General features: G+C 57.9%; 52 protein-coding genes and 2 pseudogenes (2 of these 54 running past the window's edge). 33 read left to right on the forward strand and 21 right to left on the reverse strand.

Annotation, left to right across the window (positions count from 1 at the left end; translation table 11 throughout):
- From ADJ74_RS04075 to ADJ74_RS04085, 3 genes are all read right to left on the reverse strand, one after another.
- Nucleotides 1–782, reverse strand: partial view of an ABC transporter ATP-binding protein gene (locus ADJ74_RS04075; protein WP_050342109.1) — the 5' portion only. 310 nt of this gene lie to the left of the window's left edge; only the first 782 of its 1,092 coding nucleotides appear in the window; the start codon lies at nucleotides 780–782; its stop codon lies beyond the left edge, outside the window.
- 126 nt (nucleotides 783–908) lie between these two features.
- Nucleotides 909–1,931: an ABC transporter substrate-binding protein gene (locus tag ADJ74_RS04080; protein ID WP_006690732.1), complete on the reverse strand. Its 1,023-nt coding sequence runs from the start codon at nucleotides 1,929–1,931 to the stop codon at nucleotides 909–911.
- Nucleotides 1,932–2,196: 265 nt separating this feature from the next.
- Nucleotides 2,197–3,558, reverse strand: coding sequence for a sodium:alanine symporter family protein (locus ADJ74_RS04085; protein ID WP_050342112.1), 1,362 nt, complete (start codon nucleotides 3,556–3,558; stop codon nucleotides 2,197–2,199).
- A gap of 355 nt (nucleotides 3,559–3,913) precedes the next feature.
- On the opposite strand from ADJ74_RS04085, the gene ADJ74_RS04090 reads away from it, so the two are divergent.
- The 5 genes from ADJ74_RS04090 to ADJ74_RS11145 all read left to right on the forward strand — a co-directional run bounded on the left by ADJ74_RS04090 (nucleotide 3,914) and on the right by ADJ74_RS11145 (nucleotide 12,006).
- On the forward strand, nucleotides 3,914–4,633 hold the full coding sequence (locus ADJ74_RS04090; RefSeq protein ID WP_050342114.1) for a DUF554 domain-containing protein: 720 nt from the start codon (nucleotides 3,914–3,916) through the stop codon (nucleotides 4,631–4,633).
- 359 nt (nucleotides 4,634–4,992) lie between these two features.
- Nucleotides 4,993–6,375 carry an AmmeMemoRadiSam system protein A gene (amrA, locus tag ADJ74_RS04095; protein WP_050342116.1) on the forward strand — a complete coding sequence of 461 codons (1,383 nt, stop codon included), beginning with the start codon at nucleotides 4,993–4,995 and terminating at the stop codon, nucleotides 6,373–6,375.
- Entirely contained in the window at nucleotides 6,372–7,202 is an 831-nt protein-coding gene (gene amrS, locus ADJ74_RS04100) for an AmmeMemoRadiSam system radical SAM enzyme (RefSeq protein WP_050342118.1), read from the forward strand. The genes amrA and amrS overlap by 4 nt, the downstream gene beginning before the upstream one ends.
- 356 nt (nucleotides 7,203–7,558) lie before the next feature.
- A complete protein-coding gene (locus ADJ74_RS04105) occupies nucleotides 7,559–8,719 on the forward strand; it encodes a WG repeat-containing protein (RefSeq protein WP_253271735.1) in 1,161 nt (386 codons plus the stop codon).
- 356 nt (nucleotides 8,720–9,075) lie between these two features.
- Nucleotides 9,076–12,006 carry an autotransporter outer membrane beta-barrel domain-containing protein gene (locus ADJ74_RS11145; RefSeq protein ID WP_084708956.1) on the forward strand — a complete coding sequence of 977 codons (2,931 nt, stop codon included), beginning with the start codon at nucleotides 9,076–9,078 and terminating at the stop codon, nucleotides 12,004–12,006.
- Between the two features lie 77 nt (nucleotides 12,007–12,083).
- Here ADJ74_RS11145 and ADJ74_RS04115 read toward each other — a convergent pair whose 3' ends face one another.
- On the reverse strand, nucleotides 12,084–12,491 hold the full coding sequence (locus tag ADJ74_RS04115) for a hypothetical protein (protein WP_050342119.1): 408 nt from the start codon (nucleotides 12,489–12,491) through the stop codon (nucleotides 12,084–12,086).
- A gap of 136 nt (nucleotides 12,492–12,627) precedes the next feature.
- Between ADJ74_RS04115 and ADJ74_RS04120 the strand changes: the two are divergent.
- The 3 genes and pseudogenes from ADJ74_RS04120 to ADJ74_RS11515 all read left to right on the forward strand — a co-directional run.
- Nucleotides 12,628–13,151, forward strand: a pseudogene (locus ADJ74_RS04120) (low specificity L-threonine aldolase); the annotation flags it as partial.
- 196 nt (nucleotides 13,152–13,347) lie between these two features.
- A complete protein-coding gene (locus ADJ74_RS04125) occupies nucleotides 13,348–14,886 on the forward strand; it encodes a WG repeat-containing protein (protein ID WP_253271723.1) in 1,539 nt (512 codons plus the stop codon).
- Nucleotides 14,887–15,049: 163 nt separating this feature from the next.
- Nucleotides 15,050–15,199: a secretion protein HlyD gene (locus tag ADJ74_RS11515; protein ID WP_071586104.1), complete on the forward strand. Its 150-nt coding sequence runs from the start codon at nucleotides 15,050–15,052 to the stop codon at nucleotides 15,197–15,199.
- A 101-nt stretch (nucleotides 15,200–15,300) separates the two neighbouring features.
- Here the strand turns inward: ADJ74_RS11515 and ADJ74_RS04130 are convergent, their stop codons facing one another.
- Nucleotides 15,301–15,732 carry a hypothetical protein gene (locus tag ADJ74_RS04130; RefSeq protein ID WP_050342123.1) on the reverse strand — a complete coding sequence of 144 codons (432 nt, stop codon included), beginning with the start codon at nucleotides 15,730–15,732 and terminating at the stop codon, nucleotides 15,301–15,303.
- Between the two features lie 291 nt (nucleotides 15,733–16,023).
- On the opposite strand from ADJ74_RS04130, the gene ADJ74_RS04135 reads away from it, so the two are divergent.
- Nucleotides 16,024–17,565, forward strand: a complete 1,542-nt coding sequence (locus tag ADJ74_RS04135; protein WP_253271724.1) for a WG repeat-containing protein — start codon at nucleotides 16,024–16,026, stop codon at nucleotides 17,563–17,565.
- Nucleotides 17,566–17,683: 118 nt separating this feature from the next.
- On the opposite strand, the gene ADJ74_RS04140 is transcribed toward ADJ74_RS04135, so the two are convergent.
- Both ADJ74_RS04140 and ADJ74_RS04145 read right to left on the reverse strand, forming a co-directional pair.
- Nucleotides 17,684–18,085: a hypothetical protein gene (locus ADJ74_RS04140; RefSeq protein WP_050342126.1), complete on the reverse strand. Its 402-nt coding sequence runs from the start codon at nucleotides 18,083–18,085 to the stop codon at nucleotides 17,684–17,686.
- Between the two features lie 226 nt (nucleotides 18,086–18,311).
- Nucleotides 18,312–18,722: a hypothetical protein gene (locus ADJ74_RS04145; protein WP_050342129.1), complete on the reverse strand. Its 411-nt coding sequence runs from the start codon at nucleotides 18,720–18,722 to the stop codon at nucleotides 18,312–18,314.
- 226 nt (nucleotides 18,723–18,948) lie between these two features.
- On the opposite strand from ADJ74_RS04145, the gene ADJ74_RS04150 reads away from it, so the two are divergent.
- On the forward strand, nucleotides 18,949–19,179 hold the full coding sequence (locus ADJ74_RS04150; protein WP_050342131.1) for a hypothetical protein: 231 nt from the start codon (nucleotides 18,949–18,951) through the stop codon (nucleotides 19,177–19,179).
- A gap of 2 nt (nucleotides 19,180–19,181) precedes the next feature.
- Here ADJ74_RS04150 and ADJ74_RS04155 read toward each other — a convergent pair whose 3' ends face one another.
- The 4 genes from ADJ74_RS04155 to ADJ74_RS10880 form a co-directional block, all read right to left on the reverse strand.
- The gene (locus tag ADJ74_RS04155; protein WP_050342134.1) at nucleotides 19,182–22,301 is read right to left on the reverse strand and encodes a DEAD/DEAH box helicase; all 3,120 of its coding nucleotides are present in this window, start codon (nucleotides 22,299–22,301) and stop codon (nucleotides 19,182–19,184) included.
- Nucleotides 22,291–23,127, reverse strand: coding sequence for a Hachiman antiphage defense system protein HamA (locus ADJ74_RS04160; RefSeq protein ID WP_050342136.1), 837 nt, complete (start codon nucleotides 23,125–23,127; stop codon nucleotides 22,291–22,293). The genes ADJ74_RS04155 and ADJ74_RS04160 overlap by 11 nt, the downstream gene beginning before the upstream one ends.
- A 71-nt stretch (nucleotides 23,128–23,198) precedes the next feature.
- A complete protein-coding gene (locus ADJ74_RS04165; RefSeq protein ID WP_071844290.1) occupies nucleotides 23,199–24,224 on the reverse strand; it encodes a type II TA system antitoxin MqsA family protein in 1,026 nt (341 codons plus the stop codon).
- Between the two features lie 2 nt (nucleotides 24,225–24,226).
- Complete coding sequence (locus ADJ74_RS10880) at nucleotides 24,227–24,670, reverse strand: hypothetical protein (protein WP_071844291.1); 444 nt, start codon at nucleotides 24,668–24,670, stop codon at nucleotides 24,227–24,229.
- Between the two features lie 156 nt (nucleotides 24,671–24,826).
- Between ADJ74_RS10880 and ADJ74_RS11520 the strand changes: the two are divergent.
- Nucleotides 24,827–24,967, forward strand: a pseudogene (locus tag ADJ74_RS11520) (low specificity L-threonine aldolase); the annotation flags it as partial.
- Between the two features lie 342 nt (nucleotides 24,968–25,309).
- Here the strand turns inward: ADJ74_RS11520 and ADJ74_RS04175 are convergent.
- From ADJ74_RS04175 to rpmH, 10 genes are all read right to left on the reverse strand, one after another.
- Nucleotides 25,310–26,416, reverse strand: coding sequence for an ABC transporter permease (locus ADJ74_RS04175; RefSeq protein ID WP_050342140.1), 1,107 nt, complete (start codon nucleotides 26,414–26,416; stop codon nucleotides 25,310–25,312).
- Nucleotides 26,413–27,342, reverse strand: a complete 930-nt coding sequence (locus tag ADJ74_RS04180) for an ABC transporter ATP-binding protein (RefSeq protein WP_050342142.1) — start codon at nucleotides 27,340–27,342, stop codon at nucleotides 26,413–26,415. Before ADJ74_RS04180 ends, ADJ74_RS04175 begins: the two co-directional genes overlap by 4 nt.
- Nucleotides 27,332–28,324 (reverse strand): HlyD family secretion protein, encoded by a 993-nt coding sequence (locus ADJ74_RS04185; RefSeq protein ID WP_172664507.1) that lies wholly within the window; start codon nucleotides 28,322–28,324, stop codon nucleotides 27,332–27,334. The genes ADJ74_RS04180 and ADJ74_RS04185 overlap by 11 nt, the downstream gene beginning before the upstream one ends.
- 196 nt (nucleotides 28,325–28,520) lie before the next feature.
- A complete protein-coding gene (gene mnmG, locus ADJ74_RS04190; protein ID WP_050342146.1) occupies nucleotides 28,521–30,401 on the reverse strand; it encodes a tRNA uridine-5-carboxymethylaminomethyl(34) synthesis enzyme MnmG in 1,881 nt (626 codons plus the stop codon).
- Nucleotides 30,402–30,455: 54 nt separating this feature from the next.
- Nucleotides 30,456–31,835: a tRNA uridine-5-carboxymethylaminomethyl(34) synthesis GTPase MnmE gene (gene mnmE / locus ADJ74_RS04195; protein WP_050342148.1), complete on the reverse strand. Its 1,380-nt coding sequence runs from the start codon at nucleotides 31,833–31,835 to the stop codon at nucleotides 30,456–30,458.
- Between the two features lie 221 nt (nucleotides 31,836–32,056).
- Entirely contained in the window at nucleotides 32,057–33,085 is a 1,029-nt protein-coding gene (jag, locus tag ADJ74_RS04200; protein ID WP_050342150.1) for an RNA-binding cell elongation regulator Jag/EloR, read from the reverse strand.
- Complete coding sequence (locus tag ADJ74_RS04205; protein ID WP_050342153.1) at nucleotides 33,085–33,759, reverse strand: YidC/Oxa1 family membrane protein insertase; 675 nt, start codon at nucleotides 33,757–33,759, stop codon at nucleotides 33,085–33,087. The genes jag and ADJ74_RS04205 overlap by 1 nt, the downstream gene beginning before the upstream one ends.
- A 73-nt stretch (nucleotides 33,760–33,832) precedes the next feature.
- Nucleotides 33,833–34,042, reverse strand: coding sequence for a membrane protein insertion efficiency factor YidD (yidD, locus tag ADJ74_RS04210; protein ID WP_050342155.1), 210 nt, complete (start codon nucleotides 34,040–34,042; stop codon nucleotides 33,833–33,835).
- Complete coding sequence (gene rnpA, locus ADJ74_RS04215) at nucleotides 34,039–34,431, reverse strand: ribonuclease P protein component (protein ID WP_050342157.1); 393 nt, start codon at nucleotides 34,429–34,431, stop codon at nucleotides 34,039–34,041. The genes yidD and rnpA overlap by 4 nt, the downstream gene beginning before the upstream one ends.
- 53 nt (nucleotides 34,432–34,484) lie before the next feature.
- Nucleotides 34,485–34,619, reverse strand: coding sequence for a 50S ribosomal protein L34 (gene rpmH / locus ADJ74_RS04220; protein WP_006305399.1), 135 nt, complete (start codon nucleotides 34,617–34,619; stop codon nucleotides 34,485–34,487).
- 336 nt (nucleotides 34,620–34,955) lie between these two features.
- Here rpmH and dnaA point away from each other — a divergent pair, with 336 nt between their 5' ends.
- The 22 genes from dnaA to ADJ74_RS04325 form a co-directional block, all read left to right on the forward strand.
- Nucleotides 34,956–36,407 (forward strand): chromosomal replication initiator protein DnaA, encoded by a 1,452-nt coding sequence (gene dnaA / locus ADJ74_RS04225; RefSeq protein ID WP_050342161.1) that lies wholly within the window; start codon nucleotides 34,956–34,958, stop codon nucleotides 36,405–36,407.
- Nucleotides 36,408–36,734: 327 nt separating this feature from the next.
- Nucleotides 36,735–37,877 (forward strand): DNA polymerase III subunit beta, encoded by a 1,143-nt coding sequence (gene dnaN, locus ADJ74_RS04230; protein ID WP_050342164.1) that lies wholly within the window; start codon nucleotides 36,735–36,737, stop codon nucleotides 37,875–37,877.
- Between the two features lie 4 nt (nucleotides 37,878–37,881).
- Nucleotides 37,882–38,094, forward strand: a complete 213-nt coding sequence (locus tag ADJ74_RS04235) for an RNA-binding S4 domain-containing protein (RefSeq protein WP_371257534.1) — start codon at nucleotides 37,882–37,884, stop codon at nucleotides 38,092–38,094.
- A gap of 2 nt (nucleotides 38,095–38,096) precedes the next feature.
- Nucleotides 38,097–39,215 carry a DNA replication/repair protein RecF gene (recF, locus tag ADJ74_RS04240; protein WP_050342167.1) on the forward strand — a complete coding sequence of 373 codons (1,119 nt, stop codon included), beginning with the start codon at nucleotides 38,097–38,099 and terminating at the stop codon, nucleotides 39,213–39,215.
- Nucleotides 39,216–39,411: 196 nt separating this feature from the next.
- Nucleotides 39,412–40,320 (forward strand): DUF721 domain-containing protein, encoded by a 909-nt coding sequence (locus ADJ74_RS04245; protein ID WP_050342170.1) that lies wholly within the window; start codon nucleotides 39,412–39,414, stop codon nucleotides 40,318–40,320.
- Between the two features lie 12 nt (nucleotides 40,321–40,332).
- Nucleotides 40,333–40,674, forward strand: coding sequence for a nucleotidyltransferase family protein (locus tag ADJ74_RS04250; RefSeq protein WP_050342172.1), 342 nt, complete (start codon nucleotides 40,333–40,335; stop codon nucleotides 40,672–40,674).
- Nucleotides 40,619–41,038, forward strand: a complete 420-nt coding sequence (locus ADJ74_RS10885) for a DUF86 domain-containing protein (protein WP_071844292.1) — start codon at nucleotides 40,619–40,621, stop codon at nucleotides 41,036–41,038. Before ADJ74_RS04250 ends, ADJ74_RS10885 begins: the two co-directional genes overlap by 56 nt.
- Nucleotides 41,022–43,079: a DNA topoisomerase (ATP-hydrolyzing) subunit B gene (gene gyrB, locus ADJ74_RS04255; protein ID WP_050342174.1), complete on the forward strand. Its 2,058-nt coding sequence runs from the start codon at nucleotides 41,022–41,024 to the stop codon at nucleotides 43,077–43,079. The genes ADJ74_RS10885 and gyrB overlap by 17 nt, the downstream gene beginning before the upstream one ends.
- A gap of 148 nt (nucleotides 43,080–43,227) precedes the next feature.
- The gene (locus tag ADJ74_RS04260; RefSeq protein WP_050342176.1) at nucleotides 43,228–43,920 is read left to right on the forward strand and encodes a DUF6882 domain-containing protein; all 693 of its coding nucleotides are present in this window, start codon (nucleotides 43,228–43,230) and stop codon (nucleotides 43,918–43,920) included.
- Between the two features lie 343 nt (nucleotides 43,921–44,263).
- Nucleotides 44,264–44,893: an NAD(P)-dependent oxidoreductase gene (locus tag ADJ74_RS04265; protein ID WP_050344204.1), complete on the forward strand. Its 630-nt coding sequence runs from the start codon at nucleotides 44,264–44,266 to the stop codon at nucleotides 44,891–44,893.
- A 112-nt stretch (nucleotides 44,894–45,005) separates the two neighbouring features.
- A complete protein-coding gene (locus tag ADJ74_RS04270; protein WP_050342178.1) occupies nucleotides 45,006–45,788 on the forward strand; it encodes a protein-ADP-ribose hydrolase in 783 nt (260 codons plus the stop codon).
- Complete coding sequence (locus tag ADJ74_RS04275) at nucleotides 45,785–46,675, forward strand: Sir2 silent information regulator family NAD-dependent deacetylase (RefSeq protein WP_050342180.1); 891 nt, start codon at nucleotides 45,785–45,787, stop codon at nucleotides 46,673–46,675. Before ADJ74_RS04270 ends, ADJ74_RS04275 begins: the two co-directional genes overlap by 4 nt.
- Before the next feature lie 236 nt (nucleotides 46,676–46,911).
- On the forward strand, nucleotides 46,912–48,633 hold the full coding sequence (locus tag ADJ74_RS04280) for a hypothetical protein (RefSeq protein ID WP_050342182.1): 1,722 nt from the start codon (nucleotides 46,912–46,914) through the stop codon (nucleotides 48,631–48,633).
- Nucleotides 48,634–48,967: 334 nt separating this feature from the next.
- The gene (gene nagB / locus ADJ74_RS04285; RefSeq protein ID WP_198145295.1) at nucleotides 48,968–49,714 is read left to right on the forward strand and encodes a glucosamine-6-phosphate deaminase; all 747 of its coding nucleotides are present in this window, start codon (nucleotides 48,968–48,970) and stop codon (nucleotides 49,712–49,714) included.
- Nucleotides 49,711–50,859 (forward strand): N-acetylglucosamine-6-phosphate deacetylase, encoded by a 1,149-nt coding sequence (gene nagA, locus ADJ74_RS04290; protein WP_050342186.1) that lies wholly within the window; start codon nucleotides 49,711–49,713, stop codon nucleotides 50,857–50,859. The genes nagB and nagA overlap by 4 nt, the downstream gene beginning before the upstream one ends.
- 63 nt (nucleotides 50,860–50,922) lie before the next feature.
- Nucleotides 50,923–51,594 (forward strand): N-acetylmannosamine-6-phosphate 2-epimerase, encoded by a 672-nt coding sequence (locus tag ADJ74_RS04295; RefSeq protein WP_050342188.1) that lies wholly within the window; start codon nucleotides 50,923–50,925, stop codon nucleotides 51,592–51,594.
- 79 nt (nucleotides 51,595–51,673) lie between these two features.
- Nucleotides 51,674–52,549 (forward strand): N-acetylneuraminate lyase, encoded by an 876-nt coding sequence (locus ADJ74_RS04300; RefSeq protein ID WP_050342190.1) that lies wholly within the window; start codon nucleotides 51,674–51,676, stop codon nucleotides 52,547–52,549.
- A 101-nt stretch (nucleotides 52,550–52,650) separates the two neighbouring features.
- A complete protein-coding gene (locus ADJ74_RS04305) occupies nucleotides 52,651–54,198 on the forward strand; it encodes a sodium:solute symporter (protein ID WP_006690782.1) in 1,548 nt (515 codons plus the stop codon).
- Nucleotides 54,199–54,258: 60 nt separating this feature from the next.
- Complete coding sequence (locus ADJ74_RS04310; protein ID WP_050342191.1) at nucleotides 54,259–54,708, forward strand: YhcH/YjgK/YiaL family protein; 450 nt, start codon at nucleotides 54,259–54,261, stop codon at nucleotides 54,706–54,708.
- A gap of 18 nt (nucleotides 54,709–54,726) precedes the next feature.
- Entirely contained in the window at nucleotides 54,727–55,614 is an 888-nt protein-coding gene (locus ADJ74_RS04315) for an ROK family protein (RefSeq protein WP_050342193.1), read from the forward strand.
- A 51-nt stretch (nucleotides 55,615–55,665) separates the two neighbouring features.
- Nucleotides 55,666–56,133: a hypothetical protein gene (locus ADJ74_RS04320; protein WP_253271725.1), complete on the forward strand. Its 468-nt coding sequence runs from the start codon at nucleotides 55,666–55,668 to the stop codon at nucleotides 56,131–56,133.
- Nucleotides 56,134–56,149: 16 nt separating this feature from the next.
- Nucleotides 56,150–57,671 carry the 5' portion of an FAD-binding protein gene (locus tag ADJ74_RS04325; RefSeq protein ID WP_050342195.1) on the forward strand. The gene runs 116 nt beyond the window's last position, so only the first 1,522 of its 1,638 coding nucleotides appear in the window; its start codon is at nucleotides 56,150–56,152; the stop codon falls past the right edge of the window.

A 57,671-nucleotide genomic window follows, 5' to 3' on the forward strand; every position in this document is an offset into this window, starting at 1 on the left:
CCGTCACCGACAAAGAGAAGGTCCTGCTCACGTCGTACCGGAAGGAAGTTCGCAATCCCCATGAAGTTAAACACAAAGGGATTCGCCGCCTGCTCAAAGATCTCCCACGGCGTACCGATCTGCTGAATGCCGCCGTGCTCATCCATGATCGCTACGCGGTCAGAAATCGCGAGCCCGATCTCCTGATCGTGCGTCACGTAGAGGACAGTGACATTCAGCTTTTGCTGCAATGCCTTGATCTCAAAGCGCATCTCCTCGCGCAGATTGGCATCCAGGTTCGACAGCGGCTCATCGAGGAGCAGGAGCGAGGGCTTGCCGACAAGCGCACGCGCGAGCGCGACGCGCTGCTGCTGGCCGCCCGAGAGCTCCGACGGCAGGCGTTTTTCCAGCCCCTTCATCCCGACGATCTCCACCATCTCCATCACACGCGTACGGATCTCGTCCTTCGGACGCTTCGCGATCTTGAGCGGGTAGGCGACATTGTCAAAGACCGTCATGTGCGGCCATACCGCATAGTCCTGGAAGACGAGTCCGATGCCGCGGCGCTCCGGCGGTATCTCCACTTGCTCCGCAGGGTCGGTAACGAGTGTATCGTCCAGATAGATCTTGCCTGCATCCGGGGACTCGAAGCCTGCAATCAGGCGAAGCAGCACTGTTTTCCCGCAGCCCGAAGGCCCAAGCAGGGTAAAGCACTCTCCCTTGCGTATCGTCAGTGACAAATCGGCTAAGACATGGTGATCGCCATAGCTTTTGCTGACGCCCTCCACACGGATAATATCCATAAAGCCCTCCTCCACACGGCACAGGAGTACCGCGCACAATATGTTCGTGCATCCCCATATACTGAAAAGGGCGGCGGAATGAACTGTTTCATTCCACCGCCCTCACAGGAACGACCGATTTCGCAGCTACTTCTTACCGATAATCTCTGTGAACTTCTTGATCGTCTCCTCTTTCTGCGGGAGGATCTCCGTATAGTTCACCTTAATGGCGCGCTGGAGGGCCTCTGCCGGCTTCGGCAGACCGAACTTCTCCGGCATATCGACATCGTTGCGGACAGGAACGGTTCCCTCGTTGGCGATCATCTGCTGTGCCTCACTGCTCAGCAGATAGTCGACGAACTTCTTGGCCGCATCCATGTTGTTTGATTCCTTGAAGATCGCCACGGGGCTTGGTACGACGAGCAGCTCGGGCGGATAGGCAAGGGCGACATGTGCGCCCTTGTTGACCTTATTGTTCGTGATGTAGTCAACACCCAGGCACGCGGCGAGCTCGCCCGAGGAGGTGTCATCAATGACCTGTCCCGCCCCCTTGCCGATACGGGTCTGGTTCGCGGCCAGCTTTTCAAAGAACTCCCAGCCAAACTGCTTCTGCAGGAGCGCGATACTCATATACGACGTTCCCGAAAGAGCGGGGTCAGCGATGCCAAATGCATTCGTAAACTCCGGCTTCGTCAGATCACTCCACTGCGTCGGAGCAGTCGAGATCTTGTCCTTGTTATAGGTGATGCCGAGCGTTCCGAGACGTGCTGCCGTGAACGTGCCGTCATAGTCATCGAATGGATTCACGAGCTCATCGAAGACAGTGGGCTTGTAGTTCTCCAGCACGCCGTCTGCCTTCATCTTATAGAAGTCAGGCACTTCACTCGTCCAGATCACGTCTGCGAGGATGTGCCCGCTCTGTTTCTCCGCCGCGATCTTTGCCATCAGCTTGCCCGCACCCGCTGACTGATAGTCGACCTCGATGTCGGGATACTTCTTCTTAAACCCTTCGACGATGCCGCCGATCAGCGACTCCTTCATCGACGTGTAGATGACCAGCTTGTTCTTTCCGTCACTCGCAGCATTCTGCTGCGGACCGCCGCCGCATCCCGCTGCGAGCAGGGTGCACAGCATCGCCGCCAAGACGGTGAGAATACTCCATTTTCTCATACATTCACCTCATTAAATAAACAGCCGCTCCACGCATTCTCCTTTCCCCATGAACGAACGAGAACCTCATGAAAGAAATTTAAATACGTCAATTCTATATGTCACATTATATTCTCGCCTGTCTCTTCTGTCAATTAGCACGATTTACATTTTTTAGCAAGCGCTGATGAAATGAAGCCATTCATGATGCTATAGATTTCATCCATGCACAAAAAAAGAACTGCTGCACAAAGCTTTCCAGCTTCGTACAGCAGCCCATTCACATTTACTTCATAAACCGCCGCCCGCGCTCGAGTTTCTCGAAATAGCGGCGCGTCTCGTGGACGACGACGCCCGAGAGGGCGATGAGCGCGATGAGGTTCGGGATCGCCATGAGGCCGTTGACGATGTCGGCGAGGACCCAGATCGCCTCAAGTTTCAGGAAGGCACCGCAGGCGATGAGCGCGATAAAGACGAGGCGGTACGGCAGAATCGCACGCACGCCCGCGAGATAGAGGATGGCGCGCTCGCCGTAGTAGTTCCACCCGAGGATGGTCGTAAAGGCGAAGAGAGCGAGCGAGATGGTGAGCAGTGCGCCGCCGATGTGCCCGTACGCGCCCGTGAACGCCGCGCCCGTCATCGCCGCGCCCGCCGTGTCGCTCTGCCATGCTCCCGTGAGGACGAGGACGAGCCCCGTCATGGTACAGATGATGATCGTGTCGATGAAGGTGCCCGTCATGGAGATCAGCCCCTGCTCGGCGGGCTCCTTCGTCTTTGCCGCCGCCGCAGCAATCGGTGCGGAGCCGAGACCGGACTCATTGGAGAAGACGCCGCGTGCGATACCGTTCTGCATCGCCATCATGATCGTGGAGCCCGCAAAGCCGCCCGCTGCCGCCGTGCCGGTGAATGCCCCCTCGAGGATCAGGCCGATCGCCGCGGGGATGCCGTCGATGTGCATCACGATGATGCCGACGCTGATGACTATGTAGAGAACCGCCATAAAGGGAATGATGCGCGAGGCCACCTCGGCAATGCTCCGAAGGCCGCCGATGGTGATCGCCGCGATCAGCACCGTGAGGGCGATATCCGTCACGAGACGCGGCACGCCGAAGGACAGCTCTGCCGAGTCCACAATGGCGTTGACCTGCGGAAATGTCCCGATGCCGAAGAATGCGACGAGCACCGCCGCACACGCAAAAAATCCTGCGAGCGGGCGATATTTCTCCCCCATGCCGTGACGGATGTAGTACATCGGTCCGCCTGCGATCTCTCCGCGCTCGTCCGTCGTACGGTACTTCACGGCGAGCAGCCCCTCCGCGTACTTTGTCGCCATGCCGAAGAACGCCGCCATCCACATCCAGAAGATCGCACCGGGGCCGCCAACCTTGACCGCCGTCGCGACGCCGACGATATTGCCCGTGCCGATGGTCGCGGCAAGCGCGACGCAGAGTGCCTTAAAGCTCGATACATCGCCCTCTCCGCGGTTCTTTGCCTTGAGGATGAGCGCGAGCGCACGCGGCAGGCGGCGCACCTGGATCAGCGAGAGACGCAGCGTCAGCATGATGCCTGTCCCCACGAGCAGGACGATGAGCGGTGCCCCCCAGAGGAAGGAGTCCACCGCATTCAGTACGGGAAGAAACGATTCCATACAAGATCCCTCCGAAAAAAAACATGCGCACATTTTACCATGATAAAGCACTAAATGTCTATGGAATCTGTATGTATACAGGAATCAGTGTGCCCCCACCACCGCAGGCGGTCCCCCTCCCCCGTCATACGGGGGAGGCTTCGGGGAGTAACGGCATAATAGCTTCCCCATCTACGGGGAAGTGGCGAGCGCAGCGAGCCGAAGGGGGCGTGCCCCCCTTCGGGGGATCGGCCAGATGAGGCGCTGCCCCCCCCTCCGTCATTGATACGGATCGTCACATCACATATCTTCATTTTACATCCACCGTGAAATGGAGTAGAATATACCATCACGAAATGGGAAAAGGGGTGGGACGATGCTCCCCGGTATCGGAATCATCGCCAACGTCGCCGCCATCGCGTTCGGCGGTATCCTGGGGCTTGGCTGCGGCCGCTTTATCGCGGAGCGCGTGCAGGAGACGCTGATGCGCGCCTGTGCGCTCGCCGTGATGTTCCTCGGGCTCGGCGGCACGCTGCGCACGATGCTCAGCGCCAATGCGGACGGGCAGCTCGCGCTCGGCGGCATCTACATGATGATCACGAGCCTCATCGTCGGCGGTCTCGTCGGCGAGCTGCTGAACATCGAGGCGCGCATGACCGCGTTCGGCGCGTGGCTGAAGCGCGTCTCGGGCAGCGCGGGCGATACGCGGTTTATCGACGGCTTCGTCACCGCCTCGCTCACGGTCTGCATCGGCGCCATGGCGGTCATCGGCTCGATCAACGACCGCCTGCTCGGCGACCCGTCCGTCCTCTTTACGAAGAGCGTCCTCGACGGCGTCATCATCATGCTCCTCACGGCGACCCTCGGCAAGGGCTGCATCTTCTCCTCCGTCTCCGTCGGGCTCTTTCAGGGCGCGATCTTTTCCCTCGCGGGACTGCTCGCTCCCTACATGACGGACAGCGCCCTCGCCGGGCTCAGCTGCGTCGGCAACATCCTCATCTTTGCCATTGGGACGAACCTCCTCGGCCTGCCGAACATCCGCGTCGCGAACTTCCTCCCCGCCCTCGTCATCGCCGCCCTCTGGGGGATGGGATGAGTGAAAAACAGCCTTCTGCATCATGATCGATACAGGAGGCTGTTTTCATGCATACGTCGACACATCGATCGAATCACTCCGATCCGACAATTCCAATCGAAGTGATAAAGCCCTTTTATCGCACCTTCTGTGCCGCGCGTACTCCTCTTGCCAGCGCACCTCATCCCTATGCAGAGGCGAGAGAGATGCTCATACACCATGTCCCGTCCGCCTCCAAATTATCGCGGTTTTTTATCTCTTCGTGCTTCCTTTACCCCTCCCGGCATACCGTGCTGCACGCATCGGATCAATTAAAAATGCAGGGCTTTCGCCCCGCGCGTCGAATCCATATAATAATATACCGAAGAGGAGGTATCGTTATGTCCATCGTTGCCGCATACGCCGTACCGCACCCGCCGCTCCTCCTGCCGGAGGTCGGGCAGGGCGAGGAGCGAAAGCTCCAACTGACACTTAACGCTTATGAACGCGCGATGAAGGAGGCGGCAGAGCTCGCGCCCGAGACGGTGATCGTCGCGAGCCCGCACACGGTGATGTACGCAGACTACTTCCACATCGCGCCGGGCGAGATGGCGTCGGGGGACTTCGCCGCGTTCGGCGCGCCCGATCTGCGCGTCATGGCGGACTACGATGAGCCCTTTGCCAAGGAGCTCGCAAAAGCGGCATCCGCCGAGGGGATCGCGGCGGGCGGCGTCGGCGGACGGGGTGCCGCGCTCGATCACGGGGTGATGGTGCCGCTCTCCTTCCTTGAGACACACACGGCGGACTTTCGTCTCGTGCGCGTCGGGGTCTCGGGGCTCTCGCCCAAGGAGCACTATGTGTTCGGCCGGTGCATCGCCCGCGTGGCGGAGGAGCTCGGACGGCGGGCGGTCTTTTTCGCGAGCGGTGACCTCTCCCACCGTCTGACGCCCGACGCGCCGCGCGGCTTTGCGCCCGAGGGGCCGCGGTTTGACAAGGCGTGCGTGAAGTATCTGGAGGAGGGCGACTTTCTAAAACTCCTGCGCATGGATCCCGCGATCTATCAGCCGGCGGCGGAGTGCGCCCTGCGTGGGCTGTGGATGCTGGCGGGCGTGCTCGACGCGCGCGCACTGAAGATCAAAAAGCTCTCCTATCAGGGGACGACGGGCATCGGCTACGGGCTCGTGTCGTTCAAGGTGATGCGCGAAGATCCGCGCCGCAGCTTTGTGGAGCGATATGAGATGCTGGAGCGGCGCGCCCGCGAGGAACGCCGCGCGGCAGAGGACGACTACGTACGGCTCGCCCGCCGCGCCGTGGAGACGATCGTCCGCACGGGGAAACTGCCGCCCGTGCCCGCAGAGCTCCCGGAGGAGATGACGGGGCGCGCGGGGGTCTACGTAACGCTCACGCGGGATGGTGCGCCGCGCGGGACATACGGGACGTTCGAGCCGTCGGCAAAGAGCATCGCTGACGAGATCACGCGCAATGCCGCGCACGCCGCACGAAATGATACCCACGTCACCCCCGTGACGGAGGAGGAACTGGACGCGCTCGACATCACGGTCGATGTGCTCAGTGAGCCGGAGCTCGTGGGCGGCGCAGAGGCACTCGACCCAAAAACCTACGGCATCATCGCCGAGTCGCGCGGGCGCAAGGGTGTCATGCTCCCCGCCGTCCCCAGCACAGAGACGGCCGAGGAGCAGCTGCGCGCCGCACGAAAAAAGGCGGGCATCCCCGAGGAGGCCGAGATCCGCATCTGGCGGTTCACGTCGGAGCGTCACGCGTGACGGCAGTCTGCAGTCTCTGTCCCCACGCCTGCCGCCTGCGTGAGGATGAGACGGGCTTCTGCCGCGCCCGCACGAACGTCGGCGGCGTCATCCGTCCGACGAACTACGGGCAGCTGACCGCGCTCGCGCTCGACCCCATCGAGAAAAAGCCGCTCTATCACTTCCACCCCGGCCGCGCGATCCTCTCCGTCGGCAGCTATGGCTGCAATCTCGCCTGCCCGTTCTGCCAGAACGCGGACATCGCGGCGGCAGATGCCGCCATACCGACGGAGAACGTACCGCCCGCGCGTCTCGCCGCGCTCGCACAGGAGCTGAGCGCCGCCCCGCACGGCAGCCTCGGCGTCGCATTCACCTACAACGAGCCGCTCATCAGCTATGAGTACATCATGGATACGGCGCCGCTCCTCCACGCGGCGGGGCTCGCCGTCGTCCTCGTCACAAACGGCATGATCTGTGCGGAGCCGCTCGCACGCCTCCTCCCGCACGTCGACGCGATGAACATCGACCTCAAGGGCTGGCGCGAGGACTTCTACCGACGGCTCGGCGGCGACCTCATGACCGTGCGCGAGACCATCACGCACGCCGTCCGCGCGGGCGTCCACGTCGAGGTGACGACCCTTATCATCCCCGGCATAAACGACAGCCTCGCCGACATGGACGCCGAGGCACGCTGGCTCGCCGCTCTCTCGCCCGACCTCCCGCTCCACATCAGCCGCTATTTCCCGCGCCACCGCATGAGCGCGCCGCCGACACCGATTGCGGACATCGACCGCCTCACGGCGATCGCACGCCGCCATCTGCGGCACGTCCATCGTGGGAACTGCTGAATAAAGATTGTATTGCACAGGAAAATGCGGTATGCTGTGCACATAGGAGTGTTCATTGCAAAGGAGATGAGGCGCATCATGTTACGTACAAAACACAGGCTGCTCCGTTCCATCGCCGCATTTACAGCGGCGTAGAGGTCCTGCTGGACAAGCAAAAGACAGAGCCAGCCACGAGCACCACACCGCTCTCGTTCGTACAGCAGGGCAAAAAATGGGGCGCAATCAACACCGCAGGAGAATTCGTCATTCCGCCGGAGTACGATGAGCTCACCCCCTATACATCGGGCTATGTCTCTGCGCGCCAAGGCAAAAAATGGGGCGTTTTCCGCGATACGGGCAAGCTCATCGTCCCCGTGATGTACAAGAGCATCGAGCCGTTTGAAGAAAGCGACATTGTCGTACAGAACACGAACGGAACATGGGACTGCTACGACATGGAGGGCAACGTCTTCCTCCCACGCCAGCAGCGCGACATCGTCCCCGCCCTGCATGGCATTTCTCTCGTACAGGCAAAGGACAAGTCATGGACATTCTACCGTGCAGACGGGACACGCCTGACTGAGAAATCCTATCAGAACATCGGCGTCTTCTCCGAGGGACTTGCGAGCGTTGAAGACAACAAGGGACGCGTCGGCTTCATCAACATGGACGGCACAGAGGTGATTGCCCCCCAATACGGGCTCGCCATGATCTTCAGCGAGGGGCTTGCGGCAGTGGCGGTCAAAGGGAAATGGGGATTCATCGACAAAAGCGGGACAATGGTCATCGCGCCGCAGTTCCGCGACGTTGCGGGCGGATTCAGCGAGGGGCTCGCGGGCGTGCAGAGCAAAAAGAACTGGATCTTCATCGACAAGACCGGTACAAAACAATTCGATGCGCGCTATGAAACCGTTCTGCCATTCAACAACGGCACGGCAGAGGTACATCGTAAGGTAAAATCGACCAACTTCCTCGGCGCCGCCCTCGGCGTTGCCGCCTTTGCCTCGGGCTTCCTCTCACTCGGTACGGATCTATATACCGATCCGAAGATCAAGCGCGGGTACATCGACCACAGCGGCAATGAGATCGTATCGCCAAAGAACAACTACAACTCCACCTATGTGGACGGCATGGCACTCGTTGTCGTCAAGGGCAAATGGGGCTGCGTGAACGAGAAGGGCGCATACATCGTCGAACCAAAATACAACGAGATGCACCGTTTCTCCGAGGACATGGCGGCGGTGAAGGACGGCGACAAGTGGGGCTTTGTCGGGCGCGACGGCCAGATCGCAATCGCGCCTGCCTACGAGGAGGCGCATGACTTCCACGAGGATCTCGCCGTCGTCTCCAAGGGAGGAAAGAGCTTCTTCATCGACAAGACGGGGCGTGTACCCTTTCTCGTTCCGAGCACAATCACGGTGCTCGGCGATTTCGCATCGGGACTTGCACCCGCGAAGATCGGGGACAAGTGGGGCTTCATCAACCACGCGGGCACGATCGTCATCGCCCCTGCGTACGACGCGGCGGGTACCTTCTGACAGGCTGCACACGCACGGCTAAGACGGCACTCACCTCTCTTCAGTAAAACATCATCTTCCCTCAACAACATATAATGCGTCGAAATAGGACTGTAACGCGCAGTGTCGCACTACAGTCCTATTTGTATGCGGAAACTTTAAGAAAGCGTGGAAAACAGGCATGGCACGGCATGCGCGCCTCCACGAAATGACGGGACTCTGCTCCCGTCTAATATCATCGCCATAATGCAGCAGCCAAGCGGAATGAGTCCCGCCTCATCCCCTACGTTTGCCCCATTTACGCATACGATTGGCTATGTTATCAATGGGATGGATATATTCTCATTAGAACAGGCACGTTGAAAGGAGTCAATGCTATGAATCGCAGGGGACAGATGCGTCTTGGCGCGCTGATTGCGGCAGGGCTGGCGCTCGGAGGGGTGACGGCAGATGCGGCGCCGATTGTCGAGGACAATCACCATTACACGATTACGGACGACCAACAGACTTGGCGCATGAACGCTGTCCGCATGGATCATCAGGACGGGGACAGCGAGCTGTCCGCGAGCGGCAACAGCATCGATGTGCAGAGCAGCGCATACGACTTTACCGCTACAAAGGGTGCGAGCATCAGCTATCAGCGCTTCACAAATGCGGCAGACCCGACCACAATCACGGCGAACAGGAATCGGATTACGCTCACCAAGGGGACGCTCGGTAATGTCTTCGGCGCGGAGATTCGTGTAACGCGTACGAGCGGCGGTGCAGTGTCCTACACGGCGAATGAAAATGCCGTCGTGATCGGTGCGAACGGCGTGCAAACTGGCGATCTGAACGCTGCGAGCATCGAGCAGGTCGGCGCTCTTGACGCCCCATCCTTTACGGCTGAGGCGAACGGGAACACGGTGACGATCAACAACGGCGGCGCAGCAAATCACGTAACCGCCGCGCGTGCCTCGCTCACAACGAACGGGGCGGGCACGGTTCACGTCAGCGCCGCGAACAATCACATTACGGCAGAGGGCGGCACGCTCACCTACGGGGCGCTCGCGGGCAGAGCCTACGCCGACGCCCTCCATGGAACGGCAGAAACGCTGGTCGAGGGCAATACAATCACGCTCACGGGCACGCGTCTGTCGGGAGGCATGGCGGCGGGCAACGGTACGGCATATGCACGCTCGAATGCGGCGACAGCCATCACGGCGCGCAACAGCATCCGCATCGAGAACGCCTCGGGGGCGATCAACAGCGAGCTCACCGGCGGTGCCGCATATGCCTACCGTACGACCAGAGGCGCGACGGCGACAGCGGAGGAAAACACGGTCACCGTCACAGCCGGCAGCTTTGACGACGGGCGCGAGGTTACAGGCGGCAGGGCCGGTGCAAGCGGCGAGCTGCGCACGGTCGCAGCGACGGCACACGCGAACCGCATCACACTCAGCCCCGTGAGTGCCCCATGGGAGGAGATCCGCGGCGGCAGTGCAAATGCAAATGCGCTCGACACCGAGGCACAGGCTGTCGCAAGCGGGAATATCGTCACGCTGAACGGCGGAACCTTCGAAAAGGATATCTTCGGCGGTGACAGCTACGCACAGGCGACGCGCGGCACGGCAGTCGCTGCCGCAGAGAGCAATGAGCTCCATATCAGCGGCGGCAAATATGAGGACGCGATCTACGGCGGGCGTGCAACGACGGACGGCTCTGCCGGCACAACTGCCATCGTACGGGGCAATACGGTCGAAATCTCAGGGGCTCCCAACCTCAGTGCGGCACACCTCCACGGCGGCGTGGCTACGGCGGCAAATGTGACACGGGAAAACAACGCACTCATCGTACGCGAGACGAAGGGAATCACAGCCAAGAGCATTGCGGATTTTCAGCGGCTTGCGTTCTACGTGCCCGCAGGGATGACGGAGAACGACACGATGCTGCGTGTGACCTCGAATGCCAACACCAACCTCAGCGGCACAACGCTCGCGGCATATCTGCCGGGCAGCAGCACGGCGAACCGCCTCCGCCTCCTCTACGCAGAGAACGCGCAGATCGATACGGACAGCGCGACCACGATGACCGTCTACGAGGGCGTCTCGGGACATCGGACGGCACGAATGGGCGTCACGGCGAATAAGAAGGAGCTCGTAGTGAAGGTCGACGGCAGCGCCATCGACGGGGGTACGACACCAACGCCAAACCCGAACCCGAACCCGAATCCGAATCCTAACCCTAACCCAAACCCAAACCCGAATCCCAACCCGAACCCTAATCCGAACCCAAATCCGAACCCGAATCCCAACCCAAATCCGAATCCGAACCCAAATCCGAACCCGAATCCCAACCCAAATCCGAATCCTAACCCCGGCAATAACAACTTCGTTCTGCACGAGAACACGAAGTCCCTTGCCGAGACCATGACGGGCACAGCGGCATTTCTCGGTGCGAGCGGCGACCTCATCGCGGGCGGCGGCATGGCGAGCGCCTCAGCCGAGGCAGCGGGCGCGGGCGGATTCGCCCCCTTTGCCGCAATCGGCGGATCGAGCCTGCGCCACGAGACCGGTTCGCACGTCAACGTCCGCGGCATGAATCTCGCCGTCGGCTTCTCCCGCGAGGTCATGCGCGGCAATGACCGCATCCTCTTCGGCCCCATCGTTGAATACGGGCGCGGCAGCTACGACTCCTACCTCGACGACGGCACCCACGGCGAGGGCAATACCCACTACGTCGGCGGCGGCGCCTTCCTGCGTCAGGAGAAGAAGGGCGGCATGTTCTACGAGGGCAGCCTGCGCTTCGGGCGCATGAGCACGGACTATGAGGCAGACCTTCCCGTCGGAGGGATCACGCGCCGCGCATCCTACGATACGGACGCGAACTACATCGGCGCGCATCTCGGCGTCGGCCACACGGCAAAGGCGGCAAACGGAACGGAGCGTGAGCTCTATCTGCGCTACTTCTATACGCATCAGAACGGAGCGAGCGCAACCCTCTCGACCGGCGACCGCTATGACTTCCACGCCGTCGACAGCCACCGCCTGCGCACGGGCGCACGCTGGACGATCCCGAAGGGGAGCGGCGCACTCATCCTCGGCACTTCCCTTCAGTATGAATTCAAGGGGGACGCAGGTGCAACTTACCACACGGGCGGCTTCTCCTACGATACCCCAAGCCCTTCGCTCAAGGGCCTCTCGGGCAGCCTTGAGCTCGGTTACCGCACGAACCTCAGCAAGCGCGCCACCGCCGATCTCAGCGTCGAGGGCTGGGCCGGCAAGCAGCGCGGCGTCACCTTCAAGGCAGGGCTTGACTGGGGATTTTGACGTTCCCGCATTGTTACAAACCAAAAGACCTCCCGCACCATCCTCGGTGCGAGAGGTCTTTGTCTTGACCGAATGCCTTACATCATCTGAGAGACAGCTGCCGCCGTCGCGACGGAGCTCTGCGCCGCCTTCGACATGAGCAGCGGATCCGCGGTCTGCTCGAGGGCCTGATGCTTCATCTTTTGGATTGTTTCGGAGACGAGATCCTTGCCCGCCTCGGGATGCGAGCCGCGCGTCACAATCTGGGAGATGAGCTTCGTCCCCTGATAGATCTGCGTGATGACCGAGCCGTCCGCGAGCACGCGCGTGATGACGGTATCGCCGACCTTCTCCGCCCAGTCGCGCGCCTCTGCCGCCTTGGACTCCTTGAGGTTCTGCAACATCCGCGCAAATGTGTCGGACGTGTCCTCCTTCGCCGCATGGGTGCGCTGCTCGGATGATGTGGGCACTACTCCACGGCTGCCATAGATTTTCTCGAGTTCCATCGGTTTCCCTCCCTTCGTGCTTCCTGCATGATATTGCTGTCCTTACTGTTTCTATCGGAGAAATCCCCCCCCCTCTTAACATTTTCCTTGAATCCCCATCGATTTTCCGATAATATAGAATCGTACGAAAAAGGAGATGACGAGAATGAGCGAACTGCTGTCCTTTGGCTCGGACTATCTGGAGGGGCACATGCAGAGATTCTGCGGCGGCTCATAGAGACAAATCTGGAGCAGACGGCCGGCTACGGGCTGGACACTTATTCCGATGCGGCGCGTGCGAAGATCCGAAGGGCGTGCCGCAGTCCGCGTGCGGAGATTCACTTCCTCTCGGGGGGAACGCAGACGAACCGCATCGTGATCTCATCTCTGCTGCATCCCTATGAGGGCGTGATTGCCGCAGATACGGGGCATATCACCGTACACGAGGCGGGCGCAATCGAGTGCGGCGACCACAAGGTGCTCGCGCTCCCGCATGCGGACGGCAAACTCACGGCACGCGCCATCGAGAGCTGTCTGCGTACGTATCACGAGGACGCGAACCGCGATCACATGGTGCGCCCCGGCATGGTCTACCTCTCGCACCCGACGGAGTACGGGACGCTCTACACCATGGACGAGCTCGAGGTCATCAGCGCCATCTGCCGCGCGTCACCTGCGCCATATCCATCGCGGGAACTGCTGAGTGCCTGCGGCGCACAATGTTCGAAGGAACACAAAAACCCGTACACCTTCCCCATGGTGTGCGGGTTTTTGCGACAAGGATTTTCATTTTATCCATTTCCATGGCAGGGAAAGCACTGATTCTGCGCGAATAACAGCAGGATAAGGAAATTTCCAAGAATAAAGGGGAATGAATATGACACAGAAGAAGACGCCGCGTCTGCGCACCGCCATCGCCGCGCTCGCTGCCGCAGGCCTGATCGCGGCACAGATGCCTCACGCCGCCGCCGAATCCATTCACGACAACCCGCTCTACACGGGGATGGGCATCCTGGTCGACCGCGGACAGGAGCCGTCCGCCGCCGTCCATGCGGCACCGCTCGCCCTCGTCAAGACCGCAGGGAAATGGGGCGCCGTCTCGACGACGGGTGCCGCCGTGATCGCAGCGGAGTACGATGAGATACGTCCCTATGCAGAGGGCTATCTCCTCGTGCGTCAGGGGAAGAAATGGGGCGTGCTCCGCGCGGACGGCAAGCAGGTCGTCCCCGCCGCCTATCGTCACATCGAGGAGCTGACAGAGGATCGCATCGTCGTACAGGATGCGGACAAGAAATGGGGCTGCTATGGGACGGACGGCACGCTGATCCTCCCCGTCGTCCACCGCGACATTGTCCCCTATCATAACGGCGCCGCCATCGTGCAGGGCACGGACAAGCGATGGAGCTTTTACCGTGCGGACGGCTCCCGCCTGACGGAGAAGTCGTACACGTCGGCGGGTATCTTCTCCGAGGGGCTGGCGAGCGTCATGGAGGACAAGAAGCACGTCGGCTTCATCGACAAGACGGGCGCAGAGGTGATCGCGCCGCAGTACGCCTCGGCGGGCATTTTCTCCGAGGGGCTCGCCGCCGTCGAGGTCGGGGGCAAGTGGGGCTTTATCGACAGGACGGGCACGATGGTGATCGCGCCGCAGTATCGGGACATCCCCACGGGATTCAGCGAGGGGCTGGCCGCCGTGCGCGGGAAGAAGGGGCTCGCCTACATCGACAAGACGGGTACGCAGGTCTTTGCCGCGCCGTACGACAGCGCACTGCCCTTTCATGACGGGCTCGCCGAGGTGCGCCGCAAGGTAAAATCGACGAACTTTCTCGGCGCGGTGTTCACCATCGTCGCCGGCACAGCAGGCCAGTACATCTATGACCCGCTCATGCTCGACGATGAAAATGTGAAGCGCGGCTACATCGACAAGACGGGCACGATGATCGTCTCGATCAAGAACGACTACAACAGCACATTCGTTGACGGCATGGCACTCGTCAAGGTAAAGAGCCGCTGGGGCTGCGTTGACCGCACGGGGGCATATCTCGTTCCCGCAAACTACCGCATGATGCGCCGTTTCTCCGAGGACCGCGCCGCTGTGCAGGATACGGCGGAACTGTGGGGCTACGCGGCAAAGGACGGCAGTGTTGCCATCGCGCCCACGTACAATGCCGTGCAGGACTTTCACGAGGGACTGGCCGCCGTCGTCAAGGGCGGAAAGGCCTTCTTCATCGACAAAACGGGGCGCGTCCCCTTCCTCACGCCGAGCACAGTGACGGAGCTCGGCAGCTTCGCCGCAGGGCTTGCCCCCGCCAAGGTCGGCGACAAGTGGGGCTACATCGACCACAGCGGCAGTATGGTGATCGCACCGCAGTATGAGGACGCGAGCGTGTTCTTGGTCGGTCAGGCGAAGAAATAAGTAGGCTGGCGGATTTTTAGGGAATCGCTGATAAAACAGTCTCTCAGATTGGCGTAGATTTTTTCGTCCGAACGAGGTGGGAAACCGGACGCAGAGTGGTGCTCTGTGGAGGATTTTCCGCCGAAGTGCGGGCAAAAAAGATGCGCTGGGAAGTACTGATAAAATAAAGTCCGTCGAATTGGTGCAGATTTTTTGTCCTGTCAAGGAGACAAACCGGACGCATAGCAGAGGCTATGTGGAGGATTTGTCGACACAGACAGGGCGAAAAAGATGTACTAAGACGGCGGTGCTGAGTTTATCAGTATTTCCCTAAGATGGTTGTACCGAATTTATCAGTGCTTCCTTAGCACAGCAAATGAAAAAGCACGGCTTTATCGCTAAGCCGTGCTTTTTGATTGTCTCCGCCGCCCTGCCTCACTCCAAAAGGTGCGGATCGATGATAATGCGGCGCACGCCATGCCGGCGGAACTCCTCGGCGAGCTCCTTCGTGGTGAGGCTCATCAGCGCCAGCGAGGTGGCGAGCACCATCTTTTTCATGTGGACGCTCCCGTCGTAGAAAAATGACCGGCTCACCGTCCCGTCGTGCAATACGATCTGCATCTTGCCCGTATGCGAGACCGGGCTGCGCACCCAGTGATGGGTAAAGCGCACCTCACGGATCTGATCGAGCGCGTATGTCTTCTCGTGCATCCCCGGGAAGGAGTAATAGTATACGGTCAGGCGTCCGTTCTCAAAATGGAGGAATTTTTTGGTCGCTTCGCCGCTCAGCCCGCGGTACATCGACCACAGGGCTGCGCCGCATGCCACCACGCCAAACAGGATCAGGACAAACATCGATGTCATCATCTTTCGCCATACCTCCTGGGGGATCCCTGTGACCGAATCACTTTGACCATCATGATAGCATCGACGGATTAGATTCGTCTTACGAAAAAGCACGGCCTTGCCATCTGCCGTGCTTTTTTGATGAATCCAACCGCCGCCGTTCATCGCGCCGATGGAAAAGTGATGCGTGAAGCGCTGTGGAGGATCACAGGAAAAACTGGAGAAGCCCCCCTGAGCCCTATGCAGGAAAGCGCGTCTTTTCCGCGAAATAGAACAAAATGAAACGATTGCGCCATGACAAAGGAGAACGAAATGACACGGATGAACATGACACGCCTGTGCACCGCCGTCGCCGCGCTCAGCACCGCCCTCCTCCTCAGCACGGGCATCGGACAGGCGGCAGAAAAACCGCAGGAGGAGCTGTCCTCCGCCGTCATCATGACGGACACCGCACGTACCGTATTCCAAGTACAGAAAAACGGAAAATGGGGTGCCGTCGCTGCCGATGGAACAGAGGTCGTCCCCCTTGTGTATGACAGCATCGTCACCTATGCAGAGGGTTATCTCATCGTTCAGAAGGGCGGCAGACTAGGCATCATCCGTACCGACGGCACGCAGATTGTCCCCACGGCCTACGTGAATATCAAGCCACTCATGGATGACATCATCGTCGTACGCGATGAGAAGAGCAAGGTCGGTGCATACGACCTCAGCGGAGCACTGCTGCTGCCGGCCGCATACGCGTTAATCCAGCCGATGGGGCACAGCATTCTCTGCATCGGTGAAGAGTATGATCAATACCGTCTCTGCCGCCGTGACGGGAGCCGCCTGACGGATGAGATGTTCTACAGCGTCGAGCCATTCTCCGAGGGGCGTGCCGCTGTCATCCGAAAGAAGGGGGAGCAATACGGCTACATCGACGAGACGGGCAATATGGTCATTCCCCCTTCGTATGATCGCGCAGAGCCGTTCCACGAGGAGCGTGCCGCCGTCAATATCGACAAGAAATGGGGCTTTATCGACAGGAATGGTACGATGGTGATCGCGCCGCAGTTTCGCAAACTGGGCCATCCGAAAGGATTTCATGAGGGGTATGCCTTGGTCATGAAAGGAAAAAAGATCACCTACATCGACAAGACAGGAAAGACGCCGTTCAAAATGCAGTGGTCCAACGTCCGCGCCTTCTATGACGGGCTTGCCGAAGTGTCCCATTCCCGTGGTACAAGAACACTGGCCAATTTTAGTTCAGCAGTGACAAGCGCGCTCTCTCTTGCCGCAGGAGCGCCGCTCTATGAAGATGACGGCAGCATCATTGACGACGGGGCTCGACGCGGGTATATCAATACCTCCGGCACGGAGGTTATCCCATCCACGAACGACTATACCACCGTGTTCAAGGACGGCATCGCCCTCGTCAAGGTGCATGGACAATGGGGTGCCGTCGATCGAAGTGGTACCTATATCGTCCATCCGCAGTACAGCAAGATGCACTATTTCTGCGATGATCTGGCCGCTGTGTACGACGGCAGGAAGTGGGGCTACGTCGGCAGGGACGGCATCATGCACATCCCTCCTGCCTACGATGAAGCAGACGATTTCCATGAAGGGCTCACGCGCGTACGTGCGGCAGATGATGTCCTCATCATTGACAAGACCGGACAGATTGCCTTTCATCTCCCTGCGGGGCTGGAGTTCCCGTGGCATTTCTCCGCCGGAATTGCCCCGATCATAAAGGACGGCAAATGGGGATTCATTGATCGGAGCGGCAGCATTGTCGTCTCCCCACAGTATAGTGCGGTACTGCGATACGACGTGTTGTGGATGATGGGATCGTCAATGTACTACAGCGGATAAAAGGCACGGCAGGGATGCAGAAGTCTCGATCTGATCTGACTGATCCATGCTCCCCCATACACAAAACGACCTCTCACACATTCCACTGGGTGAGAGGTCGTTTTGGCAATGTTATATGTTATAACGTATTGCTGATGTGTTCCGTGCGTTCGGCCGCCCTCTGCGGTGTCAACGATGCGAGCATTGCAGCGGCAGACTGTGCTGCGCCGGGCAGATAGGTCGCCTGCTCCGCGATGAGCGCCTTACTCGGAGTGAGACGATTGCCATGTGTCGTTGTCTCAGAAATGAGACGCGCGCCCTTGTAGGCGCGGGTAACAACGGACCCATCCGCGAGCACACGCGTGACAATCGTATCCGGCTCGCTGTTCTCGGGGTTTTGGAGTTCCGCTTCTGCTGCGTCGCGTTCTTCCTGCAGGATACGCGCAAAAGTGTCGCCCGTATCCTCGCCGAGATGCGTGGTGCGGCGCACAGGAGTCGGTGCTGCAATACCTCGCCCGACATATATTTTATCGAATTTCATATTCTTCCCTCCTTTCGCGCTCCCTGCGAGATAGTAACCTCCTATCACTGTTATCGGAATGACGCAGATATTCTTAAGTAGATTCAGAAACTTTAGTTAAATTCTAAGGAATTGTCACGTCCATGTAACAAAACGCGTATTGTTTCACAGATGGAAAACAGAGAAGTGGGGCGGGAGAGACACAGCGACCTCCCGTCCGCATAGGATAGGAGGTCAGCTGCATGGATCAGTCGGATGATACCGCGGTGCCAATGAGCGCCGCGATGCCCTGTGCGCCCTGCGCTGCGTGCGAGTCAAGCAGGGGGTTCTGCGCCGCATCCTCGTCAAGCTTCAGCTGCTCGACACGCTCGGAGATGAGCGCCTTGCCCGCCTCTGGGTTCGTCCCGGGCGTCGTCGTCTCAGAGATCAGCGTCGTTCCCTTATAGATCTGTGTGATGACCGAGCCGTCCGCGAGCACGCGCGTCACAACAGTGTCGCCCTCCAGATCCTCACGCCCGCAGCTGTTGACGGGCTTTGCCTCGCGCATGTTCTGCAGCATCCGTGCAAATGTGTCGGAGGTGTCCTCCTTCGCATGGGTGCGCCGCGCAGATGATGCGGGCACTGCTCCGCCGCTGCCATAGATTTTCTCAAGTTCCATTTCAATCCCTCCCTTCTTGCTTCCTGTGCTGTACGATTGTCCTTACCATTTCTATCGGAAAAAAATTCCCTTTCTTAACAAATCTCCTTGAATCCCCGTATGCTGTCCGATGGTATAGAATCGTGCAAAAAAGGAGATGATGAAATGGGCGAACGGCTTTCCTTTGCCTTGGGCTATATGGAGGGAACGCACGCGGAGATTCTGCGTCAGCGCGGATGTGGTCGCTATGGCAGACCAGATCCGCATGGCACTCACGGAGAAGGACTGCTGCCTCGCCGCAGACAGCCCGACGAATCAGATCTTCCTCTCGCTCAATGAGGCACAGCTCGCCCGCCTCTCCGAACACGTCGTCATGGGCTTTGGGGAAAAGCACGGCGAGGATGAGACCGTCATGCACATCGCGACGAGCTGGACAACGCAGGAGGCAGATGTCGCGCGGCTGATCGCGGTGCTCTAAGTTTATACCATCTCCAGATGCTGTTTCAGCTGTTCTTGGAAATAGTGTGGATATTTATTCATCAGATCTGTAGCACTTTTACTCTTCTCTTTCAGTTCTCGCATGAGGGCATGCTTCGTGATACCAGTCAACTGAAGCTCTTCTACGATATGTTGTGTAATCACCCGATCTGAGAAACCAAGTTCATAGAGTACAATCATGGTCTGCTTTGGCAGACCATATTTTAATTGCTTCTGAAATAGCCGCATACGTTGAATAGCCTCATTATTTTGCGTTGGGTTCATCATTTCTAGAAATTCACAGACAGCACTGACAATAAGCATCCCCTCATAGGATAATATATTTTCACAAAGTCCAACTACGTGATTGATTGTAATCTTACGCCTGCCAATACGGACATCGTATTTCTGGACGAAAGACAAGATCGTACCAAAAGAACCACCTTGAATCCATCTCTGCCCGACCTCTTTCAACAAATTCGACGGATCAAACGTCTTAAATTCGTTCGCATGGATATACTGCGAAAACAGCGACCACAGTATATCCAGTATTTCCGATGACTGCTCTGCGGCACGCAAGTCTTTTTCATGCAGCTGCACCCACTGCTCAATTTGCTGCACCTCTCTCAGACCAAAAAGACTTTTCCCATAGACAGCACGGCGCTCAGGCTGAGGAACTTCTTTCACTATATTACGAAAAAGCAGCTGAAACACCTTTCGAATATTTTCCTTCTCCTCATCATCCGCCAAAAAGTAGACCAAAGTTCCCTCTACAAGACGAAGCACATCCTCCTCACCCGCACCCTTTTCCATATTATATGAATGTGATAGAAGAAAGCTCTCCAATACATGCAGGATACCAATCCGCTTCAACAGCAGATATTTCATATCGCTAACGGGAAAGTTTTCGATATTGCTATAAGGCAGAAGCGTTTCATCGACAAAAGCATCTTGACTTTCTGCATCAATATATCGTTGAACAAAATCAAGTCCGTACGTCGATAACTCATATTTTTGATCCTGGCTCACGATAGGGGAAAATAGCATCATGATATTACTCGAACAAGGCTCCGAACTTCCTTCACGCAAAAGAGTTTGTACTTCTTCCCATCTCCATTTTTGATGCCTATTCCTTCTGCCATCGTAAATTTGCGGATTTGCAAAGATAATACTGCCCTCTGTGTGCATACCCGCCCGCCCCACACGCCCAATCAGATTTAGGAAATCGGGTTTTCGCATGATCTCCTTTCCTTGATGCATGTTTGCTGCAATGAGATAGCGTATGGGCAAATTAACCCCCTGTGCCAGTGTCGAGGTGCAAATTACAAAACGGATCATATTATGCTGCATAGCATATTCAATCGCTGAACGTATCCCGTGCGGCATATTTCCATGATGTGTAAAAATACCATATTTTGCGCATTTTACCGCCGGTGCGTCGGAACCTAGATTTTCCCGATGGAGTCGTTCCAATCGCTGCACTTCCACAGTCTCTGACTCCTCTGAGATTCCAGACGGCAGAGAGAATCCCCGCTCAATAATATCAATGAATCGATCGCACAGCTTATATATCGAGTCCTTTCTCCCAGAAAATACCGCAACTGCTCCGCTTGAAACAAGCTTCAACCCGAGATATAGTGCAACGTCACTTGCATTATCCTTTTGATCGGGAAATAATTGCTCCTTACGCTCTCGTTCTTTTTTATTAAGCGATACTTGACAAATAACTAGCGGAACAAAATAATCGTATTGACCAAAACGATGATTACCAAAATATTGAATTTGTCCCAACGTACCAATCCAACTCACATAACCAACAGATTTGGAGGTTGGAAAAAGATTCGCACCTTCGACAACATTCGCTTCTCCATTCAGCCATTCACCTATGGTTTCGGCATTGTTCAGCACAGCTGAAATCAAAACTTTTTGCGTATCTTTCGATGTAAGTGATAAGAGCTCTGTCAAAAGCAATTCATAGGTAGCTCCACGCGTCTCGTCATCAAATAAATGACCTTCGTCAAAAATCAGCAAGCCAATCTGCTGCGCTAATGCCGGCTCATGTCGGAGAATATAGAGCATCTTTTCCGGTGTTGCAACCATGATTGTTTTCTTTGCCGTGACATCATTATTATCATAGTCAATCTGTAATACATCGGATAGCTCATTTACAGTTATTGCTTCTCCGTCAAATGCAGCAGTGAGACTGCCGCTGATCTCATTGCACAATGCCCGAAATGGAGCAATGATAACAGCCAACGAAATGCGATTTGCCAAAAAAGCACTGCGAAGGATCAGTTCTGTAGATTTTGTCTTCCCTGCACTGGTCGGCATTTGAACCACAGCCGATGCCCCTTGCAGTACACCCTTTTTCCCCAAAAGGTGTTGTGCCGGCCAGAGTTCCTTAATAAAGGAATCTTTCTGAAGTATAGAGCGCCATGTATCAAGAGTTAAGCCGGAATATGCCGGTAATGTTTTCCATGTAGAGCGTTCAATTTTACTTTGCAATACAGCTATCGCTACATCAGCAAACAGAAGCTGGCGCGGCGTCCCACTCTCATATACCTCACGACGGAGGTTCACAGCAAATTCAAGGAGCTTTTTTTCTCCCGTTCCATTCTGAAAAAATTGGCGAACTCCTCTTATTACTGCCGCAATACGCTCTCCGTATGTACTATTTTCATCAATATCTATCTGCCAATCCCCACCCAGTAAAAAAAGTAATAGATTCTCCAATCCTCCTGCATCAAGATTGATCTCTCCATTCTGTAGCTTTTGAGTTAATACAGAAGAACTTCCGGGAAGGTCACATAAATAATAGGAAGCAGCACCAAGAAGAAGTACATATGCATCATATGCACTGTTGAGTTTTGACTGGAGATACGCATCAAAAAAATATGCAGAGAAAATTAAGTTCTTCTTTAATTCAGATTCTGAAAAAGGAGATTCAGCACCCCGATTGATTGCAGCGGCCAGCTCACCCAGGAGCGCAATGGAAATATGGAAAAGTCTTGTGGGATCCTCGTTTATGTTGATATGCTGCTTTTCAGGCAACCCATACTCATACATTTTTCCTTTGGAACGTGTGACACCAAGTAGTCCCACAGATTTCTGTTCAGGCCTCATCTGCAGCTCTCCTATATAGTTCATGAACCAATTTCATCATATTATCACCACGAATGACTAAAAGTGCCAAGCTGTCACGATGAGGATGTGATATGATCCCTTTCGATGTACGAATTCGTTCGCAATTTGATGATGGTATATTTGCCTTATCAAAATACTCAATGTCAACAAGAAATGATGCTCCATACTTTATTTGATATTCTTGATCCACAGGATTTTGAAAGCGAATCACCTGATTTGCATCATCAATATGTTTATGATCAATCGATTTTTGTCGAATAAGATTCAAAGACTCTGCAAGACGAATATCATCTTTCGATGAATCATCAATTGCATTTTGTAGACTATTTCCTCCACTTTGAGAAAACCTCGTTTTAACTTCTATGATGAACAGTTCATCATTAGGAGAACAACCTGTATCATCTGCGAATTGAAAACCTATGACATCGCTTCCTTTCGTTGATTCATTCGGAGTTGGCTTTAACATCCACCTGACACGTGGCACATGATATCCAAGTCGATACGCTAAATAATCAGCAACCAGTATTTCCCCAAAATCACCAGCTCGTATGGCCGATCCGAATGATTCTGTTTCACTTGGAAAACAGGCGTTGCGCAAGAACTCGGAACGTGTCTCTTTCCCCCTGCGCGTCTCAATCTCTGTATCCAAACAGTAGTGATTGCGAAAATGCGTTGCCCATGCGGATAAAATTACATCGTCATCTTCATGCTTAAATTCCCATATTTCAATTTCCTTCTCATCCACTGTTGATAATCGTTCGCCCGTATCAACAAGCCACTTGATATGATGTGACGAATAACACATGAAGCTTCTCCTTATATTCCAATAAAACAAAAGACACCATTTTTCCTAACGAAAAGTGATGTCTTTATAACCTATGTGATACTTAGATTTTTTGCATGCTGAAATAAAATGATATCCTTGGGGGCTGTCTTCTTATATGCCTCCTCTTCGTGCATTGCTTCCACGATGTCATTTTTTTTCGATGTGCCAAAACATGCAATAATTGTCTCAAGAATATCCATATCCTCTGTGCTCAGAGATGTGTATTCTTTGTTGGACGTTGGCAAAAATTCATATGCTGTTCCATTGTCGTATTCATGTTCTTCATAAGGCACACCAGAGAACTCTATGATGGTATCATATCCAATCGGCACTGCGCCCATGGGGAGAGCTTGATAAACCAGTCCTGTAATGGAATGCCCAAAACGCTTAAAGGAGAGTGCATCCGAATACCAGAGCAGCTTCATCAATTTTACTTTATAAAGGTACATCATATTTTTTGCATTTGCAAAATAACGGATAATATCCTTCACAATATTTAGATTGAGCTCCCGATAACCGGAAAGCTCGGGACGATCCATATAGCGCGCATATCGTGAGAGAATTGCTTGCTTTAGATAGAGTTCTTGGAGATGTTCGTAGCGTTCACGAGCAATTTTTTGATATTTACAGTATGCCCTTTCCGGCAATATCGCCTGCGCATTCTCTAAGAGATCCAAAAACCACTTCGGATCATGGTCGATCTTCCGAAGGATGTCATCGTGTGCCTTATCCTGAACTTGATGCCCCTCGTAGCGTGTGATGGTCTTATCTCCCCAGCCTAAGAGTCTGCATAGATCCTGTTGACTGATTTTGTACTTCTCTCGAATACCAATAATTTCATCTGCTGTCAACAGTCCGCATGTTTTACGGTACTCGTTTTTCATAGCAATATCATTGCGCGAGATCATTTCCTCATCCGCATAGAGTTCATCTGCGCGGTCACAATAGAAATAGTGCGCATCATATGACACGGATACTCTTCTAAACTGTGTATTCTCATGGATCACGACGTGCTGAACCGCATGTTCTTCCATGCAGCACTCACACAGTCTGTTTACTGTCTGAATTGTATCCATGACTACACCCCCGATTTCCTATATGGAAATATTTCTGCTGCGAATGATACCTCTGCATAGTGAAAAGACATCACAAAAGCCGTATGGTTACCCGTCGCCGAAAGAAGTTCAACACGAATTTTAATATACACATCATTGGATCCATGGTATCTTCTGCCAAACACGCGCATTTCACTTCTTTGGGGAAAACGAAGATCCTTTACCGTATGTATATATTCCCCCACATGCAGCAGCTGCAATTCTCTTCTCAGTGCATCCACTGGGTTTTCATTCGGGAACAGATCGGATACCGTAAAACGATTTGTATAACGTTCATTGCGTTCTTGGTCTACGAGGCGCTCTCGCTGAAACGTAATTTTCGCTCCACAGGAAAGAGCATATCGAAGTTTATCGATATAGTTTTGAACTTCCTGTTCACTCTCAATCCATTGATTCAGATCAGACATACTCCACCGCCTACAATGGTATCATTTGATACCATTGTAGAAAATATCTCTTCTTTTGTCAAGTCCGTTCAAAATCTACGTAAGCAAAGTAAGAACATCATCCATCCGTGGGAAAGCAGGATGCTTTCGTGATGAAAAGCCAAAGAACACGATCACAATGAGGCGCAGCTCGCCCGCCTCTCCGCACACGTCTCCATGGGCTTCTGGGAAAAGCGGGGCGATGTAACTGTCATGCGCATCGCGACCAGCTGGGCAACGCAGGAGGCGGATGTCGAGCGGCTGATCGCGGTGCTGTAAAGAAAAAATCCGCCTGCATCGGGGCAGGTGGGCTATTCTAATAAGCATAGAAAGAAACGTCCTTGACGGCTTCTTTCCAAGGTTGCTTAATATTCTTTCGAATAACCGCTCACTCGGTCAAAAGCTGGGCGGTTGCTTTTTTTGTATTGCTGAAATATAGCCTGTGGCAGCGACCAACAAGAGAATCGCACCGATTTCAGACATATCCGCTCACCCCCTTTCGGGGGAAAGACACCGCCGCGGGATTGCTCCCACCCCGGATGTTCAAATACATGACAACACAGTCGAATTTAAAATACAAACGTATTCTCGCCTTTGGATGCATCACGCCCAAGGGTCTTTTTATATCACCGACCGCTTGAATTTCCGCACGGCGGTGCCGAAGAAGACGAGGATAAAGAGGGCGAGAAAGGCGGTCTGCTGATAGAGCGCCGTGAGGCCGCCGCCCTTGAGGAAGATCATGCGCAGGATCTCGATGTAGTGCGTCATGGGGATGGCAAGGCTGAGGTATTGAAAGAACACGGGCATAGCCTCGCGCGGGAACATGAAGCCCGAGAGGAGGAAGCCCGGCAGGAGGGTCGCGATGCTCATGGGCCCCGCCTGCAGCTGGTTCTGTGCGAGCGATGCGATCATGAGCCCCATCGTGAGCGAGGCGAGGAGGAAGAGGGTCGTGAGCCCGTAGAGGAGCAGGATGCTCCCGCGCAGGGGCACGCCGAAGACCGCAAGGGCGATGAGGACGCAGATCGTCGTCTGAATGTAGCCGAGGATGATGTAGGGCAGGATCTTGCCGATGAGCAGTTCCCATACATGCAGCGGCGTTACAAGAAGCTGCTCGAGTGTGCCCGCCTCGCGCTCACGCACGATGGACATGGAGACCATGAGCACCATGGTGATCGAGAGGATGATGCCCATGAGTGCGGGCAGCATGTAGTAGGCGGTGACGGCATCGGGGTTGTACCATGCGCGGATGCGCACGTCGTAGGCAGGCGCAGCCACGGGCGCCCCGCGCACAGCGACGGGCTGCACCCGCATGCCAAGCCCCGTCAGGGCGGCGATGGCAGAGGTCGAGGCGATGGAGTCCGAGGCGTCGACAATCGCCTGAATCGGCACGGTGTGCCCCGCGTTTGCCTCCCGTACAAGATCGGGCGGAAAGACAATGCCGATCTTTGCATCGCCGCGCTCGATCCGCTCGTTCAGCTCATCGTAGCTCCATGCGATATAGCGCAGGTCGAAATAGCCGCTCGCCGTCATCGCAGCAAGGAAGCTGCGGCTCTCCTCGCTCCGCGACTGATCAAACACGACCGTGGACTGGTGCCGCACGTCCGTACGGATGGCAAAGCCGAACACAACGAGGTAGATGACGGGCAGGAGGAAGGTCACGCCGATCGTGATCGGGTCACGCCGCATCTGAATGAGCTCCTTCGCGAGCAGTGCAAGAATGCGCGTCATCCCTGTGCCTCCCTCTGCCGCCGGTCGTAGTAGATAAAGACGTCCTCCATCGTGAGATCCCACGGTGCCGCGCGCAGCTGCTCCGGCAGCACAGTCTCCCGCGGAACGAGCGCACGCACCTGCCGTCCGAACACATAGACCTCGTCGCAGGGCACACCCGCCGCCCGCAGCGCGGCCTCCCCATCCTCCGCACTGTCCTGCGGCAGGACGTAGAGCCGCGCGGGCAGCTCCTCCTTGAGCGCAGACGGTGAACCGGAGGCGATCTTCTTTCCGCGCTGCAGGAAGGCAATCTCATCGCAGTGCTCCGCCTCATCCATAAAATGCGTCGTGACAAAGATCGTCGTCCGCTCCGTGCCCGCCATCTCCGAGAGCAGATTCCAAAAGAGCCGCCGCGAGGTCGGGTCAACGGCGGAAGTCGGCTCATCGAGCACGAGGAGCGCGGGACGGTGGAGAATGGCGCAGCCGAGTGCGAGGCGCTGCTTCTGCCCGCCCGAGAGGCCGCCCGCGAGGACGTCGGCGCGGTCCGTGAGCTGCATCCGTGCGATCACCTCCGCGATGCGCGCGCGCCGCTCCTCCCGCGGCAGACCATAGAGACCACCGTAGAACATCATGTTTTCACGAACGGTCATATTCACATAGAGGCTGAACCGCTGCGACATGTAGCCGAGCGCCTGTCGTGCGCGCTCCGGATGCACGGCGGTATTGCAGCCGAGCACAAATGCCGTGCCGCTCGTCGGCGGGAGGAGACCGCAGATCATGCGGATGGCCGTGGACTTCCCCGATCCGTTCGAGCCGATGAAGCCGTAAATCGCCCCGCGCGGCACGGAGAGATTCAGCCGGTCCACCGCAGTGTAGCTGCCGAATACGCGCGTGAGGTCGTGCGTCTCAATCACGGGCGCGTCGTCCGCGCGCGGCTCACGTTCCATTCCGGGGCTCCAAGTCCACATCCGCGGGCATGCCGGGCTTTAGAATGCCTGCGGCATTATCCACCGCGACCTTTACGCCAAAAACGAGGTTCGCGCGCTCGTTCTTCGTGATGCTCTGGCGCAGGGTAAACTCCGCCGCATCGCTGATCTCCTTGATCGTGCCGTCCAAAGGCTCCGTCTGTCCGTCGATGTAGACCTTCGCCGGATCCCCGATGCGCAGATCGCCGAGCAGGTCGGTCGGCACATAGACCTTGACCCAAACGTCCTGCGGATCGATGAGCGTTGCAATCGGCGTGCCTGCGCGGACAAACTCGCCCCGTTCATAGTTCTTTGACAGGACGATGCCGTCCTTCGGCACGCGGACCGTGAGATCGCTGACCGCAGAGGCGTCGATTTCGAGGATTGCCTGCTGGCGCCGCACATCCTCCTCCGCCATGCGGATATCCTCGGGGCGGCTGCCGCTCTCCGTGAGCGCCTGTTCCTGCTGTGCCGCGCGCAGGTTCGCATTCGCCGCGTCGCGCGCCTCGCGCAGTCCGTCAAAGGCCTGTTGGGAGATTGCTCCGCCCGCAATGAGCTCCGCGCCGCGCGCATAGTCGGCATCTGCTTTCTCTGCAGCAGCGCGTGCGGCATTCGTCCGCTCCGCCGCCGCGCGAATCTCCTCCGCACGATTGCCGCTCTGCGTTCGCTGGAGGCTCGTCTCGGCATGAGCAAGCGCCGCCTCATCGCGCAGAACTGCGGCGTCCAGATCACGCCGGCCGATGCGTGCCGCTGGATCGCCGGCACGCACCGTCATCCCCTCCTGCAGAAAGAGCTCCTCGATGCAGCCGCTCTCCTTCGTGCTGACCTCCACCCGCGTCGCCTCGACCGTCCCCGTGAGGAGCTGCGCGCGCAGCTCCTGCGCCGCGTATTCGCGATGAGCAAATACGGCGAGCAGGATAAGCGCGCCAAGGAGCAGAACGATCCGTGCCATCTTCATCTTCATGCAGCGCTCTCCTTTCCGCAAAATCACATAATTTCATACAGTATATCATTGGCGTGCGCTCAGAGGAATTGATATGCGATTAAAATGGTCTGGTGCTCCGCAGGGTCTTCAAATTTGTCTCCTGCGATTCGAATACAAACATAGTTTCACTCAAAAAGAGCCTATCCGCAGACAGGCTCTTTCTTTTTATCTGAAATTACGATGTACGCCGCGCCCTCTCGAGGTATACGAGCAGGACGGAGATGTCGGCCGGCGAGACGCCGCTGATGCGTGACGCCTGTCCGATGGAGCGCGGGCGGACGGCTGCGAGTTTCTCTGCCGCCTCGAGGCGCAGGCTGCCGATTGCCGCGTAGTCTGTATCGGCGGGGATGCGCCGGCTCTCGAGCCGCTCCATGCGCGCGATCTGCTCCTCCTGTTTCCGTATGTAGCCGTCGTAGCGCGCCATGATCTCGACCTCCTCGCGCACGTCGTCGGCAAGCGGCGGGAGGTCAAAGACGGCGGCGAGTGCACGGTAGTCGCCCTCGCGTGCGAGCAGGGCAAAGAGGGTCATGGGTGTCCGCAGCGGAGAGATGCCCGCTTCTGCGAGCAGCGCCTCCGTCTCGGCGCTCGGGCTGAGCCGCCGCTCCCGCAGCTGCGCGAGGGCTGTCTCGATGGCGCCGCGCTTTGCCGTAAAACGCGCCCAGCGCGCATCCGAGACGAGTCCGATGCGGCGTCCGATGGGCGTCAGCCGCAGGTCGGCGTTGTCCTGCCGCAGGACGAGACGGTACTCGGCGCGGCTCGTCATCATGCGGTACGGCTCCTCTGTTCCCTTCGTCACGAGGTCGTCGATGAGAACGCCAATGTAGCCGTCGCTGCGCCGCAGGATGAGCGGCTCCTCTCCCATGCAGGCACGTGCGGCGTTGATGCCCGCAACGAGGCCCTGTGCCGCCGCCTCCTCGTAGCCGCTCGTCCCGTTCGCCTGTCCCGCAGAGTAAAGCCCTGCGATCTCTTTGACCGCGAGGCTCGCCTCCAGCTGCAGCGGGTCGAGGCAGTCGTACTCGATGGCATAGCCGGGGCGCATCATGCGTGCATGGTGCATTCCCGGAATGGTGCGGAGAAACTCCTCCTGCACATCTGTTGGCAGACTGGTAGACATACCCTGTACATATATTTCATTGGTATGCAGTCCCTCCGGCTCAAGAAAGAGCTGATGCCGCTCCTTGTCGGGGAAACGCGCGATCTTCGTCTCGATCGAGGGGCAGTAGCGTGGACCGATGCCCTCGATCACCCCGTTTGCCATCGGCGCACGGTGCAGATTTGCACGGATGACGGCATGGGTCGCCTCGTTCGTGTAGGTAAGGTAGCAGGGGGTCTGCGCGTCGGGCATCGCATCCGTCAGGAAGGAGAAGGCAGGTGCATCAGGGTCGCCCGCCTGCAGTGCCGTTTCCGCGAGGTCGAGTGTGCGGCGGTCAACGCGCGCGGGCGTGCCTGTCTTGAACCGCATGAGGCGAAGCCCTGCCGCGCGAAGGGACTCCGAGAATGCCATGGCAGGACGCTGGCCGTTCGGCCCGCCGTCATAGATCGTCTCGCCAAGGATGATGCGCCCCCGCAGATATGTCCCCGTCGCGAGGATGACGGCGTGTGCCGTCAGGCGTTCCCCCGTCTCGCAGACAACGCCGGTCACACGCTTTTCTCCCGTGCTCTTCTCCGTGATGAGCTCCGTTACGAGCAGCTGGCGAACATCGAGGTTTTCCGTGTTCTCGAGCGTCTCCTTCATGATGCGCTGATAGAGGAACTTATCTGCCTGCATGCGCAGGGCATGGACGGCAGGTCCCTTGCCCGTGTTCAGCAGGCGCCGCTGGATGCTCGCACGGTCCGCCGCGAGCCCCATCTCACCGCCGAGCGCGTCGATCTCGCGGACGAGGTGGCTCTTGCCGGGGCCGCCGACGGATGGATTGCACGGCATCATAGCGATATTGTCCAGCGAGAGCGTGAGGATGAGCGTACGCCTCCCCATGCGTGCCGCGGCAAGTGCCGCCTCGACGCCCGCATGGCCTGCGCCGATGACGATGATGTCGTAGTTTGTACTGCTGTTCACGTATATATTTTCCCCTATTTTTATAACATAAATCTGATTTTATTTGTGTTATGTCTACTTCCCGATGCAGAACTCGCTGAAGATGCGGTCGATCAGGTCGGTATCGACGGTCTCGCCGAGGATCTCGCCGAGGATGTCATAGGCAGCACGCAGATCAATGGAGACGAAGTCCGTCCCAAGACCTGCAGCGAGGGTCTCTGCCGCCGCCGCAAGATGCGCTTCCGCACGGCGCAGTGCCTCGATCTCGCGCTCCTTGTTCGGGAGTGCCCCATCACTGAGGTCGCCCTCCCGCCGAACGATGTGCGCGGCGATCTCCTCCCGCAGGGCATCAAGCCCCGTACCCTCCTGCGCCGAGATGCGGAGGACGGGCGCAGCGACGGCGGCAAAGTCCGCCGCACTCAGTACGGAGGGGCGATCCTCCTTGCTGCAGAGGATGATGGTATCTGCCGATGCCGCCGAAAGGCGCGTAAGGAGCGCGTGATCCTCCGCGGTCAGCGGCTCTGATGCGTCAAAGACGGCAAGAATGAGCTCTGCATCCGTGAGATGCTGCTCGGTGCGTGCGATGCCGATCTGCTCGACGGCGTCCTCTGCCGTGCGCAGTCCCGCCGTATCGAGAAGCCGCAGAGGGATGCCCGCGACGCTGATCTCCTCCTCGATGATGTCACGTGTCGTGCCTGGCACGTCGGTGACAATGGCGCGCTCCATGCCGAGGAGGGCGTTGAGGAGGCTCGATTTGCCGACGTTCGGGCGGCCAACGATGACGGTCTTGACCCCCTCACGCAGGATGCGCCCCGTATCCGCACCCGCGAGCAGGCAGCGGACGGCGGCAGAGGCGGCGTCGATCTCCGCCGCAAGGTACTCGGCGGATGCCGCGGGGATGTCGTCCTCGGGGAAGTCGATCCCCGCCTCGATGTGCGCGACGGCACCGAGGATCTGCGTGCGGATGTCCGTCACCGCATGGGAGAATGCACCTGCGAGCCGCTCCCGTGCGGCACGCGCGGCGCGTGTGCTCTTTGCCGCGATCAGCTCCATGACGCCCTCGGCGCGCGCGAGGTCAAGCCGCCCATGGAGAAAGGCGCGCTTCGTGAATTCGCCCGCCTCCGCGGGCCGCGCGCCCGCCTCCCATGTCCTGAGGAGCACCTCGCGCAGGACGACCGCGCCGCCGTGACACTGCAGCTCTGCCGTGTCCTCGCCCGTATAGGAGTGCGGCGCACGCATATAGAGGAGGATGCACTCGTCGATCACGCTGCCGTCCGCCGCCGTGATATGACCGTAGCGCGCGGTATAGGGCGCCATGTCTCCGAGCGTGCCGCCCGCCGCAGGCCGAAAGACGCGCTGCGCAACGCCGAGCGCATCCCCCCCGCTCACGCGGATGATGCCAATGCCGCCCGCGCCGTGCGGGGTTGCGATCTGGCTGATGGTATCCTCAGTCATGGCGCGTGTCCTTTCTGTCGTTGTTTGTGCACTGTGCAAAAAAAGGCTGCTGCACGAAGGTTCCCCTCCGTATAACAACCCTATAAGTATCTGCGTCAAAATATCAAGACTGCATACTCCACGCAAACACCTTGTTGCACAAGCGTGCGTGCGCTTGTACGCTTATGATCAGCGATTCCCTAGGAGTATTTCCGTCCCCATTTCTCAGTGGAGCCAGGCAGTCACTGTTCGTACGGCTCATAGCCGTCCTCATTGCGCCCATAGCGACGGCGCTTGGGGACGATGACGACGTAGCGGCGCGGATTCTCGCCCGCGCTGTAGGTCGTGACACGGCGATTGTCCTGCAGCGCCATGTGAATGATCTTGCGCTCGTGGCGGCTCATCGGCTCGAGATGAATCTCCTCGCCGATGCGGCACGCCTTGTCCGCGAGATGTCCCGCGAGGCGGATGAGCGTCTCCTCACGACGTGAACGGTAGTCCTCCACGTCGAGGATGATGCGCGCAAAGCCCGTCTCCGGGATTTTGTTCACGACGAGGTTCGTGAGGTACTGGAGCGCGTCGAGCGTCGCGCCATGCTTGCCGATCAGGATGCCGAGGTTCTCCCCGTGCATGTTGAAGATCGTGCCCGTGGGCGTATCCGCGCGGTTCAGTGTGACGGAGAGTCCCATCGCGGCAAAGATCTTGCCGAGGAAGCCCTCTGCTGCTGCCGCCATCTCATCGGTGAGCGGGAGGAGCGGTACGTCACTGCGCTCGCGGCGCGGGCGCGGCGGATAGCCGCCCTCACGCTCGCGCGGCCCCTCGTAGCGCGGACGCGCATTGCCGTAGCCGCGCGGCGCATCGTCCCGTGCAGGACGCTCTCGCCGCGGGGCAGGTTCGCGCCGCTCGGTCTCCATGCGCGATCCATCGCCTGCCGCAGCGCGGCGTGCGGAGGAGCGCAGATCAGTGTGGTAGCGCTTGGCGCGCGGGTCGAAGCCGTCGTCCTCGCTGCGCGCGGGCGCACTCTCCTCGCGCGGTGCAGCGGTGATGGTCGGCGGCGGCGGGGTCGGGATCTCCTGATGATGCGGACGGATGATGGGACGCGTCGTGACACGGATGCGTGCCTCGCGTTTTCCCCAGAGCCCGAGGAAGCCGCCCGACGGCTCCTGAATCACCTCGTAGGTGACCTCCTCGCGGCCGCAGCCGAGTTTTTCCAGTGCTGCTGCGAGGGCATCCTCGACGGTCTTGCCTGTCGTCTCGATGATCTCCGCCATTACGCCGCCCCCTTTGCCGTCTTGTCCTCACCGCGGTACATCCACCACTGCTGGGCGATCTGGACTACGTTCATCGTGACCCAGTAGAGGACGAGTCCCGATGGGAAGGTGAGGCTGATCCAGCCGATGAAGAGCGGCATGACGGTCATCATGATCTTCATCTGACCCGTCATCTCACTGGAGGTCATTTTCTGCTGGAGGAAGGTCGTCGCCGCCGAGAGGACGGGGAGGATGTAGTAGGGATCCGGCTCGCTCATGCTCGGCAGCCAGAAGAACGCCGCCGCCTCCGCGCTCGGGAAGGTAAAGTTAAAGAGCGCGTAGTACATGCCCATGAGGATCGGCATCTGCACGAGGAGCGGCAGACAGCCGGCGAGCGGGTTGACGCCCGCCTCGCGGAAGAGCTCACCCGTCTTCTGCTGGAGCATCTGCGGGTCGTGCTTGTATTTTTCTTGGATTTTCTTCATCTTCGGCTGGATGTCCTGCATCGCCTTCATGGATTTGACCTGCTTCACGGTGAGCGGGTAGGTCACGAGCTTGATGAGGATGGTGAGCAGGATGATGGGAAAGCCGTAGCTCTCAAGGCCGGCGGCACTGGTGACGGAGTAGAACGCGCCGAGGATCATCTGCAAAATATGGATGATGGGCGAAAACAGATTGCTGAAAAATTCGATCAAGGATAGTTCCTCCTACGATTGGGACGTTTGGTAGTCGAAGTCGTCTGTATTTCGGATGTTTGGAATCGTTTCGTTACGGTACGGGGTCATAGCCGCCCCGATGAAAGGGGTGACAGCGCAGGATGCGCCGCAGCGCCATCCACCCACCGCGCCATGCGCCATAGCGCGTGACCGCCTCCAAGGCATACGCCGAGCAGGTCGGGTAGTAGCGGCAGTGCGGCAGAAAGAGCGGCGAAATCGCCGCGCGATAAAAGCGGATGAGGAGGAGCAAGAGGCGTTTCATCCGTGCTCCCTCCGATGTTTTTCCGGTGCGCCGCCGGCAAAGATCCCCGCGCGGCGGATGAGGCGGCGCAGCTCCTCGGCGGCGTCCTGCATCTTGCCGTCCGCGAGACCCGCGCGCCCGATGAGGAGGATCCCCACATCGCCGCGCAGCTCATGCTGCAGACAGCGGTACGCCTCGCGCAGGAGGCGCTTCGTGCGGCTGCGCACGGCGGCACAGCCCAGTTTTTTCCCGGCGGCAAAGCCGACCTTTCCCGCGACACGCGGGTCGCGCAGGACATAGAGGATCATGCTCCGCCCCGCGACCGAGCGCCCCTTTTGATAGACGCACTGAAAGTCGCTGCGGCGCTTGATCATCCTGCTGCGCGGCAGTGTATATCTTTTCTGTTCCATATTCGTAAAAAAGAGGCCACCTGCGGTGACCTCCTGCCCAAAGTCCAGCGATATTACGCCGAAAGTTTCTTTCTTCCGCGCTGACGCCTTCTCTTGAGTACGAGGCGGCCGCCTTTCGTCTTCATGCGCTCACGGAATCCATGCGTCTTTTTTCTCCAATGATTGTTCGGCTGAAATGTTCTCTTCACCTCTCGTCACCTCCTTTTCTGCTGCAACGCGCGGCACACACCGCCGCGCAGGTAGTCTCGCGTGTGAATCAGGTCACATTATAGACGAAAAAACGCGCGTATGTCAAGGCACACGGGCATGATTTCGCCCTTTTTTTGGTGGATAAGACCAAAGCACCTGTTGATAAGTCCGCTTTTTTTTGATAAAATATCTCTTGGTTCATTGTGGAAAACCTGTGAAAACATCGTGCATAATTTTCGATCTTCACGGATTACCTAGCGTTTCACATCGGAAGAGTTATCCACAAGTGTGAATAACTCTGTGGATAACAAATTTTTACGAAGGGACAAAACTGTATGTCCGAAGAAAAGAACCTCGCCGACCTGTGGCAAAAAGTGCTGGATAAGACCAGCGGAATCATTCACGAAGACGCAGTAAAGAAGTGGATTTTGCCCATTGTGCCCGTTTCACTCAACGATAAGGAACTGCTGCTTGCCGTTGGCGAAGATATCCAGAAGCAATACGTAGAATCACGTCTGGGTGCACTGTTCGGTGACGTCATACAAAAGGCGCTCGGTGCCGGCTATACGTTCCGGATCATTATTGATCCGGCGGCAGCATCCCAGAAAGAGCCGCCTACGGCGAAGGAAATCCCGGTGGAACCCGCCATGGCAGAGGAGGCCGCCGCCGGGCATATCGCCGCGGACGAGCAGGCGACATACCCCACGCAGGGCAGTCTCCCGCTCACGCCGCCCGAAACGCACGCGCCGGCGCCGGACGACGCGACAACGCTCAACCCGAAGTATACCTTTGAGGCGTTCGTCACGGGCCGCTCGAACCAGTTCCCCTACGCCATGGCAAAGGCCGTCGCTGACGCGCCAGGGCTCCCCTCGCACAACCCGCTCTTCATCTACGGCGGCGTGGGGCTCGGCAAGACGCATCTCATGCACGCGGTCGGCCACAAGATCCTCGCCGACGATCCGAAAAAGCGCGTCCTCTATATCGCGAGCACGGACTTTACGAATGAATTCATCCGCTCCATCCGCGAGAAGAATATGGACGCATTCCGCGAGAAATACTACCATATCGACGTGCTGCTGATCGACGATATCCAGTTCTTCGCGGGGCAGGAGCAGACGCAGACGGAGTTTTTCCAGACGTTCAACAAGCTGCGCGACAACGGCAGCCAGATCATCCTAACCTCGGATCGCCAGCCGCAGGATGTCAAGGGGCTCGAAGATCGTCTGATCTCGCGCTTTGCGGGCGGTGCGCCCGTCGATATCCAGCCGCCGGAGTTCGAGACACGCGTCGCGATCCTCCAGAAAAAGGCACAGAGCGAGGACGTCGATATCCCCGCCGATGTGGTGACCTATATCGCGAGCCGCGTGGACAGCAACATCCGCGAGCTCGAGGGGGCCCTCACGCGCCTCATCAAATACGCCTCCATGATGCGTATGCCGATCGACGAGACGACCTGCGTCGCAGCGCTCGGCAACTATCTGCGCGGGGAGAAAGGGCGCCGCATCACAATGGAGATGATCGAGCGCATCGTCTGCACGCATTTCAAAGTGACGAGCGAGGACATCCGCTCCTCAAAGCGCAGCAACGACATCGCCTATCCGCGTCAGATCGCCATGTACCTCTGTCACGAGATGACGGAGGTATCGTGGCCGACGATCGGTGGATTCTTCAACCGCGACCACTCGACGGTCATCCACGCGCACAAAAAGATCCAGAGTCTCACAGAGAGCGATCCTGCAACCGATGCACTCATCAAGTCGCTCTCCATCCAGATCCGCGGGATTTAACGAATCGCTGATCCGTCGCGCCGAATCGACCCGTGCTTCTTCTACCCCATCGACCGTGCGTCCCCCTGTGGACAACACTGTGCAGAAGACGTCTCATGACGTGTGGACGTACTGTGGAAAAATAACTCATCCACTACCAATCTGTGTAAACTGTGGATAAGTCAGGCATAACTCGGCCTCAATTATCCACAGACACAGGCCCGCCACAACTGGAGATTTTCCCATTTTCCACATATCCACAGCGTCTACTACTACCGTTACTATATTTATATACATCACGTGGCAATCGAAAACCCCCACGCCGCACAGAAATCGAAAGGACTCATCATGAACATCACCCTGCCCAAGAGCGACCTGATCGCCGCGCTGCAGATCGTCAGCAAAGGCCTCTCTACCAAGCCGCAGACCCCGATTCTCTCCGGTGTCTACATGAACGCCAGAGAAGGACAGCTCGAACTCCAGACCACGAACTATGAGCTGGGCTTTATCGTGACCATCCCGGCCGAGATTCACGGCACCGGCACCGCCGTTCTCCCCGGAAAGTATCTCACGGAGTTCGCACGCAAGCTGCCCGCTGAGGAGGTCTCGATCAACACGGAGAGCTCCGACGGGCTCGCCGAGATCCGCTCGGGTACGGTACGATTCACCCTGCGCACGATGGAGGTTACGGACTTCCCTGTATTGCAGCGTATAGACGGAACACTGCAATTTACCATCAAAGATCGTGTCCTTGCACGTCTTGTCAAGAAATCTGCTTTTGCCTGTCTCAAGGAGGAGCAGCGCGACCGTCGTCCGATCTTCACAGGCTGCCAGCTCGAGGTCGAAGGACGCGAGGTCACGTTCGCTGCGACGAACGTTCATCGTCTCGCGGTCAAGAGCGAGCAGCTGGAGGAGGAGGCCGGTCAGATCCGCGTCATCATCCCTGCACGCTTTTTAGAGGAAGTAACACGGACAATGAACAGCGATGTGCCGTCTGATGTCTATGTGTCGTGCTCCTATAATCAGATCAGTGTCTCGTTCGACAACATCTATATGACCTCGCGGCTCATTGAGGGGGCATTCCCCGACTATCGCCGCGTCATTCCGCAGGATGCGAATATCCGCACGAAGGTGACGCTCGATGTCGCGGCATTTTCCGCTGCCGTCGACCGCGCCTCTCTCATTGCGCGTACGGATCAGTACAATATCGTCAAGCTGCGCTTTGCGGACGGGATGATGTGCATCTCCTCGAACAGCCCCGAGATCGGTGAGGCGGAGGAGACAATCACGGCACAGGTCGAGGGCGATGATGTGACGATCGCGTTCAACGCCTCCTATCTGATGGATGCGATGAAGTCGCTCGACAGCGATACGTGTATCCTCTCTCTGCAGGGCTCGAACGAGCAGGGGGTCAACCTCTCGCCGATCACGATCCGCGAGGAGGCCGATCCGAACTATATCTATGTGGTAACGCCTGTGAGGACGCACTGACGTGATGGATATCGCGATTCATACCGATACGATCCAGCTGGATCAGTTTCTGAAACTGGCGGGGGCCGTGGCGAGCGGCGGAGAGGTCAAGGCGCTCCTCGCGGAGGGCATGATCCTGCGCAACGATGTGCCGGAGACGGCACGGAGGCGCAAGCTCGTCCCCGGTGATGTCATTACAATCAATGGCCGTGATACATACCGCGTCGTGCGCATGTAACAATGCAGATCACAGAGCTGACGCTGCGCAGCTATCGCAGCTATGAGACGCTGCACCTCGCGTTTGACCCGGGGGTCCAGATCTTTCTCGGCGCGAATGCACAGGGCAAGACGAATATCATCGAGGCGCTCTACTACGCCGCCTTTGGACGCTCCCATCGCACATCGAGCGATGCGGAGCTCATTCGCGTGGGGGCAGACGGCGCGCACATCGGGCTTTCATTTCGGCGGCACGATGTGCCGGGCGAGCTCTCCTTTACCTTTGCCCGCGGAGCGCGGCGACGCATCACCTACGCAGGGGAGAGCCTGCGCCAGCGCGATCTCGTCGGTCTCCTGCCGATGGTGCTCTTTTCTCCTGAGGATCTCTTTCTCGTCAAGGGTGCGCCGGCGCTCCGCCGCCGCTATCTCGATGCGGAGCTCTCGCAGGCGAGTCCTGCCTACTACGGCGAGCTCCTGCGCTATACGCGCATCCTGAAGCAGCGCAACGCCGTGCTGAAGGACATCCGCGAGCGTCTCGCCGCACCGGACGATCTCCCTCCGTGGGATGCGCAGCTCGCAAGGAGTGCCGCCTACATCGTGACACGCCGCATCGCGGCAGTCGCGCAGCTCGGTGCGCTCTCCGCGCGCGTGCAGGCGGTGCTCGCGGCCGGGGAAGAGCTCGCGCTCGCCTATGAGATCGCAGGCGCGGGGGCGGAGGACTTTGCCGAAGACGACATGACAGAGGCACTCCATGTATGGTATAATAAGATGCTATGCGAGGGACGTGCGCGCGATATTGCGCGGGCGGCGACGGGCGTCGGGCCGCATCTCGACGATCTCGTCCTGCGCGTCGGCGGCATGAGCCTCAGGAGCTATGGCTCGCAGGGGCAGCAGCGTACGGGTGCGCTCGCGCTGAAGCTCGCGGAGCTCTTTTACCTGCAGGAGAATATCGGTGAGGCGCCGATCCTCCTCCTCGATGATGTGATGAGCGAGCTCGATGCCGACCGCCGCCGCGCCCTCCTCGACTTTATCCGCCACGAGCACATCCAGACCTTTATCACGGCGACCGACGCGGCGTATTTCCCCGCAGAGCGCATGGGGACGTATCGATACGTGGAGGCGGGGACAGTGCGGGAGAATTAAGGATTCGCATAGATTTTCCGTTGATGTGTGGAGAAGATGCGTCAATGTCATGCAGCGGAATGTATCCATGTTGCCTTAGCCTCCCCCGTACGATACGGGGGAGGGGGACCGCGCAAGCGGTGAAGGGGGCGCCATGAACGTATGGGATACCCAATCCGATGTATTGATGCGGGATTGACACAGAGGAGGAAGAGACGTGCGTACAACACTTGGCACGGCGGGTGCGGGCGACGATGTGCGCGCCGCGATTCATCGCCTCGGTCCCTCCTTTGAGCGCGACTACATCACGCATACGACTCTCTCTCACTGGGCGGACATCATGGGGGAGATGGTCGCACGCCGCGTGCGTGCCGTTGCGGTAAAGGACAAGAAGCTCTTTCTCTATGCGCCCGATGCCGTCTGGAAGAACGAGATGCGCATGAGTGCGCCCGAGATCGTCCAGCGCGTCAACAACTACGCAGGCGGGCGTATGGTGACGGAAATTGCCTTTGCACGCACGATGCGCCCCATCATGGAGACAGCAGACGATGCCGCGGCGGAGACGCCTGCTGCCTATCGGCGTGCGCTCGCACAGACGGGGCTGACGGATGCAGAGATTGCGCACGGGGCGGCACTCGCCTCTGCTGCATCGGACAGCGACCTGCGCACGCACATTGAGCGCGCGTATCTGACGATGCGCAAGGCGCGGAACCTCAAGGAGGCACGAGGGCTCACCCCCTGTCCCGTCTGCGGACGGTTCGTCAGCGGTGCCTGCATGGACTGCCGCCGCAGCGAGGAGCGCGGCCTGCGGCGCGAGGTACGTGCCATCCTGCGGCGTGAGCCGTGGGCAAAGCTCGCGGACATCACGCGGCGGATCCCATCGGCGGATGCACTCATGGTCGGCAGTGAGCGTGCCGATCTCATCCGCAGCATTGCGGGACGCACGGAGTACACGGCACAGGACAGCGAGAATGCACGCCTCCTCACCATGCTGCATCGCGGCCTGCCGCCCGAGCAGGTCACACCGAAGAAGATACAGAGCACCTTCTGGGAACTGCGCAACGAGCTCATCACCACACGTGAGTTCTGGGAAGAGATGAAGCAGCGCAGGGCGAAGAAATCGTAGGGGGTGACACCCATGATTCTCAGTATTGATGAAATCCGTGATAAAATCCGCCCCATCTGCGAGAAATACAAAATTGAAAAGGTATGGCTCTTCGGCTCGTATGCACGCGGCGAGGCGCGTGAGGACAGCGATGTGGACGTCTACGCCGAGTCGAGTAATCATGTGAGTTTGTTGGATTTGATTGCATTTCGCATGGATCTAGAGGATGCTGTTGCAAAGGATGTAGATATGATTACGCGCATTCCGAATGAGTATCCGATTTTTGCAAAATATGTGGAAAGAGACAAGGTGCTGCTCTATGACGCTCAGTCCGAAGGACGCACAGATTCTGCAAATTATCGTTCAATATTGTGAGGATATCGACGAGGCACAGGAACGTTTTGGCAAAACACGGGATGATTTTATAAAGGATCGTCTCTTTCAGCATGCTTGCTCTATGGCATTACAGACGATAGGGGAAGCGTCGCGGAGTTTCTCCGACGCATTTATTACAGAACATCAAGAAGTCGCGTGGAGACTCATCAAAGGGATGCGAAATTTTTTTGCACATTCCTACCATATCTCGATTGATATGGATAAAGTATGGATGATGGTTCATCGAGATATTCCTTTGCTTAAGGCATATTGTGTTAATATACTAAAAGAAAATCACTGTGATGTATTTCGTATAGCACCGATGATCGACCCCCAAGGAGGACATAATGGCAAAGAAAAATAACCCAAATGAAACGACGGACGAGCAGGCGGAGATCCGTCCGCTGACCCCCGAGGAGGCAAAGGAAGCCGCTGAGATGGCAGATGCGCCCGATCTTACGGGTATCGCGATCTCGGAGGAGGAGATGGGAGATGAGGTGACCGCCGTCGACGCCGACTACGGCGCGGGACAGATCCAAGTCCTCGAAGGACTGGAGGCGGTACGCAAGCGTCCCGGCATGTACATCGGCTCGACATCAGAGCGCGGCCTGCATCACCTCGTTTATGAGGTCGTGGACAACTCCATCGATGAGGCGCTCGCGGGTTACTGCGACACGGTCGGCGTCACGATACACAAGGACAACAGCATCACCGTCACGGACAACGGACGCGGCATCCCCGTCGATATGCACGAGAGCGGCATGCCCGCCGTCGAGGTCGTTCTGACCGTTCTCCATGCGGGCGGCAAATTCGGCGGCGACGGCTACAAGGTCTCCGGCGGTCTGCACGGTGTCGGCGTCTCCGTCGTCAACGCCCTCTCCACGGAGATGGACGTCGAGGTGCGCCGCGACGGGAAAATCTTTGCGATCTCCTTTTCGCGCGGCGTCACCACGACGAAGCTGCACGAGATCGGCACATCTGATACAACGGGCACGCGCGTCCACTTCGTCCCCGACCCCGAGATCTTCACCGTCACGACCTACAGCTTTGACACGCTGAAGCATCGTCTGCGCGAGCTCGCCTTCCTCAACCACGGCATCACGATCACGCTCACCGACGAGCGCGGCGCCGAAGTGCGCAGCGAGACCTTCCACTTTGACGGCGGCATCCGCTCCTTTGTCTCCCACCTCAACCGCAAAAAGGAAACGATCAACGAGGAGCCGATCTACTTCAACGGCGTGAAGGACGACACCGTCGTCGAGATCGCCATGCAGTACAACGACAGCTATCAGGAGAATATCTACAGCTTTGTCAACAACATCAACACCGAGGAGGGCGGCACGCATCTCGCGGGCTTCAAGATCGCGCTCACGCGCGCGGCGAATGACTTTGCGCGCCGGCTGAACGTGCTGAAGGACAAGGACGGCAACCTCTCGGGCGAGGACGTGCGCGAGGGACTGACCGCCGTTATCAGCCTCAAGGTGCGCGAGCCGCAGTTCGAGGGGCAGACCAAGACGAAGCTCGGCAACTCCGAGGTGCGCGGCATCGTGGACTCCATCGTCACCGAGGGGCTCACGGAGTACTTCGAGGAGAACCCCGCCGTCACGAAAAAGGTGCTCGACAAGGCACTCATGGCGTCGCGCGCCCGCGAGGCGGCACGCAAGGCACGTGAGCTGACGCGCCGGAAGAACGCACTGGAGGTCTCCAGCCTGCCCGGCAAGCTCGCGGACTGCTCCGTCAAGGATCCCGACCAGTGCGAGATCTACATCGTTGAGGGCGACTCTGCGGGGGGCTCTGCGAAGCAGGGACGCGACCGAAGGTTCCAAGCGATCCTCCCGCTGCGCGGCAAGATCCTCAATGTGGAGAAGGCACGCCTCGACAAGATCTTTGCCAATGCCGAGATCCGCACGATGATCACGGCGTTCGGCACAGGCATCGGCGAGGAGTTTGACCTCTCGAAACGCCGCTACAGCAAGATCATCATCATGACCGATGCAGATGTGGACGGCGCGCACATCCGCACGCTCCTCCTCACGTTCTTCTACCGCTACATGAAGCCGCTCGTCGACCACGGGCACGTCTACATCGCACAGCCGCCGCTCTATCAGATCCGCAAGGACAAGAAGCATTTCTACACCTACTCCGACGAGGAGCAGGCGAAAAAACTCGACGAGATCGGGCGCGACGGCGTGACCATCCAGCGCTACAAGGGACTCGGCGAGATGAACCCCGAGCAGCTCTGGGAGACGACCATGAACCCCGAGGGGCGCACCATGCTGCAGGTCGGTGCAGAGGACGCCGAGGCGGCAGACGAGCTCTTCACCATCCTCATGGGCGACAAGGTCGAGCCGCGCCGCCAGTTCATCGAGGAGAACGCGAAACTCGTGCGAAATCTGGATATTTGATTTATAAATTGAGATAGAAAAATCCCCTTGACGCCATGTGTGTCAAGGGGATTTTGTTGCGTATGTTCCTGTGCTATACTAAACTATCGGTGAAACGATAAAAGAGAAAACCCCTGACGTATTTTATGATCTATATGGAGGAACAACGATGAAGCAATTTCTCGATCAACTCGCTGTGCCGCACGGGGACTGGACGGCGCTTTTCTCTGCCTGCCTCGGCAAGATGATCAGCGTTCAGCAAGCCTGTGCCGAGTACGTGGTGAAAAACGAGGACTGGGACGTCGATCTGGAGCGCGGCGTGATCAGCTTCGGCACGCGCGAATACCCGCTCCAGTTCATCGGCAGCGAGTCCGCATCGAGCGGCACATGGCTCTGGGGCTGGGAGAACATCAATGATTTCCCCGAAAAGATCATCCGCCTCGCGCGTGAGACGAGGGAGTTCGGTGCAGCGCAGCAAATCGAGGCACTAACGACGGACGAATTCGACCTGAACGATACCTATAACGGGCACAACCTCTCCATCGTCACCTGCGGACTGGCGGACGGATACGCCTACTATCGCTGCCCGCATAACGGCGGCGCATTCTTCGTCGGCCTGTCGGATGTGCCGGATGCGGTCTTTGATCCCGTTGATTTTCCGCGCTTTATTTCGACGGTGTCACAGTGCATCCAGCAGTTCGATGTGGATCACCGCCTCCTGGTCGAGGGATTCCTGCGCTGGAATCAGACGCCGTACGAGTGGCATGGGTCACGCATCACGGCACATTTTACGCAGGATATCATCATCGCCTTTGAGGATGTGGATGGCGCGCGGCGCATCTCCGCCATGCGGAGTGTTTGACTCCGATCAGAAATCCCCCTGATGCACAGCATGCATCAGGGGGATTTATTTTGCCATGTACGTGTTTCTGTGATCTTAAGGAAGTACTGATAAATTCGGTACAACCATATTGACGCATCTTTTTTGCCCGCACTTCGGCGGAAAATCCTCCACAGAGCACCACTCTGCGTCCGGTTTTCCACCTCGTTCGGACGAAAAAATCTGCGCCAATCTGGCAGACTTCATTTTATCAGTGATTCCTTAAAAAAATATATTGTACCTATTGAAATTCTATTTTATCTATGTTATATTTCTAGTGTAATTAAATAAATTACAAAATAAAAATCAAATGGAGGAATTTATGATGAAAATTGCAGTTGTGGCATCCAATGGAAAGGCAAGCCGTGCGATTATTGAGGAGCTTGTGGCACGCGGACATGAGGTTACGGCGTTTGCACGTCATGAGAATCAGAGTGCGGCGAAGCATTTTGTGCAGAAGGACATTCTGGATCTGACAAAGGGAGATCTTGCGGGCTTTGATGCTGTGGTGGACGGATTCGGTGCATTTACGCCGGAGACGCTGCCGCTGCACACAAAGACGAGCCAGCATCTCGCCGATCTCGTTGCGGGGACGAATACGTGTCTCTATATCGTCGGCGGCGCAGGAAGTCTCTATGTCGATGCATCGCACAAGGTGCAGCTCCTGGATACGCCGGAGTTCCCAGCGGTGTTCTACGCACTCGCCAAGGCACAGACCGAGGAACTGGCTGCCCTCCGTACGCGGAAGGATGCAAAGTGGGTTTTTGTCAGCCCGGCGGCAGATTTCCGTCCGGATGGAGAGAAGACCGGTGCGTATATTCTTGGCGGTGAGGAGCTGACGCTCAGTACAGCAGGCGAGAGCATCATCAGCTATGCGGACTATGCCGTCGGTATGGTGGATCTGATCGAGAGCGGTGAACACATCGGTACGCGTGTCTCGCTCGTTCAGAAGTAAGGCCGATTGACTGACACTGAAAAGGATGCTGTCTGTAACGCTCTCTCTCGTGAACAACGGGGGAGAGTGCTCTATTTTTTGCAAAAGTTTTCTGTAAAAGGAAGTGATCGCTGTGTCTTTATCCATCATTCAAAAAATGAATGACATGCTCCTCACTGAGATGCCGGAGTATCGCGCGCAGGCGGCGGAGGTCGGTGTGTCGGGAGAGCAGCAGCGGCAGCTTCTGCGCGCGCTGATGAATGTGCGTCCGCCGCGCCCGCTTTCGGAAGACTTTCTGGCGCTGCAGGATCAGCTGCTCTCAGCGGAGCGCGAGGCACGCGGCGTGGTGGATGTCATGGCGCTCCCATCCGTCGCCTCTGATGCGCGTATTGCCCTCTGGCAGGGAGATATCACGCGCCTTGCGGCAGATGCGATCGTCAACGCGGCCAACTCTGCCCTGCTCGGCTGTTTTATCCCCTGTCACCGCTGCATCGACAATGCGATTCACTCGGCGGCGGGGCTGCAGCTGCGCGCGGCATGCGCTGCGCTGATGGAGGAGCAGGGGCATCCCGAGGAGACGGGAACGGCGCAGATCACGGAGGGGTACAATCTCCCTGCGCGGCACGTCATCCATACGGTCGGACCAATCGTCAGCGGTGCTCTGACGGATCGTCATCGGGCGCAGCTCGCCTCCTGCTATCGTTCCTGTCTCTCCCTTGCCGCGGAGCATGGTCTCAGGAGCATTGCGTTCTGCTGCATCTCGACGGGGGAGTTTCACTTCCCAAATGCGGCGGCGGCGGAGATCGCCGTGCGTGAGGTGCGGGATTTCCTCACGCGTGATACGTCCATAGAACGTGTCATTTTCAACGTGTTCAAGGACGAGGATCGTGACATCTATGAAAGGCTTTTATCATGATGGAATCCATCACGCGCATCACCGACGCGCTCCGTGCGGCGGACTGCGTGCTCATCGGCGCGGGTGCAGGACTCAGCACCTCAGCGGGCTATGACTATGCGGGTACGCGGTTTATGACGTATTTCGCAGATTTTCACGAGCGATTCGGTATGACGGACATCTACAGCGGGGGCTTTTATCCCTTTCCATCACGCGAGATTTTCTGGGCGTGGTGGAGCAGGAGCATCTACGTCAACCGCTATGCGCCGATGCCGGAGAGCGATGTCTATCCGAATCTCCTCCATCTGGTTCGTGAAAAGGATTATTTCGTCCTGACGACGAATGTCGATCATGCCTTTCAGCGGACGGGGTTCGATAAAGAGCGTCTCTTTTACACGCAGGGGGATTATGGTCTCTTTCAGAGCAGTCAGCCGGCGGGTGTTACGGCGCATCGCACCTATGACAACGAGGATGCCGTATGTGCGATGCTCACGGCACAGGGATTCACGTTCGCTGCCGACGGGGCGCTCATCGTCCCCGCGCGGAATGCGCTGCGGATGGAGATCCCGACGGAGCTCATTCCCCGCTGTCCCGATGATGGTGCGGAGATGACGACGAATCTGCGCGCAGACTCCTCCTTTGTCGAGGATGCGGGATGGCACGCCGCCGCCGCACGCTATACGGACTATCTCGCGCGGACGGAGGGGCGACGGACACTCCTCCTAGAGCTCGGCGTGGGGATGAATACGCCCGGCATCATCAAGTATCCGTTCTGGCGCATGACGGCAGAGCGCGCGGATGTGACACTCGTGACCGTGAGCCGTGATGCGTATGTGCCGAAGGAGATCCGTGATCGGAGTGTTGTGCTTGGCAGCGATATTGGAGCGGTGCTGAGAGAGCTTGTTTGATAGAGGAGCAGGGCTGTTGCACGAGAATTTTAGCGTCGTGCAGCAGCCACTTTTTTGTGTGACTTGTATTTTGCATGATATCGATTTTCTTGTCCCATGCGTGTGCCTATGCTATACTATTTTCTATATCATCAACGGGATATGCATATTCCATAATACAATAACTTATAATATGAAATTATATATAATTAAATAAAATAAATTATAAATAACAACACAAAATATGGGGAGAGAAGATGAGCGATACCATTTACATCGAGCCGGATCTGTCATATCTGGAGGATCGTCTGGACGCGCTCGGTGATTTTGTCGGTGCGGCACATTCGGAGATCCATGCCGTCGGGCGCAGTGTCGATGATCTGCGTGGGGACGTGGAGACGCTGACGCAGGACTTTCATGCCTATGCGGCAAAGCAGGAGCGGACGAACCGCATCCAGCTCGCGGAGATCCGTCTGGTGAAGCTGCGGCAGGAGATCGAGCATCGATTCGGCCACTATGCGGAGATCCGCCGCATGGCGCGCGGCATTCTGGAGGCGAATGATCTCGCGGTCGTGCGGCAGGATACGCTGCGTGCGGCGGCAGAGGAGCTCATGCTCCGTGCGCCCGGCTACTGGCTGGCACCCGCGCTCGTTGCGCTCGCGGCGTGGATCAACGACGAGGAGGAGGTCGCAAACCGCGCGTGCGCGGAGGCACTGCACCGCGATGATGAGCGAACGTCACTCTTTTTTGCACTGGTCTGCCGCCGTTTCGGCCGGAAAGAGGCGAGTCTGCACTGGCTGCAGCGCTACTTTGCCGGACTGGATGGGGGGGCGCTTGACCGCAAGGCGGGCATCGTCATCGATGCCTACGTGTCGGGGCTCCTCGGACGCGATGCAGACGGGCTCATTCGCCGCCGGATCGACGGCTGGATCGATCGGTTCAGCAGGGTATATAGTTTTGCCGATGCACAGGAAAAACGCTGGTATGAGGCGATGAAGGCGATGTGCTCCGCTCCGCCCGCAGAGGGCAGTTTTCCCTATCTGAGGGTGCACACTGACAGATCGGTGTCGGAGGCGCTGGAGCGTACGCTCTCGTGTGCGCGTCTCTATGAGAAACTCAGCACACATTTTCAGCAGATCGTCACGCAGACGGCGCCGCCCCGCACGCTGAAACAGCAACTGGACAGCATCCTGGAGCGTCTGGCCGCCGACTTTGATGCGGCGGAAAAGCCGCTGCACATGGAGTCGATCCTTGAGAAGCTGGTCATCCATGAGGGCGGCAGGGAGGATCGTGCGCGCAGAATTTTAGCGGAGAAGGTAAAGGCCTTTGACGAGCGGCGCGACTTCATGCAGCTCCTGTCGGATGCGGCGATGCACCCGCAGGAGATGCAGGCGAGCCCCGCGCTGCAGAAAATGGCGCTTGCCCTTGGGCGTGATTCGATTCTTTCCGCCTTTCGCGATATTGTCGCGGAGAATCGCGCCGCCATCCCGCAGACCATCAAATTTAGGATTCTTGCATTTGATAACGAGACGGAAGACGGATCCAATGAGGAAAAACTGCTGCGGTTATTTGTCACGTGGAACGATCTTAAGCGCATGATCCGCATGCGCCCCTATGAGCTGTCCTCACAGGAAAAACTCTTTCGATGGATATGGCTCCTCCCCGTGCTGCTCGGTCTCTACGGCGGGGAGGTATACTGGACGGCGCTCGGCATCGCCGCCGGCGCGGCGATCTTTAACGCGTACATCAAGGCGAAGAAACGCATGGACAGCATCCATACGAGCATTACGGAGGAGTATCAGAAACAGGAGGAGGAGGGCAAGCAGATGCTCCGCGGGGTGATCGCGGAGATCGTGGACTACCGCACGGAGATCGCACGGCTCGATGCGGAGAGCGAAAAGGTCATTGACCTCCTGCAGGGACTGAACCCGGCGCAGTTCATAGGAAGTGCGGACGGCAGTCGGCGCGTACAGGTATGAGGTGGTAACTTTTCGCCGAGGGATCGTCAAACGGCGGAAATGAGATAAAAGAAGGACGATGGTATGAGGATGCAGCCCTCGCACGATCGTCCTTCTTTTATTGCCGTTTTTGTTAAGGAAGCACGGATAAATTCGGCACGACCATCTTAGGGAAGTACGGATCAACTCAGCATGGTCGATCGCAATTCTTTTTTCTTTTAAAACGAAATATATTTTCTTTTATCACCGAGAAAAAATAAAATTCAATTATTTTATGAAAAATAATTGAATTTTATCTAAGATTATGTTATATTGTAGTAGATTTCAGACGAGTTTTACCGAAAGGAGAATTGCGTTGCGTATTATTTATACCGACACCTATCAGAATATGAGCAAGGAGGCGGCAAAGATCCTTGCGGGGCAGCTCTGGGTCAAACCGGACTCGGTTCTGGGGCTTGCCACAGGCAGCACGCCGGTCGAGCTCTATCAGAATCTGGTTTGGCTGCATGAGGCCGTGGGGCTGGATTTCTCCGAGGCAACGTCATTCAATCTGGACGAGTATGTCGGTCTGCCTGAGGACGATCCGCAGAGCTATCACCGCTTTATGCACGAGAATCTCTTTGACCATGTGAATATACGGAAGGATCACATCTTCTTCCCAAACGGCATGGCAAAGGATGCAGACGCCGAGGCGGCGCGCTACGAGGCGGCGATTGCGGCGGCGGGCGGCATCGATATGCAGCTCCTCGGGATCGGGCGCAACGCGCACATCGGCTTCAATGAGCCGGGCGAGGCGTTCGCACGGACGACGCACAAGGTGGTGCTCAAGGAGAGCACCATCGAGGCAAATTCACGCTTCTTCTCCTCTCCTGATGAGGTGCCGCGTGAGGCGATGAGCATGGGCATCGGCACGATCTTTCATGCACGCCATATCGTCCTCATGGCGAGCGGCGCAGAGAAGGCAGAGGCGGTGCGCGATGCGGTATGCGGCACGATTACGCCGCGCGTCCCCGCCTCCATCCTCCAGCTGCATCCGCAGGTCACACTCATCGTTGACCGTGAGGCGGGCGCACTGCTGCGGGAATCGAGTGATACGAAATGAGAGCCATCCAAAACGGCGTTCTCATCCTGCCGAGCGCGGACGGACATTTTACCGCGCAGGAGGGTCTTGTCCTCTGCTATGATGAACGCATCACGAACATCCTGCCGGCGGCAGAGTTTCGCGCGGCAGATGCCGAAACGGTGATTGATGCGGCAGGTGCGTATGTTGCTCCCGGATTTCTGAACGTCCACATTCACGGATGTGACGGCGCGGATACAATGGATGAGGACGCAGATGCCCTCCGCCGCATCGCCGCATTTCAGGCGCGGACGGGTGTCACCGCCTTCCTGCCGACCACGATGACTTGTGCCTTTGATGCCGTAGAGCGAGCACTTGTGCGTATCCGCCGCGCGATGAACGCCGATGGCACGGGGGCGCGCGTCCTCGGTGCACACATGGAGGGCCCCTTCATCAGTCCGGCGAAGAAGGGAGCACAGGACGAGCAGTACATTCTGCCGCCCGCATTCGCGAAGATCGCGCCCTATGCGGATGTCATCAAGATCATCACGATCGCGCCCGAGATGCTGACGGAGGAGAACTTTATTGCGCAGTGCCGAACGCACGGCATCATCGTCTCGCTTGGCCATACGGCGGCGGACTATAACACCGCACGCGCAGCAATCACGGATGGTGCGGCGCACATAACGCATCTCTGCAACGCCATGACGGGGCTGAATCACCGACGTCCCGGCGTTCTCGGCGCGGCACTCGACAGCGATGCGAACTGCGAGCTGATCGTCGATAACGTCCACGTCCACCCCGCCATGCAGCGCATCATCTACGCGGCGAAGCGCGGTGCGCACATCATCCCCATCACGGACTCCCTGCGTGCCTGCGGGCTCGGCGACGGCGTCTCGGAACTCGGCGGGCAGAAGGTATTCGTCAAGGGGACGCTTGCGACACTCGCGGACGGCACCATCGCGGGCAGTGTGCTCTGCCTGAATCACGGACTTTCGATTTTTCGTGAGAACACGGGCGCATCCATCCCCGCTGTCGTGGAGACGGCGACGCGCACCCCGGCCGAGGAGCTCGGTGTCTATGACCGTCTCGGCTCGCTCACGGTCGGAAAATACGCCGATATTGCGATCTTCGATGAGCAGTTCCGGATACATCGCACAGTGATTGGCGGGCGGGATTGTTTTTGAAGGATAAATATATAAAAATTACTAAAAATAGAGATAAATTCAAATAAATTGGAGGCTGTTTCAATGAATTTCTTTGACAAGGTCAAGGGAAAGCTCATTATTTCCTGTCAGGCACTCGCGGACGAACCGCTCTGCAGTCCATTCATCATGGGGCGCATGGCACGCGCGGCAAAGGAGGGCGGCGCCGTCGGCATTCGCGCACAGAGTGTGGCGGACATCGATGAGATCCGTGCTGTCACCCAGCTGCCCGTGATTGGTCTCATCAAGCAGACCTATGCGGACTCGGAGATCTATATCACGGCGACCATGCGCGAGGCGGAGGCATTGATCGGGACGGGCTGCGAGATGATCGCCCTCGATATGACGAACCGTGAGCGCCCGCAGGGGACGGATGTGCGTGATCTCATTGCACGCATCCATGCGGCGCATCGTCTCGTGCTCGCCGATATTTCGACCTATGAGGAGGGCATGAAGGCAGCGGAGCTCGGCGCGGATGCCGTCTCGACCACGATGTCGGGCTATACGCCGTACAGCCCGCAGATCGCGGGGCCGGACTTCGCGCTGATGCGCCGCCTTGCGAAGGATGCGCCCGTGCCTGTCTTTGCGGAGGGGCGCATCAACACGCCGGAGGAACTGGTACAGGCGATGCAGACCGGTGTCTTCGGTGCGATTGTCGGCTCTGCCATTACGCGTCCCCAGCTGATTGCACGGCGCTTTACCGAAGCGATTGCATAAATAGAGATGCGCAGTATCCCGCAAGTGATGCTGCGCGGTGAGGCTATTCTTTCTATTTCATCCAAAAGGAGAAATTATTATGAGAGATCTTAAGGGACTTTATTCCGCACTGCTCTGCTCGTTCCACGAGGACGGAACGATCAACGAGAAGGGACTGCGCCAGATCATCCGCCACAACATCGACCACAACAAGATGGACGGGCTCTATGTCGGCGGCAGCACGGGCGAGAACTTCATGCTCTCGACGGAGGAGAAAAAGCGCATCTTTGAGATCGCGAAGGACGAGGCAAAGGACGATGTCACCCTCATCGCGCAGGTTGGTTCGATCAACCTCAAGGAGTCCATCGAGCTTGCGAAGTTCGCGACGGATCTCGGCTATGATGCGCTCAGCGCAGTCACGCCGTTCTACTACAAGTTCAGCTTTGATGAGGTACGTCACTACTACGAGAGCATCATCTCGGATGTGGACAACCGCATGATCATCTACTTCATCCCGTTCCTCACAGGAGTCAACATCAGCATTCCGCAGTTTGAGAAACTGTTCGCGAACAAGAAGATCGTCGGCGTCAAGTTCACTCAGGGCGACTTCTACCTCCTGGAGCGCATGCGCAAGGCATTCCCGGACAAGCTCATCTTCGCCGGGTTCGATGAGATGCTTCTCCCCGCGACGGTGCTCGGCATCGACGGCGCAATCGGCTCGACCTACAACGTCAACGCGGCGCGCGCCCGTCAGATCTATGACCTCGCCCATGCGAACAAGATCAGCGAGGCGCTCGAGGTGCAGCACGTCACGAACGACCTCATCACCGATATCCTCGACAACGGCCTCTACGGCACGATCAAACTCCTCCTCGAAGAGCAGGGCATTGAGGCGGGCTACTGCCGCGAGCCGATGAAGGCATACACGCCGGAGATGCGTGCCCGCGCCAAGGAGATCTACAAGAAGTACTTCTGAGAAGATTGGTATCGTGTGCAGCCGCATCCAAAGCCTTCCCCGCACGTCGGGGGAGGGGTGCGCTGCTTCCCCCATTCACATCACAATAGGAGGAGATTTTCATGCATGAGGGATTTACCTGGATTGATACGGCAGTCCTCATCATCTACCTGCTCGGCGTCCTCCTGGCAGGTCTCTACTATTCAAAAAAGGAAATGAAGGGCAAGGAGTTCTTCAAGGGCGACGGCACCATCCCCTGGTACGTTACCTGCGTCTCCATCTTCGCGACGCTGCTCAGCCCGATTTCCTTCCTTGCCATCCCGGGTAACTCGTATCACGGCTCGTGGATCTTCTGGTGGGCGCAGCTCGGTATGCTGTTCGCCATCCCGCTCACCATCCGCTACTTCCTGCCGATCTACAGCCGCCTGGAGATCGATACGGCGTATCACTACCTCCAGAAGCGTTTTGAGAGCGGCAAACTCCGTATCCTCGGCGCACTCATGTTCATCGTCTTTCAGCTCGGACGCATGTCCATCATCATGTATCTGCCGTCCGTTGCACTCGCGGAAGTTACGGGGATCGATGTCAACCTGCTGATCGTCGTCATGGGGGTCATCGCCATCATTTATTCCTACTCCGGCGGACTCAAGGCGGTGCTCTACACCGATTTTATCCAAGGCACGGTTTTGATTGTCGGCATCGCTCTCTCGCTCGTCGTCATGATCGGCAGCATCCACGGCGGCTGGGGAACGGTCTGGGATACACTCACCACAGGGCATAAGTTCCTGCTCGAAAACGAGGTCTGGTTCAGCCCCGATATCGTATCAAGCAGCGTCTTTATTACCTTTATCGGCGGCGGTCTCGTCACGTTCGCATCCTATGTATCCAGTCAGGACATCGTCCAGCGGTTCACCACGACGACCGACATGAACCAGCTGCGCAAGATGACGCTCGGCAATGGAGTCATTTCCATCTTTGCCGCGACGGTGTTCTTCCTCGTCGGTACCGCACTCTTCGTGTTCTATCAGCAGAACCCCGGCCTTCTCATGACCGACCGGCGCGATCTCGTGCTGGCGGCGTACATCACATACGAGCTGCCCACGGGTCTGACGGGCATCCTGCTGGCCGCGCTCTTTGCCGCCGCGCAGTCCACGCTCTCCACGGGCATCAACTCCGTGGCGACAAGCTGGGTGCTCGATATCCAGTCCGTGCTTCATCCTGAGATGCCGATGAAAAAGCAGACGCGCATCGCGCAGTTCATCTCGCTCGGCATCGGTATCCTCTCCATCGTCGTTGCCATCATCATGGCAGGCAGCGACATCCGCTCGGCGTATCAGTGGTTCAACAGCTTCATCGGGCTTGCACTCGGTGCACTCGCAGGCGTCTTCGTTCTCGGTGCATTCAGCCGCCATGCCAATGCGGCAGGTGCTGTCGCAGGCTTCCTCGTATCGACGGCAGTGGTCATCTACCTGAAGTACTTCGTCCCCTCCGTTTCGTTCTGGTCGTATACCCTCATCACCATCGCTCTCACGCTTGGGGTCGGTACGATCGTCAGCCGCCTCACAGCACCCGGCTATACGGCACCTGCGGGTACGACGGTCTATGATACGCGCGGCGCGTCCCGCTGCGATGGGCAGGAGGATGCGGCAGTGTGTCACGTACATAAATAATTCGTTGCTGTTCATTACGCCCGGCGCACCTGCGTCGGGCATTTGTCAAAGGAGAGTTTTATGATCTACGGCAGCATCCATCATGAAGATACCTATTCCTTCCTCCCGCCGCGCATTCGGCAGGCACTTGACTTTGCACGGACGCATGACCTCGGTGCGCTCCCGACGGGGCGCAACGAGATCGCAGGCGACGATGTCTATGTCAACATTGCGCACTATACGACGGGGGAGCGCAGCGAAAAGATCTGGGAGGCGCATCGTGCCTACATCGACATCCACGTTCTCGCCGCGGGCACGGAGAAGATCGATGTCAGCCTGATCGAGCGGATGGAGACACATCCCTACGAGGCGGACAAGGACTATGTGCCGGCAGACGGCGCCGTCACGCAGACCACCGTCATGCGTCCCGGGGATTTCCTTATCTGCTTCCCCGAGGATGTGCATCGCTCGGGGGTGAAAGTGGATGCACCGGCGCCGCTGAAAAAGGGCATCTTTAAGGTTCGTGTATAATCATGGGAGGGAGAGACCGTGTATCTCTGTATTGATATCGGCGGTACGGCGATCAAATACGGCGTGACCGATGCGGCGGGGACATTTGCTGCGCATGGTTCCATGCCAACCGAGGCACAGGAACACGGCGGCCCCGGCATCGTACGCAAGGTCAACGCACTCGTTCGGACGGCACAGGAGAAGCACGCACTGCGAGGCGTCGCGATCTCCACGGCGGGCATGGTCGATCCTGCCGCAGGGTCGATTCTCTATGCCCTTGAGGCGTCGATCCCACAGTATCAGGGGGTCAACTGGAAAGTCGTCATGCGCGAGAACTTTGACCTCCCTGCCGCCGTCGAGAACGACGTCAACTGCGCCGCGCTCGGCGAGCTGTGGAAGGGGGCAGGACGCGGCGCGTCCTCATTCTTTGCCATGACCGTCGGCACGAGCATCGGCGGCTGTCTCGTCATGGACGGGCGCGTTGTGCACGGTGCCGCAGGGAGTGCAGGGGAGATCGCCTATATGCGCGTTCCGGGCGGAAGACTCCATGAGCGCTGCTCGGCAGCGGGGCTCGTCTCAGCCGTCTGCCGCGCAAAGGGGCTTTCTGACGGCAGCCTTGACGGACATGACGTGTTTGACTTTCTTGCCAAAGGGGATCCTGCGGCGCAGAAGGAGGTGGCACTGCTCATCGAATCCCTTGCGGATGCCATCACGAACGTTGTCTGCGTTGTGAATCCGGAGCGCATCGTGCTCGGCGGCGGCATCATGGCGCAGGAGGCCGTGATGCGCCCGCGCGTGGAGGATGCCCTCCGTACACGGCTTTCTCCGCCCGTCTATGCGGCGACAGAGCTCTCCTTTGCCGCAACGGGAAATGATGCGGGCATGCTCGGGGCGCTCTACCACTTCCTTCAGGAACAGGGCGTATAGATCGAATCAGTGCTTCTTGGCGGGAGTACAGACGAGTCGGGGGCGCGTGCCGTGACACGGCTCACCGCGCCGAACGGCAAGCTCCGCACAGAGACGCTGCCCGCCCTGCCCTTTGCCCTGCAGAACGGCGTCGCCGCCTATGACAAGGATACTGTGTACCTCGGCGGAGGCAAGCAGGACGGCGTGCTCAGCAAGAAGTTCTACACCTACGATATCAAGACAGGAACGCTTACCTCACTGCCTGATTTCCCCGGCGAGGCACGCGAGCAGTCGGTCGCGGAATTCCTCGGCGGGCGGCTCTATGTATTCAGCGGCGGTGCGAACGTAGCGTACACGGACGGCTATGCCTACGATCCGAAGACGCGCGCGTGGACAGAGGTCAAGGGGCCGAACGTGGACGGCACGCCGTCGACACCCTCCGCCAGATCGACGGCGTGCTGCGCGTCGACCTCGTGTAAACGCAAAGCATCCGCCGAACTGCAGGGGCGTGTCGTCCCTCTGACCGAGCACCTGTCCTAATGAGGAGAAAGACCACATGATTGTTCCATCCCAAGACCACTGTGACGTGCTGGTGATCGGCGCGGGCATCGCCGGGATCTGTGCGGCGATTGCGGCGGCAAAAGAGGGCTGCGCCGTCGTGCTCACGAGCAGTACGGAGATCTTTTCCGGCTCCAGCTTTTTCCCGGGGACATGGGGACTGGGGCTGATCGGTCCTGTGGACGCGGCGGACGAGGACGACCTTGCCGCAAGCATTGCGCGGGTCGGAGCGGGGATGACGACACCCGCGCTCGTCAAAACCTTCGTACACAAGATCAATCCCGCGATCAACGCGCTGAAAGCACGCGGCATCCGGCTGCGGACGGCGGAAAAATCCGATGAAAAAGAGTTTATCCCCTGTTTTGACCACAAGCGGCGAAATTGGAATGGTCTGGAAGCCGCCCGTATGCGTGCCGTCTTCCAAAAGGAGCTGTCGGAATACGGGGTGCGGCTCTGCCCCCATCATGAGGCATTGGAACTCGTTCAGCGCAGCGGACGCGTGTGCGGCGCAGTGTTCGCGGCGAAGAACCGCCTTCTCGCCATTCGCAGCAAGGCGGTCGTCCTCGCCACGGGCGGCTACAGCGGGCTGTTTCAGAACTGCCTCACGACCGCCGATGTCACGGGGACGGGGCACGCCTTGGCACTGCGGGCGGGGGCGCGGCTCATCAATATGGAGTTCATGCAGATGATGCCCGGCTTCCTCTCCCCTGCGCCAAAGACCGTATTCAATGAAAAGACCTTTCGTTTTGCCACCTTCCGCGACGCGGACGGAAACGACATCTTGGCGCATCTGCCGAACCGCGCCGCACTGCTGGCGCAGCGATCCACGCACGGGCCGTTTACCGCTGCGGGTGCGGATCGCGCGGTCGACTTCGCCATTGCACGCGCGGAGAAAAGCGGCGGGGCATATGTGAGCTATTCGGACGAGATGAAGCGAAATCCACCCGAGTTTATCGCGACCTATTTCGACTGGCTGCGCGAAAAAAAGGGGCTGACCCCGAACGATCCCGTGCGAATTGGGATGTACGCCCATGCAGCGAACGGCGGCATCGTGATCGACAGCGATGCCGCAACGGATGTCCCCGGCCTTTATGCCTGCGGCGAAGTGACCGGCGGGATGCACGGGGCGGATCGGATCGGCGGGCTGTCCAGTGCAAACGGGCTGGTGTTCGGAGAGATCGCGGGCAAATCCGCCGCCACGGAGGCGCGCGGCACAATGGCTGCGGACGATGCGATCCTCCTGCGCGCGCACAGCATCCCCGATGCACACAGCATACGCAGCCGTCTCCGCAGTGTGATGACAGAGAATGCCATGATCGCACGCAGCGCGGATGGGCTGACGCGGGCAATCCGCTTCTGCACGGATGCACTGGAGGAAATGGAGCGTAATGCCCCCGCGACCACTGCAGCGGATGTCGCCGCAGTCCTCCGACTGTCCGCTCAGCTGCGGACAGCGACGGCAGTTCTGACAGCAGCTCTGCTCCGACGGGAAAGCAGGGGGGCACACTACCGCACGGATT

Source organism: Selenomonas sp. oral taxon 478 (assembly GCF_001189555.1).
Taxonomy (GTDB): Bacteria; Bacillota; Negativicutes; order Selenomonadales; family Selenomonadaceae; genus Centipeda; species Centipeda felix.

Coding starts and splice junctions, on each gene's coding strand:
- jag (WP_050342150.1), bottom strand. CDS start 33,085: ATGGCGGAGATCATCGAGACGACAGGCAAGACCGTCGAGGATGCCCTC.
- ADJ74_RS04090 (WP_050342114.1), top strand. CDS start 3,914: ATGCTCCCCGGTATCGGAATCATCGCCAACGTCGCCGCCATCGCGTTC.
- ADJ74_RS04085 (WP_050342112.1), bottom strand. CDS start 3,558: ATGGAATCGTTTCTTCCCGTACTGAATGCGGTGGACTCCTTCCTCTGG.
- ADJ74_RS04145 (WP_050342129.1), bottom strand. CDS start 18,722: ATGGAACTTGAGAAAATCTATGGCAGCGGCGGAGCAGTGCCCGCATCA.
- mnmE (WP_050342148.1), bottom strand. CDS start 31,835: ATGACTGAGGATACCATCAGCCAGATCGCAACCCCGCACGGCGCGGGC.
- ADJ74_RS04080 (WP_006690732.1), bottom strand. CDS start 1,931: ATGAGAAAATGGAGTATTCTCACCGTCTTGGCGGCGATGCTGTGCACC.
- ADJ74_RS04180 (WP_050342142.1), bottom strand. CDS start 27,342: ATGGAACGTGAGCCGCGCGCGGACGACGCGCCCGTGATTGAGACGCAC.
- ADJ74_RS04130 (WP_050342123.1), bottom strand. CDS start 15,732: ATGATGACATCGATGTTTGTCCTGATCCTGTTTGGCGTGGTGGCATGC.
- ADJ74_RS04155 (WP_050342134.1), bottom strand. CDS start 22,301: ATGAGGCCTGAACAGAAATCTGTGGGACTACTTGGTGTCACACGTTCC.
- ADJ74_RS04115 (WP_050342119.1), bottom strand. CDS start 12,491: ATGGAACTCGAGAAAATCTATGGCAGCCGTGGAGTAGTGCCCACATCA.
- ADJ74_RS10885 (WP_071844292.1), top strand. CDS start 40,619: ATGACGCTCAGTCCGAAGGACGCACAGATTCTGCAAATTATCGTTCAA.
- ADJ74_RS04260 (WP_050342176.1), top strand. CDS start 43,228: ATGAAGCAATTTCTCGATCAACTCGCTGTGCCGCACGGGGACTGGACG.
- ADJ74_RS04175 (WP_050342140.1), bottom strand. CDS start 26,416: ATGACGCGCATTCTTGCACTGCTCGCGAAGGAGCTCATTCAGATGCGG.
- ADJ74_RS04295 (WP_050342188.1), top strand. CDS start 50,923: ATGAATTTCTTTGACAAGGTCAAGGGAAAGCTCATTATTTCCTGTCAG.
- ADJ74_RS04275 (WP_050342180.1), top strand. CDS start 45,785: ATGATGGAATCCATCACGCGCATCACCGACGCGCTCCGTGCGGCGGAC.
- amrA (WP_050342116.1), top strand. CDS start 4,993: ATGTCCATCGTTGCCGCATACGCCGTACCGCACCCGCCGCTCCTCCTG.
- ADJ74_RS04135 (WP_253271724.1), top strand. CDS start 16,024: ATGACACGGATGAACATGACACGCCTGTGCACCGCCGTCGCCGCGCTC.
- ADJ74_RS11145 (WP_084708956.1), top strand. CDS start 9,076: ATGAATCGCAGGGGACAGATGCGTCTTGGCGCGCTGATTGCGGCAGGG.
- ADJ74_RS04105 (WP_253271735.1), top strand. CDS start 7,559: ATGTACAAGAGCATCGAGCCGTTTGAAGAAAGCGACATTGTCGTACAG.
- dnaN (WP_050342164.1), top strand. CDS start 36,735: ATGAACATCACCCTGCCCAAGAGCGACCTGATCGCCGCGCTGCAGATC.
- ADJ74_RS04160 (WP_050342136.1), bottom strand. CDS start 23,127: ATGTGTTATTCGTCACATCATATCAAGTGGCTTGTTGATACGGGCGAA.
- ADJ74_RS04125 (WP_253271723.1), top strand. CDS start 13,348: ATGACACAGAAGAAGACGCCGCGTCTGCGCACCGCCATCGCCGCGCTC.
- rnpA (WP_050342157.1), bottom strand. CDS start 34,431: ATGGAACAGAAAAGATATACACTGCCGCGCAGCAGGATGATCAAGCGC.
- ADJ74_RS04235 (WP_371257534.1), top strand. CDS start 37,882: ATGGATATCGCGATTCATACCGATACGATCCAGCTGGATCAGTTTCTG.
- ADJ74_RS04150 (WP_050342131.1), top strand. CDS start 18,949: ATGGCAGACCAGATCCGCATGGCACTCACGGAGAAGGACTGCTGCCTC.
- dnaA (WP_050342161.1), top strand. CDS start 34,956: ATGTCCGAAGAAAAGAACCTCGCCGACCTGTGGCAAAAAGTGCTGGAT.
- ADJ74_RS04305 (WP_006690782.1), top strand. CDS start 52,651: ATGCATGAGGGATTTACCTGGATTGATACGGCAGTCCTCATCATCTAC.
- ADJ74_RS04280 (WP_050342182.1), top strand. CDS start 46,912: ATGAGCGATACCATTTACATCGAGCCGGATCTGTCATATCTGGAGGAT.
- ADJ74_RS04185 (WP_172664507.1), bottom strand. CDS start 28,324: ATGAAGATGAAGATGGCACGGATCGTTCTGCTCCTTGGCGCGCTTATC.
- nagA (WP_050342186.1), top strand. CDS start 49,711: ATGAGAGCCATCCAAAACGGCGTTCTCATCCTGCCGAGCGCGGACGGA.
- ADJ74_RS04250 (WP_050342172.1), top strand. CDS start 40,333: ATGATTCTCAGTATTGATGAAATCCGTGATAAAATCCGCCCCATCTGC.
- ADJ74_RS04140 (WP_050342126.1), bottom strand. CDS start 18,085: ATGAAATTCGATAAAATATATGTCGGGCGAGGTATTGCAGCACCGACT.
- ADJ74_RS04310 (WP_050342191.1), top strand. CDS start 54,259: ATGATCTACGGCAGCATCCATCATGAAGATACCTATTCCTTCCTCCCG.
- ADJ74_RS04165 (WP_071844290.1), bottom strand. CDS start 24,224: ATGGATACAATTCAGACAGTAAACAGACTGTGTGAGTGCTGCATGGAA.
- ADJ74_RS04265 (WP_050344204.1), top strand. CDS start 44,264: ATGAAAATTGCAGTTGTGGCATCCAATGGAAAGGCAAGCCGTGCGATT.
- yidD (WP_050342155.1), bottom strand. CDS start 34,042: ATGAAACGCCTCTTGCTCCTCCTCATCCGCTTTTATCGCGCGGCGATT.
- gyrB (WP_050342174.1), top strand. CDS start 41,022: ATGGCAAAGAAAAATAACCCAAATGAAACGACGGACGAGCAGGCGGAG.
- recF (WP_050342167.1), top strand. CDS start 38,097: ATGCAGATCACAGAGCTGACGCTGCGCAGCTATCGCAGCTATGAGACG.
- ADJ74_RS04300 (WP_050342190.1), top strand. CDS start 51,674: ATGAGAGATCTTAAGGGACTTTATTCCGCACTGCTCTGCTCGTTCCAC.
- ADJ74_RS10880 (WP_071844291.1), bottom strand. CDS start 24,670: ATGTCTGATCTGAATCAATGGATTGAGAGTGAACAGGAAGTTCAAAAC.